Here is a 55,753-nt window from a genome sequence, read left to right as displayed (position 1 = left end):
TTAGCCTACGTAGTGCACTGAGGAAAGGGAGGCAGGTGGATATGGCCAGGACGCACACCACATCGGTTCCGAGCGCACTGTGGCGCCGACCCCTGCGCAAACCATCATCGCCGGCACGGCACTGAAAGTCGTCCGAGAGGCCTGGGCGACCGTCTCACAGCGCGGATAAGCGACGGGTCTCAGGTGATCGAAGCTGCAATCACCACAGGCACTGCGGCAATAACGCGCTGCTCGCACCCGGTGCCCGGATCGCCGGCCACTATGCATTACATAGGGTTGGACCCTACGTAATGCATAGTCGGGCGTCGTATCAAATTCCCAGGACCAATTTCGCCGTGGTGAAGTAGATGATCAGCCCGGTGGCGTCCACCAGGGTGGTGACCATCGGGGCCGAAACCACCGCCGGGTCGATACGCAGCCGCTTGGCCAGCAGCGGCATGGTGCCGCCGATGGTGGCGGCCCAGGCGCAGATCAGGACCAGCGTAACCGCGACGACCACCGCGACCTTCGGGCCTACGAACAGTCCACCGATCACCAGGCCCACAGCAGACAGCATCCCGCCCAGCACCAACCCGACCCGGCATTCACGCCAGATCACCTTGAACAGGTCACCGCCGCGGACCTCCCCCACCGCCACCGCGCGCACACAAGCGGTGGCGGCCTGGGCGCCCGCGTTACCGCCGGCACCGATCAGCAGCGGAATGAACAGCGCCAGCTGGGCCGCCTGCTCCAGGGTGGTCTCGAAGAAACCGGTCACGCTGACGGTGAGGGTCGCGGCGACCAGCAGCAGCATCAACCACAGCGCGCGGTAGCGGGCGAGCTGGAAAACGCCCGCCGCCATGTAGTGGCCCTCCCACGGCGCCGAACCGGCCTGTTTGGCGACGTCCTCGCTGTCGGCCGCTTCGATGACCTCGACGGCGTCGTCGATGGTGAGCAACCCCACCAGCCGGTCCTCGCTGTCGACGACCGGCAGGTTGATGTCGTTGGTTTCGCGCATGAGGCGTGCGGCCTTCTCCGCCGAATCGGTGGCGCGGACGAACGCGGGTTCGGTGACCACCAGGTCCGCAACCATCGTGTCGGGGCCGGTGAGCACCAGTTCCCGCAGTTCGACGATGCCCTGCAGGCGGCGGCCGGAATCGACCACGGGCAGGGTGTACACGGTTTCGGCGTTCTCGCCTTTGATCCGCACGATCCGCAGCGCATCGGCGACCGACAGGGTGCCCGGGATCGCCACCACTTCGGGCGACATGTACCGCCCGACCGACCCCTCCGGGTAGCCCAGCAGGGCGGCGGTCATGCGGCGGTCCCGGGGGCTCAGCCCGGCCAGCACCTTCTTCGCCACCTTGGCGGGGGCTTCGCGGAGCATGCGGGCACGGTCGTCGGGGGCCATGCCCTCGACGAGTTCGCGGAAGGTCTGGTCACGCAGCCCCTGCAGGATCTGCTGCTGATCGACGGGTTCGAGTTCTTCGAACACCGCCAGTGCCAGATCCTTGTCGAGCAGGCGGAATGCCACACCGGCCTCGACCGCGTCCATGCGCGCGAGCTCGTCGGCGATGACATGCGGCGGATGATTGTCCAGCCAGTGCAGCGCGGCGTCGACGCGATGGCTTTCGACCACGTTCTGGAGGGATTCCGACAGCGTCGTCGGCGCTTCGATGAGTTCGATCTGCGACATGAGAAGTCCTCGGCACAGCGTTGATTTGCGAGTGATTCGATAGAAGTCACACCGCGAGGCGCCGAACCGGGCCGCTCCGCCGGCAGAGATCGCTAGCGGAAACGCGGGAGGACGGCGCCGCGCGGCCTTCGACTGGGAGGTTCGCTGCGCATTGCAACACCACCTCCTTCTCGGTCACCGCCGCGCGCCGGAGCGCGCCGCTCATCCGGATCAATAGTCTATGAATGCGAACGCATCCTTGTGCAGGATACATCCCCGGGCCGGGATAATGGCATCGCAACATTCGTCACACGGCGTTTCACACTCCCGGGCGTGTCTGCCGGGTCACCGGCCGGGTCCGGGCGCGAGGGTCGCCGCGATCACTGTTCGGCTTCCGGCCAGGTGCGGGTGTGGTTTACCCAGGCCGGGACCGTGCTGGTCGAGCCACTGCCGCGTCCGCTCCTGCACCCGCGGGCCGCATGGGGAAGCGCCACCGGTACGGAATGCGGTGGCGAATGCGGCCGCGGCGGGAGTGGCGGACCGCGTGGAGTTCACGGTCGGGGATGCGGCGTAGCTGCCGCCGGGCGGGTTCGATATCGCGTTCGCGTTCGAATGCGTGCACGATATGCCCCGGCCGGTCGAGGTATTGGCGGCGGCGCGCCGGGCACTGCGGCCCGGCGGGGCCGTGGTGGTGATGGACGAGGCAGTCGCACCGGAGTTCGCGCCCGGCGGGGACGATCTGGAACGGCTGATGTACGGCTTCAGGTTGTTCGTCTGCCTGCCCGACGGGATGTCGAGCCCGCCCAGCGCGGGGACCGGCACCGTCATGCGGGCCGCGCCCTTACGCGGCTACGCGCTCGAAGCGGGCTTCACAAGGTTCGAGGTGTTGCCGATCGAGGATTTCGGGTTCTGGCGTTTCTACCTGCTCGGCTGAATATCCGCGGTCGGCACCGTGTTCGGTGCGGAGTCCGGCACGGCGGGAGTGTTCGGCACGATCCCGGCGGTGTTCGGTGGGTTCAGCGCGGCACGCAGCGACGCGGGGTCGTCGAGGGAGAGGCTGATCCGGGTCGTCTCGGCAGCGATGCGGCCACTGGGTAGCAACGAGTCGATATGCACGGTGACAGGGCAGCGCAGGGTCAGGTCTGCGGTGGTGCCGTCGGGGCCCGCGAGGAACAGCCTGTTGTCCGCGAACGCGGTCGCGGTCTGGTTGTAGCGGCGGGATTCGGCGACGGTCGCGATCCGGTCGAACGGTATCCGGGCGACCACGCGGCCGGATCGGCGCAGCACCACCTCCCGGCCGGTGACATAGTGCGGATAAGCGATATCGGCGACGACCGCGGCGAACAGAAACACCAGCGACCACACGGAAACCACTGCCAGTGTGATACTCAGCCATGCCCAGGGGATCACCAGGTGCAATACGACCACTTCGATCAGGGTCGCCGCGAGGAAGGCCATCGGCAGGGCGAGGACGCCGCGAGTGGCCGTGAGCGGCCGCTGTTCGCGGCTGTCGCGGTCGGTGGTGCGGCGCAGCCACAGCCACAGGCCCGTGTACAGCCGGGCCTGGTTGCGGAGGAGCCGCGCGAAGCCGGTCACGACGGTCCCCCGCCGGTACCTGTCAGCAGTTCCATCGCGCGACGGACCGCCCGCCGTTGTGCGGGGTCGGGGACGAGGGTCTCCTGCGACAGCGCCGGCGCGCCGTGCGGCAGGTCCGCGGTCGCCGAGACCACTCTGTCGAAATCGAGCTGTCGCAATAGGCCGGCGATATCCTGCGCCAGCTGCTCGATCAGTTCGGCGGACTGCGCCACCGGGCGGCCGCGCAACCGTTCCCAGCCGCGCAGCAGCCGGCGGTAGCCCGTGCGGGCGGCCGGGTCGGCGAGGGCGCCGGTGAACCAGGTGAACATTTCGGGGGGTGTGTCACCGGCGAGGGAGAAGACCTCCAGCATGTCGCGTTCCTGGTCGAGCGCGGCCAGCTCGGTTTCGTCGGCCTGCTCGCGGGCCCGGTCGAACGCGTCGGCGACCTCGTCCGGGAGGGCGGTCAGACGGCGGCCGGCGTCGACCGCGGCCAGCATCCGGGCCACACCTTCCTGTTTCCGGGTGAGCTGGGTGATGCGCTGGGTGATCTCCTCGTGCAGCGCGGCGAGATCGGCGCGCAGGTCCTCGGTATCCGAGGCACCGTGCTCGTTGGCGAATACGGCCGCCACCGCCCCGAGCGGCAGGCCGTTGTCGGCGAGCCAGCGGATCCGCATGAGCCGGGTCAGTTCGGCCATGCCGTAGTCGCGGTAGCCGTTGTCGGGGCGAACAGGCTCCGGGAGCAGGCCCAGCCGGTGATAGTGGCGGACGGCGCGCGGGGTGGTTGCGGCGGCCGCAGCGATTTCACTGATCCTCATACCGTCAAGCGTGGGGTGTGACGCTACGTCGTAGTCAAGGGCCGCAGAAAACTGCACCGGGGCCGGGCCGCCGAGACCTCGACTACTGCCGCGGCCGGCTACGAAATCGCCGGTTTACTGCGGTCGAAAGCCGCTGCCGGACGACTGCATCGATATGAACTGTTCCCGGATCCGGCGACCGATTCCGCGTCCTACCCACCGAAGAAGCGGCGCCATGACGAACGGTGCCCGGCCGGTACCGGGTACCGGGCCGAGGTTGCACACGCGCACAGCCGAACGGCCGAGTCGCCTCGGAGGTCGGGAACCGGGCCCCGCGACAGCCCGATTCCGCAGGCCGGCGCGGAATCATTGCCCGGACGCCGCTCGCCCGACAGAGTAGAGGTCGAGTATGTCCGGTGCGGCCCGCGGGCCCGAACCATGGAGGAGAGTGCTGTGCGCTTCGGAATCTTCGTTCCCCAGGGCTGGCGGCTGGACCTGGTGGGTATCGCACCCGCCGCACAGTGGGAAGTGATGCGAGGTCTGGCGGCGCGCGCCGATGCGAATCCGATATGGGAATCGCTGTGGGTGTACGACCATTTCCACACCGTGCCCGCACCCACCGAGGAAGCCACTCATGAGGCGTGGAGCCTGATGTCGGCATTCGCGGCCACGACCTCGCGGGTGCGGCTGGGGCAGATGTGTACGGCGATGAGCTACCGCAATCCGGCCTACCTGGCGAAGGTCGCGGCGACCGTCGATCTGATCTCCGGCGGCCGGACCGAGATGGGGATCGGCGGCGGCTGGTACGAGCACGAATGGCGTGCCTACGGGTACGGCTTCCCGGCCGCCGGGGAGCGACTGGGGCGGCTGGACGAAGGCGTGCAGATCTTCCGGCAGGCGTGGAGTTCGGGCACCGCGACCCTGGACGGCAAGTACTACCGGGTGGACGGCGCGATCGTGCGGCCGCTGCCGCTTCAGGAGGGTGGGATCCCGCTGTGGATCGCCGGGGGTGGCGAGAAGAAAACACTGCGTATCGCCGCGAAGTACGCGAACTACACGAACTTCGCCGGTAACCCTGAGGAGTTCACCCGCAAATCGGAGATCCTGCGGGACCACTGCGCCGATGCCGGCACGGATTTCGATGCCATCGTGCGCAGCGCCAACTTCAATGTCGTCATCGGCGCCACCGAAGCCGAGGTCGAACAGCGCATATCCGAGAACGCCGCGCGAATCGCCCCGGTCCTGGGTGCGGAGAAGGCCCGCGCCTACCTCGACAACCTGACCGCCGGCGGTGCCGCCGTCGGCACCCCGGAGCAGATCGTGGAGAAACTGTCCGCCGTCCGCGATCGCGGCCTGGGCTACGCCATCTTCAACTTCCCGGAAGCGGCCTACGACACCAGCGGTATCGAACTCCTGGAACGAGAAGTGCTTCCGGCACTGTCCTGAGCGGCGACGCCTACGAGACTGGAGAAGCCGGGTCTTCCGGACGGGCCGGGACATCCGCACGCCGAGGTAACCGGTATCTCCGACGAGTCGAGCATGCCCAGCAACTCCGCCCGCCGCCCTGCTGCTGCAGTAGTACCGCCACGGTATGCGCGATGAGTCCGCCGTAGCACCTAGCCGGATAGGCGGTAGGGTCCGTGGGCCCGCACGGCGTGGATGCGGCGCAGGTGGTCGGCGGCGAGGGGACTCCGGTGTGCGGTGTTCTGGGTGATCGCCGGCGACTGGATCCCGTGGAGAGGAGGCCACTTCCGCGCCGAGACCGGCGAAATTCCACGAGAAGCCCATCCCCGGGTGGATGCCGACGTGGTAGGCCGGTCCCGGTCGTCCGGCCTCAGCGACAGGGGCAGAGGGGTGGATTCATGCGCGCATGTGTGTACGGAGAAACGCTGTCAACGGGGTGCGAACGGCCTGCGGATCGTCGATGAATGGCCAGTGACCAAGGCCTTCGAGAATATGTATTTCGGCATCGGGGAAGTAGTTTCGCTGCAACCGCGCGAACCGAACCGGGACATAGGGGTCACCGTCGCCCCAGATCACACAAACCGGCAGATCGCATCCCGCGATATCGGTGTCCATTTCCGGGAATGCGCTGACCGGGTCGCGGGAATTGCGGTAGAGCTTGAGGACTGCCCTCTTGTGCGCCCGGTCCGCGTATCGATCGACCCGGTCGATATAAGAGTCCGGCAGCGGTACGGGATTGTCGCGGTTCAGGGCGATATGCATGGCACGCTTATTACTCACCAGCTGGAAAAGTTCGCCCAGTACCGGTGTCTGCCAGATCTTTGCGTACCGGTGCCAGCGGTAGCCGTCGAGTACACCGGTGTTGATCAGGACCAACCCGGCCAGCCGGTCACGATGGTCCAGGGCCCACCGCAAACCCCACGGCCCACCGAAATCGTGCAGAACGAGATGTGCGCGCTCAACACCCAGGTGGTCGAGTAGCAGGCCGAGATATCGCGCATGCCCCGCAATGCTGTGCTCGAAAGTACGCGGCCGCTCCGATCGCCCGAAACCGGGCATATCCATGGCGATCGCCCGCGCGAATCCCGCCACCGCGGGGATCAGCTCCGCCCAATCGTCCATCGGCCCCGGGTTGCCGTGCACGAACACCACGGCCTCCGTGCTGTCGGCGGGCCCACTGTCGCACACTGCGCACCGGACACCCTCCAACTGATATTCGGTTACCGGCAATACCGGTGCGGTTTCGGCCACTGTGCCCCTCGATCATCCTCCGCCGCACCGCCCTTCGGCCGGCCGGTTCTCGACCGACACTACATCGGGCAATCGCTCCGTCCCTGACCTTTCACACCGGGACCACCGTCAGCAACGGATCCAGCCCTTTGAAGTCGTCCGCATTACGGGTGAACAACGGCAGATCGTTGGATGAGGCGATGGCAGCGATCATCAGGTCCATTTTGCGAGGCTTGGGATTCCGTCCGGCCGCAATCACCAATTTTGCCATCGAGGTGAATCGGCGCGCCGCCGTCGCACAGAACGGCAATGCGTCGAAAGCGTGCTCGATCTCGAAGAGTCGTTCGGTACGGAGCGCAAGCGTCGCCGCACCGGAGGCCACAGCCACGCCGAGGCCCAGCTCTGCAAGCGTCACCGTGCTGATTTTCGATTGGATCGGGAGGCCCACATCCACGATGGTTGGCAAGTCGATGAGGACACAGGTATCCAGCAGGCCGACGGGGTGGCGGAACTTCGCACCCGGTTCAGTCATCCAGCCTGTCCTCTCCGAATGCGGCGTCGATCTCGGCACGTTCATCGATGGCGTTCGCACCCGCAAACCTGGCCAATCGCTTCTTCAGCTCGACCGTCGTCAGGTTGTTCCGCACGGTGATGGGGCGCAGTTCACCGACAGGTCGTCCGTTGCGGGTGACGACGAAATCCTCCCCCGCTTCCAGCGCGTCCATAACGCCCGCGCTGCCGTTGCGTAGCTCGGCTTGGCTGATTGTCCGCGTCATGCACCCCAGGATAGCGCTTGATGCTATCGAATGCTATCGACATTTGTGCGCGATCAGCGATCGGGTCCTACCGAGCGAACCGGATACCCGTTCCCCACGGACACACCGCCTTACGCAGCCCTGACCAGCCGGTTGGCGAATGTCGAGATCGTATAGGTCCCGACACCCAATACGACTTCGAGCGCATTGCGCTCGGTGTAACCGTGCGCCAAGAAGGCCTCGATCGACCGGGTGTCCACAGCTCCAGCGGTGGCCATCACCGCGAGGGTGAACACCCGGACCGCGTCGAGGTGCTCGTCGTCGAGTGCACGTTTCTCACGCAGGGCGGCGGCCAGTTCCGGCGCCGCGCCGAGTTTGCGCAGCTTCCCGGCATGTATTGCGATGCAGATATGGCAGTCGTTGTGGACCGCCACCGTCATGATGACCACTTCCCGTGGAATCGGTTCCAGCGTGCACCGATCGAATCGCGCGGTCATATCCAGGAATCCGGTCAGCAGTTCCGGCGAGGCGGCCAGCCGGGCGACCGCGTCGGGCACCGCTCCACCCCCGGCGGCCATTGCCGTCATCGTTGCGCGTGATCCCTCCGGGGCGGTCTCGGGTGTATGCGGGTCGAACATCACGACTCCTAATATGGACAACATGGTTGACGAAACGATAGTAAACCAGGTTGTCGATATAGCCAAGGTTGCGCGATGACCAGGGAAGATATGAACAGCCTCCGGGCAGGCTACGAACTCCCCCTACTCCTCCTGGCAGGATTCCGCACACTCGTCGACGAACTGCACGACGAACTCGCGCGCCGCGGCCATCCCCAGGCGCGGCCGGCCCACGGCTTCGCGATGCAGGCGATCGGACCCGACGGAGCAACCGCCAGCGATATCGGCCGCCGGCTCGGCATCTCCAAACAGGCGGCGGGCAAAACCGTCGACCGCCTCATCGCCCTCGGTTACGCCGAACGCGGCGCCGACCACGCCGATGCGCGCCGCCGGCTGGTTCGCCGCACCACACACGGAGACGAGATGCTCGCCCTCTCGGCCGCGATCTTCGACCGGCTACGTAAGCAGTGGGCACAGACACTGGGCGAGCAACAGCTACGTACAATGGAGGACGGCCTACGCACCGTCGCCGCACCGAATGCTTTCCGTCTCGACACGACACGATGGCTGGGCGATTGAACGCACGAACAGCAATGGCGCGCAACAGCTTCGAGATCTGTTGCGCGCCACTACATGTTCCGTGGGCGGATCAGAGCATGCAGCTCACGCAGCCCTCGACCTCGGTACCTTCCAGTGCCATCTGCCGGAGGCGGATGTAGTAGAGGGTTTTGATGCCCTTGCGCCAGGCGTAGATCTGGGCGCGGTTCAGGTCGCGGGTGGTGGCGGTGTCCTTGAAGAACAACGTCAGCGACAGGCCCTGGTCCACATGCTGGGTGGCAGCGGCATAGGTGTCGATGATCTTCTCGTAGCCGATCTCGTACGCGTCCTGGTAGTAGTCCAGGTTGTCGTTGGTCATGTACGGGGCCGGATAGTAGACGCGGCCGATCTTGCCTTCCTTGCGGATCTCGATCTTCGACGCCACCGGATGGATGGAACTGGTGGAATGGTTGATGTAGGAAATCGAGCCGGTCGGCGGGACGGCCTGCAGGTTCTGGTTGTAGATCCCGTGTTCCATCACCGCGGACTTCAGCTGCCGCCAATCGTCCTGGGTAGGGATATGGATCTCGGCGTCGGCGAACAGTTGCGCGACCCGATCGGTTTTCGGCTCCCACACCTGATCGGTGTACTTGTCGAAGTATTCACCACTGGCATACTTCGACTCCGGGAACCCACCGAAGTGCGTACCACGTTCCTGCGCAAGCAGATTCGAAGCACGAATGGCGTGGTAGACCACGGTGTAGAAGTAGATGTTGGTGAAATCCAGGCCCTCCTCGGACCCGTAGTGGATATGTTCCCGCGCCAGGAAACCGTGCAGGTTCATCTGCCCCAGGCCGATGGCGTGCGAGGAGTTGTTGCCCTGTTCGATGGAGGGCACCGAGTAGATATGCGTCTGGTCGGATACCGCGGTGAGTGCCCGGATCGCGGTCTCGATGGTCTGCGCGAAATCGGGCGAATCCATGGTCTTCGCGATGTTCAGCGACCCCAGATTGCAGGAGATGTCCTTGCCCACCTCGGCGTAGGTGAGATCGTCGTTGTACACCGACGGGGTGGAGACCTGGAGGATCTCCGAGCACAGGTTCGAATGGGTGATCTTGCCGGCGATCGGATTGGCCCGGTTCACCGTGTCCTCGAACATGATGTAGGGGTAGCCGGATTCGAACTGCAACTCGGCGATGGTCTGGAAGAACTCGCGCGCCTTGATCTTCGACTTGCGGATCCGCTTGTCGTCGACCATCTCGTAGTACTTCTCGGTGACGTCGATATCGGCGAACGGCTTACCGTAGATCCGCTCCACATCATAGGGCGAGAACAGGTACATGTCCTCGTTCTTCTTCGCCAGCTCGAAGGTGATATCGGGGATCACCACCCCCAGGGAGAGGGTCTTGATGCGGATCTTCTCGTCCGCGTTCTCCCGTTTGGTATCGAGGAACCGGTAGATATCGGGGTGGTGGGCATGCAGGTACACCGCACCCGCACCCTGCCGGGCCCCGAGCTGATTGGCGTAGGAGAACGAATCCTCGAGCAGCTTCATGATCGGGATAACACCCGAGGACTGATTCTCGATCTTCTTGATCGGGGCCCCGTGCTCACGAATATTGCTGAGCAGCAACGCCACTCCCCCGCCGCGCTTGGACAGCTGCAGCGCCGAGTTGATGGAGCGCCCGATGGACTCCATATTGTCCTCGATCCGCAGCAGGAAGCAGGACACCGGTTCGCCGCGCTGCTTCTTACCCGAGTTGAGGAAGGTCGGGGTGGCCGGCTGGAAGCGGCCGTCGATGATCTCCTCGACCAGCTGCCCGGCCAGCACCTCGTCACCGGCGGCCAGCGTGAGCGCGACCATGCACACCCGGTCCTCGAAACGTTCGAGGTAACGCTTCCCGTCGAAGGTTTTGAGGGTGTAGGAGGTGTAGTACTTGAACGCGCCGAGGAACGTCGGGAACCGGAACTTCTTGTCGTAGGCCTGCTGGAACAGCTTCTTCACGAACGCCCGGCTGTACTGTTCGAGCACCTCGGGTTCGTAGTAGTTCTCCTCGACGAGGTAGTCGAGCTTCTCGTCGAGATTGTGGAAGAAAACGGTGTTCTGGTTGACGTGCTGCAGGAAGTACTGGTTGGCGGCCTCACGATCCTTGTCGAACTGGATCTCGCCGTCGGGCCCGTACAGGTTCAGCATCGCGTTGAGGGCGTGGTAGTCCAAGACCTCACCGGGAACGCTTTCGCGCTGCGGGGGCTGCTCCAGCCGGGCCGTCATACCTGCTGGTGCTGTCGTTGTTGCTGCCAAAACAATCCCAATCCCTCTCGGACGCGGGCCACGTCCTCAGCGGTTCCCATGAGTTCGAAGCGGTACAGGTAGGGCACCCCGCACTTACGCGAGATCACCTCACCTGCGAAGCAGAAGGTGTCGCCGAAGTTCGTGTTCCCGGCGGCGATCACCCCGCGCAACAGGGCGCGGTTGTGCCGATCGTTGAGAAACTTGGCGACCTGGCGCGGTACGAATTCCTTATCGGAGCGAGTCGAACCCAAGACGTGCCGACCGCCCCCGTAGGTGGGGACGATCAGCACGTAGGGTTCATCGACGTGCAGCGTTTCGGCGCTGGTGTGCAGGGGGATCCGGAGGGCCGGGATATCCAGCTTCTCGACGAATCGGTGAGTGTTCTCCGAAGCGCTGGAGAAGTACACCAAAGTATGCGATTCGGACATTTCACCTCCCCTGTTCCCCGGCCGGATAGGGTGCGCGGTGCAGCTACGCCGTGCCTGTTACGGCTGAGCGCGGGCCACTGCGTAGTTACACTGCGTTGCCGCCTCCGGGCCTGACACGCTCAGGCGGCAACGGTGGCCAGCGCCTTGATGCGATCGGGCCGGAACCCGGACCAGTGCTCGTCACCGGAGACGACGACGGGGGCCTGCAAGTAGCCGAGAGCCATCACATAGTCGCGGGCATCGGCGTTCTCGGAGATATCGATGACCTCATAATCCACCCCGGCCTTGTCGAGAGCCTTGTAGGTGGCATTGCACTGGACGCAAGCGGGCTTGGTGTACACGGTGATCATTCGAGTCCCTCTCTCCTGTGCCAATGTGCGGTGTCTCGCGGTCTCGTCGTGACGGACCGCCGCCTCCGGGTCGAGCCCTCCGCATGACTGATCCACAGCCGGTTGTGTTCCGTCTGCGGGGCGCGGTGCCGGCACGATCGGATGATCCTGCGCAAACTCCGAGGACCAGCCCTGAAATACCACGTCCGGGCCGGTTCCACCCGCCGCCGGCGGGTTCTGCACACCGCCGCCTTCGGGTACCGATGACACTACACCTAGTGGCCGACATTCCGAAACAACACGAGATGTTGCGAGTCACAACCATGTGATTTCACAGCTGTAAGCCGCAGGACAGCCTTGCGACACGCCGAGTTCACCGTGGCCCAGATCACAAACCCCGGGGGTCAGTTCCTTTTCAGCAAACGCAACAACACCGCCTGTCACACCAGTCGCCGCAACCCCAGCAGACCCTCAGGACCCGGCCGGAACAGTCACGGCAGCCACGCCCCGTACACACAGCAGCAGGCCGCCCCGTCGTATACAGGGCGGCCTGCCGTCACAGCCGGACGCGCCGGCCCCATGACCGGAGGGCACGCGCGATCACGCACACCGGGCCGGGTTCGCTCGTGCGATCAGGCGTCGACGAGTTCCCCGCTCGCCGCATTCACCAGCGCGCGCAGCGCCTCGCTCAGCTCGCGCACGGTCTCGGCATCCTCGCGAGGATGGTGTGCACCGAAACGTTCACCCCAGGTCGCGAAATGCAGATGCGCTTCGTCGACGATCTTGCCGCCGGCGACCCCCACCGACTTGACCGCGTCGCCATGCGCCCACTTGGCGGCATTCGGGCTGATGGAACCGCTCAGGATCGCGACCGGCTTGTCCTTGATCGCACCCGCCCCGTACGGCCGCGACAGCCAATCGATCGCATTCTTCAGTACGGCGGGCAGCGTCCCGTTGTACTCCGGCGTGATCACCAGCAGGCCGTCGCTCGCACCCACCGCGTCCCGCAGCGCCTCGGCGGCGGCCGGAACCGACCCCGGTACATCGATATCCTCGTTGTAGAACGGGATATCGCCGATACCCTCGTACACGGAGACGTCGACGCCCTCCGGCGCGGTGGTGACCGAGGCCTCGGCGACCTGCTTACTGAAGGAGGCGCTGCGAAGGCTGCCGAAGAGGACGACGATACGGGTCTGGCTCATATTCACTCCTGCGGTACTAGTTGTGTGATGATCGCACTGCCCAGATCAACCGGACCACGGTCCGCTACATTCCCCGGAGGCCCCTCCCCCGCCGTGAACTACTACACACCCTGCCCGGGCCCGGCGGACGACCCGCGCCCCGGCGAAACGCCCCGGCCGTACCCGGAGGACGAACTGCATACCGAGCCGATCCGGCCGGCCCACCGGATCGGCCCACAGCTCCCCGGCACCACCGAACCCGCCGAACGCGCCGACGCCGCCCGCAACCGGCGCCGCCTGCTGGACGCCGCCCGCGAACTCGTGCGCGAACACGGTGTGGACGCGCTCACGATGGACGCCCTGGCCAGACGCGCCGGTGTCGGCAAAGGCACCGTGTTCCGCCGCTTCGGCAGCCGCACCGGGCTCATGTACGCACTGCTGGACCATTCCGAAACCCTGGCCCAGGAAGCGTTCATCTTCGGCCCGCCGCCACTGGGCCCCGGTGCCCCGCCGGTGGACCGGCTCATCGCCTTCGGGCGCGCCCGGCTGCTCGATATCGAAGTAGAGGGCGAACTCCACCGGGCGGCCGAACTCGGGTCCCCGGAACGGCACTTCTCGAGCCAGCCCTACCGGGTGCTGAGAACGCATGTGGCGATGTTGCTCCGCGAGGCGGATACGCCCGGCGACGACGGTCTGCTGGCTGATGCGCTACTGGGCGTATTGGCCGCCGGGCTCGTCCTGCACCAGCTGCGCACGCTGGGCTACAGCCGCGAACAGATCTCGAGCAACTGGGAAGCCATGGTTCGCCGAGTCGCCGGACCGGCGGCGCAGTAGAGTGGTCCGGCATGGGAAACGTGCGTGATCAGATCATCGCCGAGCTGGGTGTACAGCCGAGTATCGAACCCAAGGACGAGGTGCGCCGCCGCGTCGATTTCCTGAAGGATTACCTGCGCACCACGCCCGCAAAGGGTTTCGTACTCGGTATCAGCGGTGGTCAGGACAGCGCACTCGCCGGACGGCTCTGCCAGCTGGCCGCCGAGGAACTGCGCGCCGACGGTGCCGAAGCACGTTTCGTCGCCGTGCGCCTGCCCTACGGTGTACAGGCCGACGAGTCCGATGCCCGGGTCGCCATGACCTTCGTCGCGCCCGATGAATCCGTGGTGGTCAACGTCCGGCCCGGCGCGAACGCGGTGGCGGCCGAGGTGGCTTCGGCACTGAAAGTCGGCAAATTACGCGATTTCGTGCGCGGCAATATCAAAGCGCGAGAACGGATGGTGATCCAATACGCTCTCGCCGGCCAGGAGAACCTGCTGGTGATCGGCACCGACCACGCTGCCGAAGCGGTCACCGGGTTCTTCACGAAATACGGCGACGGCGGCGTGGACCTCACCCCGCTCACCGGTCTGACCAAACGCCAGGGCGCCGCACTGCTACAGGAACTCGACGCACCGTCGCGACTGTGGTCGAAGGTACCGACCGCCGACCTCGAGGACGACCGCCCGGCGCTACCCGACGAAGAAGCGCTCGGCCTGCGCTACAGCGAAATCGACGATTACCTCGAGGGCAAGGATGTGCCGGCCGAGGTGGCCGAGCGGATCGAATCGCTCTTCCGCAACACCCGGCACAAGCGGACGGTACCGGTCACTCCGCTCGACGACTGGTGGCGCTGACCCGACGCCTCAGCACACCCGGCCGCGGGCCGACCGGCGACGGCGCGCAGCAGGTCCCGGACCAGCTCTACGTCCGGGCCCGCCGAACCGCGGAAACGCAAGCAGCCCTTGCCCATATCCTGATCGGCCGGTCATTGCGCGCAGGCCTCCCGGATGTCTTCGCGCATAAGGTGGAACGACAGATAGTCGCGCTGCACGGCGAACGCGCCCCGGCTGATACCCGCGTACTGGTCGTTCGGCATTCCGTAGCCATGACCTCGGAATGGCCGGTGAGTTCGGTCCGGCACAGATCACGCAGCACGGTCGCGTGGGCCCGCCTGGCGCCGGGGAGTTCGGCCAGGTAGGTGTCTGCCGCGCTCTTCACCACGGGCATACCCTGGCGCCGCGCAAGGACCGGCTGCCCGGGAAGGCCGAGCCGGCGCCGGGGACGGCGGCGTGCACCTGGTCTCCGGGCACGCGTGTTGGGGGGCCGCGTGTGGATCCGTCGATCAGCCGCGCACGCACTGGGTGCAGTCGGCCGGCCATGATCGTTCCGGTTGCTGGCAGGAGATTCCTGCGCTCCGAGCGGTCCCCGCTGTTTCACGCGACCGGTGCCGATGGACCGGCGCCCTCGGCCCGGCAAGTGTCCTCGACCTCGGCCAGCCGGCGGCGCAGATATCCGCGCGCGGCATCGTTTCCGGCGCCCGCCAGCGCGATCCGGTAATTCTGTGCTGCCTCGACGAAGCGCCCGGCCCGGCGGTACAGGTCGGCACGTGCGGCCGCGATCGGCTGTCCGCCGGCGACGCGGCTGTCGTCGGTGACCTCCTCCAGCGCTCGCAGGCCCGCCTCCGGACGGTCGCGGAAGCCCACAGCGACGGCTCGATTCACCTGTACCGCGGGTGATGGCGTGTAGCCGAGTAATTCGTCGTAGGCCGCGACGATCGCATTCCAGTCGGTGGCCGCCCAGGTCGGCGCGACGGCGTGCGCCGCCGCGATCCGGGCCTGCGCCAGGTACGGCCCGCCGCCCTCGGCCGCGATCAGCAGGCAGTTCAGCCCGGCCCGGATCGCCTGACGATCCCACCGGGCGCGGTCCTGCGCCTCCAGCGGGATCAGTTCGCCGTCACCGCCCCGGCGCTGGGAGCGGCGACTGTCTGTCAGCAGCATGAGGGCGAGCAGCCCGTGCGCCTCCGCCCGCACGGCCTGCTCCTCGACCGGTAACAGCGCGCACAGCAACCGTCCGACCCGCAGCGCCTCGTCACACAGTTCGTCACGCACCGCCACGGGACCGGCTGTCGCGAAGTAGCCCTCGGTGAACAGCAGATACACCACCGCCAGCACCGTCGGCGCACGTTCCGGCAGCAGATGCGCAGGCGGGATCCGCAACGGAATCCCGGCGTGCCGGATCTTGGCCTTCGCGCGGCTGATCCGCTGCGCCACGGTCGACTCCGCTTGCAGGAACGCTCGCGCGATCTCGGCGGTCCGTAGCCCGCATACCAACCGCAGCGTCAATGCCACCCGGGATTCCGGAGCAAGTGCGGGATGACAACAGGTGAAGATCATCCGCAGCTGGTCGTCGGGCAGTTCGCTCATCTCGGTCTCCGTGGGGCTCGGCGCCACCAGGGCGGCCTCGTACTCCTTGCCGTGGCGCGCCGACTCCCGGCGTAGCCGGTCCAGGGCGCGCCGGCGAGCGGTCGTGGTGATCCAGGCACCCGGATTCGCCGGGACGCCGTCGCGGTCCCAGGTACGCAGCGCGATCGCGAATGCCTCCTGTACCGCATCCTCGGCCAGATCGACATCACCGGTGAACCGAGCGATGGTGGCCACCGCGCGGCCGAACTCGGCCCGGTACACACCACCGAGATCGATCGCCGGCCGCGCCGCGCTCATCCCCGGTCCTGCCGACACGACCGCAGTCCTGCCCGGTCACGCTCCACGATCACCTCAGGCCCCGTCCGCTCACCCGCTGTCCACCCGGCAGCAGCGGAGCCACCCCGTGGTGGCGCTCCGCTCCCGCTTCCGGCCCGCTTCGACCCGCGGCACAGCATCGGCCGGCAACAACGCGAGATGTCGATGACCGCGCTCGGCGAGGTGACCCGCTCATGCCCCGAGGTCCACCACCTGCCGGACCTCTGTGCCGCCGCCGGCACCGATCGGAATCTTCGCGGCGATTTCGGTCGCCGCGCGACGATCCGGGGCGGCGAACAGGTACAGACCGGCCACGACCTCCGCTGTTTCGGTGAACGGCCCGTCGGTGAGCAGCGGTGGCCCGTCGGCGCCACGGACAGTGGTTGCGGTGGACGGCGGTCGCAGCGCACCACCGCCGCGCAACACCGCCCCGAACCGCTCACCGAACCGCTCGTGCTCGGCGACTGCGGTGTCCCACTCCGGCGTACCCGGCGTCAGCGTCGCATCCGCCTGCTCCCACAGCAGTGCCATCCACCAGTCCGGTCCCGGTTCGTCATGCGGCAGCCACTGGACCAGCGGACGGAGCTCCACCGATCCCGTCGCCACCGCCGGCAGTTGCCGGACGAGATCCGTCGCGGCGTCCAGGTCGGGGACGTCGATAACATAGAACCCTCCGACCACCTCGGCGTGCTCCGCGAACGGACCGTCGGTGACCAGCGTGTCCGTGCCGGCCCGCCGGATGGTGACGGCGTCCGCCGACGGATACAACGCAGCCCCGCCGGCGATGACGTCGGCGACCCTGGCGTCGAACGCCGCGTACTGTTCGACCTCCGCATCGAACTCCGCCGTGCCCGGTTGCGCCACGGCTTCGTCCTCGTCCCCGGTAAGCAATGCCAGGTAGTACATATCGTCATCCTTCCGCGTCGGTGAGGAGCCCGGTACCCCTCTCACCAAAACGACGAGCGGGGCGGCGGATCTTCGACATGATCGGAAAAATTCGTCCGGCCGGTGCCGATATCCCTGCGGTCCGGTGTCCGTGCCCGGGCTCGTCGATCCGCGGAGTGGGTCATTTCGTCGAGCGAACGGCGCACACACGCATTCGTCGAGAACCACGACAGGAGGTGTCGCGATTTGCCGAGACCATGATTCGACGACCGCAGGCTATGGAGTTCTACCGGCAAATCTTCGGCGGCGTGCGCTACGGCAAGGCCACCCGCGGCAGCGCGCCGCGGCGCCGTGCAAGGAGTTCGGGCCTGAAGAGGAAGCCGGAGTTTTCCGCGCGCTGGCCGACCACGCGCCGACAGATCCTGCAGGATCTGCGCCCCGGCGAGTTGACCGCCGGGGATATCGCCTCCAACCTTCCGATCCGCGGTCCCTCGATCTCCCGGCCTCTGGGCGTACTCGAGGCAGACGGGCTCGTCCGAGAGCGACGAGTCGCCAATCGGATCTTCTACTCGCTTGTCGAGGAACGACTGGCGTTGTGTGTCGGCAGGTTCCTGAGCGCGGTCTGCCCGGAGAGGTCATCGTCGGACAGCGCAGACCGGGAACCACGAACTGCGGCCACACGCTGATGGCGGGGGACTTCCCTGCAGACAGGCCGGGTCACCCGCCATCTCGGCCGGGGAACAACGTCGCGCTTTTCCCAGGCGGCGACGATCACAAGGCCCTGCGTTTCAGCGGCTGTCCGAAGGCGGCACCGTCACCCTGCCGCGGGAAAGGCAGAGCTGGGGTGACGAGGCAGGCTCGGTCGCCGACCGGTTCGGGAGCACCTCATTGTTCGATATCAGCGCCGAGCATCCTCGACCGAAACCGAGCCGGCCTGCCGGGAACGCGCGGAAAACTAGCCGCCGGCAAAGGGGGGAAGTACGTCGACGCGAGGAGTGAGCGAGACCGTGGTGTCGCGGGTCAGTTCGTCGCCCACCAGGTAGGCACAGACGGCCAGCATCTTGTCGAGGTCCGGGCCGTAGGTGGCGGCCAGACGGGTGCGCAGATCGGCGACGGTGGCGCCGGGCGGAAGGTCCAGGGTTTCGGCATCCTTGCCGACCGCGTCGGCGATGGCGGCGAAATAGCGGACCTCAACCACCTATTGCTCCCATCGTGCGTTCCGGAGGGACGAAGTCCGCGGCATCGATACCGTGGCCCGCCCATTTCTGCCACATCGCGCCGCGCCACAGCTGCGCCAGTTCCTCGTCGCTCGCGCCCGCGCGCAGCACGCCGCGCAGATCGAACTCCTGATCACTGAACAGGCAGGATCGGAGCATACCGTCGGCGGTGAGGCGGGTGCGGTCGCAGGTATCGCAGAATTTGCGGGTGACCGAGGCAATGATGCCGACGGTGGCGGGGCCACCGTCGACCAGCCAGGTTTCGGCGGGGGCGGACGGGTCTTCGCGGCCGGCGGCGGTGAGCCGGTAACGGGTGCCGAGCACATCGAGTAGTTCCGCGGCGGTGACCATATTCGCGCGCGCCCATTCGTGGTCGGCGTCCAGCGGCATCTCTTCGATGAACCGCAGTTCACAGCCTTCGTCGAGACACCAGCGCAGCAGGTCGGGGGCGCCGTCGAGGGTTGCCCGCATGAGCACCGCGTTCACCTTCACCGGCGCCAATCCGGCGGCGCCCGCGGCCCGGATCCCGGACAGCGCCGATTCCAGCCGGTCGCGGCGGGTGAGCCGGGCGAAACCGGCGCGGTCGACGGTATCGAGGGAGATATTGACCCGGCCGAGACCGGCCTCGGCCAGCCCGGCCGCGCGATGGCGCAACCCGATCCCGTTCGAGGTCATCGCCAGGGGTATCTCCGGGGCCGCAGCATGGCAGCCGGCCACGATCTCCTCCAGATCGCGCCGCATCAGCGGTTCGCCGCCGGTGAAGCGGACCTCGCGGATCCCCAATTCGCGCACCGCGAGGGCGACCAGCCGGACGATCTCCCCCGCGGAGAGCAGTTCCTCCGGCGGTATGGCGGGCAGACCCTCCTCGGGCATGCAGTATGTACAGCGCAGCGAACATTTCTCGGTAATGGAAACCCGCAGGTCACGCGCGGTGCGGCCGAAGCGGTCCACCAGCAGCGGTGTTTCCGGACGCCCATCCAGCGAGGGGCGCCCGGACCGCACAGTGGGTATCCCCATCTCGACCAGTGTCACCCCACCATTATGAACGCCGGGCCGCTACACGCATCTCTCCTCCGCCGGATCACTTCATAATGCCCGGCCCACCGGCCGCGCGGGCGTGGCGTACGGCAGCCGACCGCGGGCGATACGGCGGCGCCGGCCCGTCCGCCGCCATTAGTCTGAGCACATGATCTCTCGGCCCGCCAGTCCCCCGGTCCGGTCGGCGGACGACTACCGCGACACCATCGAACAACTGTTGCGCCCACTCGCCGCCCGGCCGGTCGATACCGTGCCGGTGGCCGAAGCCCTCGGCCGGCAACTGGCCGCGGATATGCATGCGCCGATCGATCTGCCGGTGTTCCGGAATTCGGCGATGGACGGCTACGCGGTGCGGGCACAGGATGTGGCCGCACCGCCGGTCGATCTGCCGCTCACCGGTGTCGTCGCCGCCGGCGACCCGGGTCTGCAGCCGCTCGCTCTCGGTACGGCGCGCAAAGTGATGACCGGAGCGCCGCTGCCGCCCGGCGCCGACTGCGTGGTTCCGGTAGAGGATACGACCGCCGGCGCCGACACCGTCCGGATCGAACGCGGGCGGTCGGCGGGCGAATTCGTCCGGGAACCCGGTAGCGACGTACGCGCGGGCGCCGAACTGGTCACCGCCGGCACGACCCTCGCGCCGCGGCATATCGCGGCATGCGCCGCGGCCGGACTGGCGCAGCTACCGGTGTTCGCGCCCGTGCGGGCGGTCGTCATCAGCACCGGCGATGAACTGGTGGCGCCGGGCAGCCCGCTGCGTCCCGGGCAGATCTACAACTCGAACGGTATCGCGCTGGCCGCGGCACTCACCGCCAACGGTGTCGAGGTCATCGCGGTCCAGCACAGCGGTGACGACGCCGCGCAGTTCCGGCATCTACTTCGTACCGCGGCCTCGGCGGCCGATCTGGTGATCACCACCGGCGGTGTCTCCAAAGGCGATTTCGAAGTCGTGCGCGAGGTGCTGATCCCGCTGGGCGGCGAATTCGGTTCGGTGGCCATGCAGCCGGGCGGACCCCAGGGACTGACCGTGGTGGACGGCGTCCCCGTGCTCAGCTTTCCGGGAAACCCGGTGAGTGCGGTGGTGTCGTTCGAGGTGCTCGCCCGCCCGATTCTGCGCCGGCTGGCGGGACTGGGGCCGGTACCGGAATACGAACTTCCGCTGCTGGGCGCGGTTCGCCGCTCGCCCGAGGGGCGGCGGCAGTTCCTGCGCGGCAAACTGGTGTGGAAGGGTTCGCAGCCGCGTGCGGTGGAACTGGTTTCCGGGCCCGGATCGCATCTGGTGGCGAGTATGGCGGCGGCCGATGTGCTGATCGATATCCCGGCGGCGGTGACCGAACTCGCGGCCGGAACGAGTGTGCGAGTCTGGACGATATGAGCGAATTGTCGCATGTGGATTCCGCGGGGCGGGCCCGGATGGTGGATGTGAGCGCGAAGGCCGACACCACCCGGATCGCCGTGGCCGCCGGGGAACTGCACACCACCCCGGAGGTGGTCGCGCTGGTACGTGCCGACGATATGCCGAAGGCCGATGTGCTGGCCACCGCCCGGCTGGCCGGTATCGCGGCGGCGAAGAAAACCTCCGAACTGATTCCGCTGTGCCATCAGCTCGCGCTCTCCTCGGTGAAGGTGGAGTTCGGTTTCACCGGCTCCGCGATCACGATCGAAGCATCGGCGAAGACCACCGGCCCGACCGGGGTGGAGATGGAGGCCTTGACAGCGGTCGCGGTCGCCGGCCTCACCTTGCACGACATGGTGAAAGCGGTGGATCCGGCGGCTGTGCTGAACGGTGTCCGGCTGCTCACCAAAGAGGGCGGGAAACGGGGCCACTGGACCCGCCCCGACGCTCCCCTGCCCGCCGGAGCGCAGCCTGGTACATCCGCCGCGTCCGGTGGCGACACCGCCCCGGCTGTCACCTCACCCGCATCCACTCCCGACAGCGGCGCCGGTGCGCACGCGGAGGGCGGCAGGTCCGATGTCTGCGCGCCCGACGACGAGGTCCGCGCAGCCGTACCGGACGTCCGGGAACGCGACTCGGGCAGCGCCACGCAGACCCCCGGCGCCGGCGGCTCCCACTCGAATGCACCGGGCCGTGAAACTCACGCCCTCGACACGCGCGGCGATACTCACGCCACCATCGGAGAGACCTCACAGGCAACGGCCCCCGGCAACGACGCGCACGAAGGCACCGCGGGGAGCAGGTCCCGCGTACAGCCGTCGGGCAGCTCTCATACTCCGAGCACGAGCAGCGACCCGCACACACGCGAACGAGTCGCCGGCACCACCGCTTCCGATGCGAACGGTGGAGCACCTGCCCCCGGGGGTACTCCCGCACGCCCGTCCGGCGGCGAAACGGCCGGTACAGCCGTCGTCGTGGTCGCGTCCACCGGGGCGGCAGCGGGGACGCGGACCGATACGACCGGACCACACCTGGTGTCGTGGTTGCGGGGGCTCGGGTATTCCACGGGTGACCCGCTCGTCTACGCGGACGCCGAGATCGCCGACGGTCTGGCCGAGGCGCTGCGGACCGCGCCGGACCTGGTGGTGACCACCGGGGGAACCGGCGCCGCACCGTCCGACCGGACACCGGAAGCGACTGCGGCAGTACTCGACCGGGAACTGCCCGGGGTGGCCGAGGCCATTCGGCAGCGGGGTACGGCGAAATTCCCGCTCGCGGCGTTGAGCCGGGGTGTCGCAGGGCTGGCCGGGCGGTCGGTGGTCGTGAATCTACCCGGCTCCCCGGGTGGTGTGAAAGACGGTATCGCGGTGCTCGAACCGCTGTTGGGGCATCTGCTGGCGCAGGTGGCGGGCGGCGGGGCACACGAGGGCGGCCAGGGGGCACCGCGGGCCGAGAGGGGAAACGAGAGCGCTCATGCCTGAAGAATCTGCACAGCTTCCGGACGGGACCGGCGCGGTCCGGCTTGCCGAAATCAGCGATAGGCCGCTGGATCCCGCCGTCGTGGACGCCGCGGTCCGGGGGCCGAGTTTCGGCGCGGTCGTCGTGTTCACCGGATTGGTCCGCGATCACGACGGCGGGCAGACGGTATCAGCGCTGGAGTATTCGGCGCATCCGCAGGCAGCCCGGTTCCTGCGCGAATGCTGCGCCGCCATAGCGGAATCCACGGGCCTGCCGGTGGCGGCGGTGCACCGGGTCGGGAATCTGGCGGTGGGTGACCTGGCCATCGTCACGGCGGTGGCGGCACCGCATCGCGCCGAGGCGTTCGCGGCATGTTCGGCACTGGTGGACCGGATCAAGCACGAAGTGCCGATCTGGAAACGGCAGATGTTCGCCGACGGTATGTCGGAATGGGTGAACGCCTGCGGTTGACCGGGGGTTCAGACGGTGCTTTCCGCAGGCACGTAACGCCGGACGCCGAGCATTTCCTGTTCCTCGAGGGGTTCCGGGCCCGTGTGCACGGTTCGGCGTAACCGCTCGTGTATCGCGTCGGTATCCAATCCGGTGCCGATCAGCACCAGTTCGGTATCGCCGGTGCGGGAGCGGCGGGCAGGTTCCATGCTGATCGCCCGGCCCACCAGGTGCACCACGTACCGCCCGGTGCCGGGTACCGCGAACGATACGAACCCCTTGGCACGGAATACGCCCGGTGGCGGGTTCTCCAGGAACTCGACGAGCCGGCGTGGGTGCAGTCCGGTGGCCGTGGTGAACACCGTGCTGGTGTAGTCGTCGTGGAGATGGCGATGCTCGCCGTCGGTGTCCGCGCCGTGGTAGTCGTGTAGCAGTTCGTCCAGGCTCAGTTGTTCACCTATCCGCGGGGTGTCACGGTGACGGGGGTCGAACAGCAGGCCGGGGTCGATGCGGCCCAGGGTGGTGGCGTACACCGGGACCCCTTCGGTGATGGTCGTGATCTCCGACCGCAATCGTGCGGCAATGCCTTCGTCCAGCCGATCGACCTTGTTGAGTACCACCAGATCTGCCAGCCGCAGGTGGCTCGTCAGTTCCGGATGCTGTTCGCGGGTGGTCGCGAATTCGGCAGCATCGACCACTTCGAGTAGACCGCCGTAGCGGATGCGGGGATTCTCGCTGCCCACCACCATCCGCACCAGATTGCGCGGTTCGGCCAAACCGCTGGCCTCCACCACGATCACATCGATCCCGGCCCGGGGATCGGTCAACCGAGCGAAGAGTTCGTCGAGTTCGGCGACGTCCACGGCACAGCATACGCAGCCGCTGCCCACCGAAACCATCGCGTCGACCTGTCCGGCCACCAGCATCGCGTCGATATTGACGGCACCGAAATCGTTGACCACCACACCGATCCGGGTGCCCCTGTTGTTGTGCAGCAGGCCGTTGAGCAGGGTGGTCTTCCCGGCGCCCAGGAATCCGGCCACGATCACCACGGGTATGCGCTCAGCCACCCGACCACCTTACTGAGTCGGCTCCGGCCACCGGCAGCCCCACCAGCGGCGAGGAGAATTGATTATGTTTCAAATTCTCTGTTGTCCGCGTTTCCCGTTCACCGGACCTTCTTCCGTGGAATACGGGGAAAAATTCCGTAATCCCCGAAACGGGTATAGGGATTCTGGTAAACGTGCCGGGGAGATCAGGGGGAATCTCGGAATATATCGGAACAGAATTACCGAGGAGTACCGGATGCGTGCACCTACGTGGCCGGTCGCCGCGGCACTGCTGTCGGCGGCGATCATGCTGGGCAGCGGCAGCGCGGCGGCCCAGCCCGCCGATTTCATCCCGAACGACGGCGTCTACCGGGTCGGCGTGGATATGCGACCCGGCGTCTGGGAATCCGCTGGACCCGTGGACCCGGCCCGAGGCTGCGATTGGCGGCGGCTGTGGCGGATCGAGGGCGACAACACGAATATGCAGTACATCATCGAGAACAACTACACGAAACTGGGCCCGGTCCGGGTCACCGTGAAACCGTCCGATGCGGGTTTCCTCACCCGTAATTGCGGACCGTGGCGGATGGTACCGCCCGCCCCCACGGGTTCGGCCGGCTTCTGACCCCGGAGACGACGCAGCCCGGTCCCCTGCCGCGGGAACCGGGCTCGCCGGGTGATGTGGTCGATCAGGCGTGTGCGCGCAGCTGATACAACCCCTCGGTTTCGGCGACCACCACGCCGTCGACATCGGTGAGCACCGCGCGCAACGTGAAATCGGCCTTCCCGTTCGCCTCCGCCTCCGCACTGACCCGCTCGATCTCGGCGTCCGTCAGCGTCGCTTCCGCCCGCACCGCCGTGGTGGCGGGGCGGCGGAAAGCGATCCGCAGATCCTTCACCAGCGGGTAGAACTTCGCGGTATCGAAACTGGCCACGGCGATCGCACCGCCCAGGATCTCGCCCGCGGTGAACAACACCCCCGCGTACATGACGCCGAAATGATTACCGTTGCCGTCGGCGGGCACGGTGGCCGCGGCATAACCGGGCCGCACCTCCTCGGCGTGCACACCCATCCGGTGGGCAACCGGGATGGTGTGCTCCAACGCCGAGTTCACGATCTCGGCGACGGTCGGATTGCGGGTATCGCTCATAACAGGACGAGACCTTCCGGGGTCACGCGACGGATTGTTTCTCCGTGGCCGAATGATGCGGATCGGCGTCCGGTACCTCGGTTCCGCGTAGCGACGTACCCGCGGTCTCCCGCAGGAACGTCCAGGCGACCAGGCCGACGAGGGCGGCACCCACCATGTAGATGGCAGGGAACAAACTCCAGCCGGTCCCCTCGATCACCGCCTCGTTCACCAATGGTGCGGTTCCACCGAAAAGGGCCGTGGACACGTTGTAGCCGAGGGCGAATCCCGCGTAGCGGACGTGGGTCGGGAAGATGGCGGGGAAGGTCGCACTGATGGTCGACAGCTGCGGTACGTACAGCAGGCCCAGCACCACGAAGCCGACGATCGCCCAGCCGGTGCCCTGGCCCATCAGCCAGTACATCGGCACGGCGAACACTGCGAGGCCCACCAGTGAAAACAACCACATGGGCCGACGGCCGACCCGGTCGGACAACTGGCCGAAGAACGGTACGCACAGCATCATGATCACCTGGCCGATCAGCACCATGGCGGTGGTGGTGGACTCCCCCATACCGATGGTGTTCTGCAGATAGGTCGGCTGATAGGTGAGCAGCGTGTAGTTCGCCACGTTCAGCGCCACCACGAGACCGAACAGGATCATTACCTCACGCCAGTACGTGGTGAGCAGGATCCGCAGGCCGCTTTCCGGATGCTCCTTCTCGTTCACCTCGGTGAACACCGGGGATTCGTCGAGCCGGGTCCGCAGATACCAGCCGATGGCGCCCAGTGGGATCGCGATCAGGAACGGAATCCGCCAGCCCCAGTCGTGCATCGCGTCGGAACCCAGGATCAACTGGCACAAGAGCACGACCGCCGAGCCCCCGACGAACCCGCCGAGCGTGCCGAACTCCAGGAAACTTCCGAAGAAGCCGCGCTTCTTATCGGTGGCGCATTCGGCCAGGTAGGTGGCCGCACCGCCGTATTCTCCACCGGTCGAGAAGCCCTGCACCACCCGGAGCAGGATCAGCAGGATCGGCGCCAGCACCCCGACCTGACTGTGCGTCGGCAGGACACCGATCAGACCGGTGGCTGCGGCCATCAGCAGGATGGTGGTGGCCAGGACCACCTTGCGCCCCACCCGGTCGCCGAGCGGCCCCCACACCATTCCACCCAGCGGACGCAGGACGAACGACACCGCGAACCCGAGCATGGTGCCCAAGGTGCCGAGTTCACCGGGGAAGAACGCGTCGGTGAGGTAGGTGGCAGTGGCGGCGTAGACGCCGTAGTCGAACCATTCGGTGGCGTTGCCCATCGCCGAGGCCGCCACCGACCTCTTGAGATGCGGCGATTCCAGCGGTTTCTCGAGGTGCGCGCCTTCCGGTTGCTTCTCGAGCCGTGGTGCTTCCGGCTGCTGCTCCGTCACGGTCAGTCCTCTCCGGCGTGCGCGGCCAGTCGGCCCGGCCGACCCATAACGTCGCGCCCGCCGGCGACCGGGTTCCGGCGAGTATCGACCACAAACCGTTACCCGGGACGTGCCCTGGGTAAACGCGGACCGGCTGCGGACCTCCCGGACCGATAGCTTTGATCAGCTATTTTCCAAGCTTATGTGAAGGCGGTCACGCATGCCGCCCATGAGCCGCCGACTCACCGGGAAAAGGAGCGGCGCCGACCGAAAGATGTGCGGCCGGCTCCCGGCGTACCGGACAGTCCAGCGGGGGCGCACGACCGGCGCACTCAACAGCACTCCCGGCACACTGAGCACCGAAGCACTCAGCCCGACTCCCGGCACATTCGACAGCCACGTGCGCGGCCGACTCCGGCACACTGAGCAGCACGGCCGGCTCACGGGAGGGCGGCGAGGGCGCGCCCGGCTGCCGGCACGCGAGCAGCGAGGGTCTGCTCGCCGCCCGTGCCGATCAGTGCGCCTGTTCTCCCGCGGCCACCTCCGGGCGCTCGCGGTGCTTCACCTCCACCAACGGCAGGCGCAGGGCCGCCGGGGCAGAGGCGGGAACCACCGGCGCGACCGGTTCCACCGGCGCGATCCGCCGGTACGGCGCCCCCAGCGGCGGCCGCGGATCGGCCTCCCCCTTGTTCGGCCACAGCGCGACAGCCCGCTCGGACTGCGCGGTGATGGTGAGCGAGGGATTCACGCCCAGGTTCGCCGAAATGGTCGAACCGTCGATCACATGCAGGCCCGGATAGCCGTAGAGCCGCTGGTAAGGGTCGACCACACCGGATTCGGGGGTGTCGCCGATCACGCAGCCGCCGATGAAATGGCCGGTCATGGGGATATTGAAAACGCTGCTGATCGGCCCGCCGGGTGTTCCGTCGATTTTGCCGGCAACCCGCCGCCCCACCTCGTGCCCCGCCGGAATCCAGGTCGGGTTGGGGGCACCCTCGCCCTGTCGCGTGGTCATCTTGCGCCTGAACAGGCCGCGTTTGGTGTAGGTGGTGATCGAATTGTCCACCGACTGCATCACCAGCAAGCCGATCGACTGCTCCGACCAGTGCCGCGGATTCTGCAGATGCGGCATATCGCGCCGGTGCCGCCACATCTCCCGCAGCCAGAGCCGCCGCTTGGATACACCCGGCTCTTCGCTCACCATGATGCTGCCCAGTAGCGCGATCACATTGCTGCCCTTGCCGTAGCGCACGGGTTCGACATGCGTATCGGCGTCGGGGTGGATCGACGAGGTGATCGCCACCCCCTTGGTGAAATCGTTGTCCGTGACCCGGCTGCGGATAGCGAGCAGTTCCTCGGAGTTGGTGCGCGAGAGGAAACCGAGCCGGCCGGAGATATCGGGCAGCGACCCGCCATCACGCAACTTGTGCAGTAAACGCTGAGTTCCCAGCGACGCCGCCGAGAAGATGACCTGTTCGGCGGTGTAGGTGGTGCGCTTCTTGCGCATCCAGCGACCCGTGGCCACCGTCTGAACCGCGTACCCGCCGCCCGGTAGCGGTTTCACATCGGTGACGGTGCGTAACGCATGCACCGCCGCGCCCGCCTGCTCGGCCAGGTACAGATAGTTCTTCACAAGAGTGTTCTTGGCATTGTGGCGGCAGCCGGTCATACATTCGCCGCAGTGGGTGCAGGAGCGCCGCGCCGGGCCGGCCCCGCCGAAGAACGGATCCTGGACCTCCTCGCCGGGCCGGTCGCCGGGTCCACCGAAGAATACGCCGACAGGAGTCCGCTGATACGTATCGGCGACCCCCATCTCCTCGGCGACCTCACGCAGCACACGGTCGGTGGGCGTGGTCGCGGGATTGGTGGTCACGCCCAGCATGCGCTTGGCCTGGTCGTAGTAAGGACCGAGTTCGTCTTTCCAGTCGGTGATATGGGCCCACGGCCCGTCGCGGAAGAACTTCTCCGGCGGCTCGTACAGCGTGTTGGCGTAGACGAGGGACCCGCCGCCGACCCCTGATCCGGCCATGATCAGGGTGTCCTTCAGAAGCGCCAGCCGCTGGATACCGAAACACCCCAGGTAGGGCGCCCACAGGTACTGCCTGGCACGCCAGGACGTTTTCGCGAATTCGTCGTCGGCGAAGCGGCGCCCGGCCTCGAGGACACCGACCCGGTAGCCCTTCTCGGTCAACCGCAGGGCACTCACACTGCCGCCGAATCCGGAGCCGATGACGAGGACGTCGTAGTCGAAGGTCTGGCCGGGCCCGGCGTCGGTGCCGGAACTCGTTGCGGAACTGGACATTCTTCCGACACTATGGCCTGGATCACCCTGGAGGAAACATACCCGCGGTCAGGAAATCGGCTTTTTCGGCCAACCCGGGTTATCTAAGCGGCCGGGCACCGATCAACTGGCCGCTGGAATGATCGCCGCCGGCCCGATAGGGCACCCGGCCCCACCCGGCCGTCCCCAGCCGGTCGGACATGCGCTTCGAAGTCCGCCCGGTACCCCCGCGTGCAGATAGCGGTGAAATCCGCGACCGGCGGTCTGTCCGGATGGTCTCCCGGCCGGCGGCCCGGCTCTCGAGAACTCACCATGGGCGCGGCGACGGGGTGTACAGTCCGGCTTTCAGCCGCCCGCGTCTATTTCCGACTGATGACCGGAATCATCTCGTTGCGGCAGCGCGGTCGCCGGCGCGGGTTCCCCGGCGGATTCGGCCCCGGACCGCCCGTGTTCGACCACGAAACTCGCTCGGGTGACGACGGGTGCGCCGGGCTCACGGACGAACGGCACCACCCGGAAGTCGCTGCGCCACAACTGGTGATCCACCTCCACCCGGACATAGCCGCGCTGACCGTTGAAGAACTTCATATCGGGATTGGCGGCCAGCAGGGTCCGGCCACGCGGGGTCAGATCGGCGCCGTCACGACCGGTGGTGATCGAGGTGCCGGTGAATTCCGTGGCCACCACCGGCGACCCCGGATCCCGGTAGTCGCCGCGGATATCGACCACATAGTTCTCGTGCCGGTCACCCGTGAGCACCACCAGATCACCCCGGCCGCGGGCGGCTGCCGCCGCGAGCACCGCGTCACGATCGGCGACATAGCCGTCCCAGGCGTCGGTCCCCACCGCTACGGCGGGGCCGGGGTCGTAGTCGGATTGCGCCATAGCGACCTGATTTCCCAGTATCTGCCAGCGCGCCGGCGAACGGGTGAGACCGTCGATCAGCCATTCGCGCTGTTCGGCACCCAGGATCGTACGGCCGGGGTCGAAGCGATCCGCGCAGTCGACGACGAGATTCGCACCGTCGCCGCACACCAGCGGTGAACGGTATTGGCGGGTATCGAGCATGGTGAGATCGGCCAGGTCACCGAAGGTGTACCGGCGGTGCATCCGGGCGTACGGGCCGGACGGCAGTTGTTCGATACGCAGCGGAAGATGTTCGTACATCGCCTGGAATGCGGCCGCACGCCGCCGCCGGAACAGGGCGGGCAGCAGATGGATATCGATACCGGCGCCGGGTTCGAAACCCGCCCAGTTGTTGTCGATCTCGTGATCGTCGAAGGTGCAGAGCCACGGGAACGCGGCATGCGCAGCGCGCAGTTCCGGTTCGGCCTTGTATTGCGCGTAACGGAGCCGGTATCCGGTGAGGTCGGTGGCCTCGTCACGTAACGTCTCCGGGATCACGGCCCCCACCCGGCCGCGCGCCCATTCCATTTCGTAGATGTAGTCGCCGAGATGCACCACCAGATCCAGGTCCTCGGCGCCGAGGTGCTCGTAGGCGGTGTAGTAGCCGGAACTCCAGTGCTGACAGGATGCGAACGCGAACCGCAGCCGATCGGTGCGCGCGCCGGCCGCGGGCGCGGTGCGGGTGCGGCCGATCGGTGAAATCGCCGAACCCACACGGAATCGGTAGAAGTACCAGCGATCCGGCGCCAGACCCCGCACCTCGGGATGCACACTGTGGCCGAGTTCCCGGGTGGCCACCGCGCTCCCCCGGGCAGCGATCCGGCGGAACTGCTCGTCCTCGGCGACCTCGTATTCGACGGTGACCGGTGCAAGCCCGGTTCCGCCCAGCCCGTCGGGCGCGAAAGGGTCGGGCGCCAGGCGGGTCCACAGCACCACGCCGTCGGGTAGTGGTTCACCGGAAGCAATTCCCAGCGTGAACGGGTCGCCGAGCAGCCGCGGCGCCCGTAACGGCGCGCTGCTCACCAGACCCGCACCGGCCAGCACCGCGACCGCACCGGCCGACCCCGCATGCAGCAACCTGCGACGGGATAGGGGCATGGATCAAATTATTGCCTGTCCCCGGCCGATCCGCCTCACGGCCCGATACTCCGCGGGTCGGCCCGGCTCGCTCCGGCAGCGGACAACGGCCCGTCCGGTCGCGATCCGGCACCGGCGATCTCCCAATCGCCGGGAGCCCCCCGCCGAGGACGCCACCGAATCACCTCGAGAGTCCGCTCGGCCGCCGGACCGGGCTTGTGTCCGGCGGCACACGGCAAGGTCCGGCCCCAGGCATCCGGCCCCCCGCCGGTCGCCGAGAGCGACCGGTCGGGGCGGGGACTAGAGGTCGGCGAAGCAGACCACGAAGCGGCGTTGGTCGTAGACGAAACCGCTGTCGGCCGACGGGCAGGCATTCACGCTGTTGGTATCGGGCAGGATGCTGATCACCTGCACCCCGCCGGGGCCGCAGTCGGCGCGCTGGGGTTGCTCACCCGATACGTCCACACAGCTGCCGACGACCCAATCGATATCGAGGCACAGGGTGGTGTCGGCGATGGTGTGGGTGGCGTCGCCGTCGGTGGGGCAGGCTGTTCCGGCCGGGCCCACGGCGGAGACCTTGTACCGGGATTCCGTGCTGCCACAGGGCGCTTCGGTGACTTCTTTCTCGCCGAATCCGCTGAGGCATTCCCCGGCGGCGACCTCGACCTTCGGCGGCGCCTGTTTCGCCTCTTTGTTGACCTGTCCCGCGGTGCCGAGGGCGGGCGGGGTGGTGGTCGGCGGCGCGGAGGCCGAGGGCGGCACGACCGGCACCACGGGTGGTGCGGGTGTCGTGGTCGTCCCGGCGATCGCGCTGGTGGCCGGCGGAGTGGGCGCGGCGAGTTCCTCGGTCGCCTCCTCCGTACCGCCGCCGGCCGTGGCCAGCAGGGCGGCGATCCCGATTCCCAGCACGATCGAGGTCACTACGGCCGCGATGGCGATGGCCGCCGCGGTGGCTCCTACCCGTGCGCGTTTGTCCTGCTTCGAGAGCGGCGGCTGACCGTCGTTCTCGTTCGATGCCGGATCGGTCACGGTTCGCCGCGCAGGACGGCCGCCACGGCGTCACCGAACGACTGTCCACCCATGACGTAACCGCCGGCCACACCGCCGACGAGCAGTCCGATCGGTCCGGTGATGATGCTGAGGAAGCCGAGTCCGACGAGCGCACCGAGCAGACCGCCCAGCACTGCGCCGACCGCGACCCCGGCGACGTTCTTCTCCAGTTCGGAGGTGAGCCGGGCCATCGAGCTCACCGGCCGCATCTCGCCGATGTTCTCAGCCGTGACGGTCGGAGTGAGTTCGAGAGAGGTGCCGTCGCCACTGATTTCGTGTGCGACGGCCATCTCGCTGCCGGAGATCTCGTAGGTCAGCGGTACTTCGGCCACGACGGCGCCGCTGACGGCTTTCAGTACGGCCGTGGCACCGTCGGGGGTGAGTTCGAACCGGCCGTTCTCGACCTCGGTGGTGATGGTCTGCGTCTTCTGGTCGACGCTGGTCTCGTACGCGATTCCCTGATCGACGCCCTCGCTCTCGAGCTTCGGGGCCGGAGCCGCCGGTTCGGCGTGCACGGTCGCGGCCGAGATACCGACGGCGGCGACGGACAGAAGTGCGGTTGCGGCGAAAGTGCCGAACTTCATTACGTTCAATTCCTTCTCACGTAGACCGTCCCGGAACCGGGCGGCTGCGATTTCGGTTCGCGCACAGGACCATACCGATATTCGGACATCAGGTGCATACCCAGAATTCAAAGGAATTTCCATCCTTTAAATTGCTGCGCAATAACGGGCTTTCGACGGCGGAATTCCGCGGAACATGCCGGACGCAACGGTTATACCGCTCGGCAATATTTCCAACGACCGACCGAACGGCTCACCAGCATTCACCCGGCAATCACGCATCGTCGATAACGTTTACGCACCGTTATTCACTCGCAGGCCCCCGGCTGTTACACGTCCGCCGGTATCACGCGAACCACTCGGTGGGCATTACCCCATTCGTGACCCCCGCACACACTTCGTGATCATCCGGGGCTGTGCCCCGTGATCCGCAGGTGCTCCACTACTTAGAGGATGTCCGATACCTGCCGATACCACCGGAGCCGGCCATGAACTCATCGGGAAGTCTTCGCATCGGGGTCACCGCCTGCGCGCTCGCCGCCGCAGCTGTCCTCGGCCAGCCTGCCACCGCCTCGGCCTATGTCACCGATATCGCCGTCTCCGGTGGGTTCGGCCTGGGTTTCATCCAGTACGGGGTCGGCTGCACCTACACGGTGACCGCTACCGGCCGACCCGGTGAGCAGGTGTTTTTCGCGGATTCGGTGAACGGCCGGCCCGGCGGCGGCACCTTCGGTCCGGTCGAGGAGGAGGAACCGGGAGTGTTCACCGCGGACTGGAACCCGACGGTGATCGGTCGGCACACCGTTTCCGCGGGCGGCGCCGCCACAGATGTCGATGTTCAGGTCGGATACGACTTCGGCATCATCTGCTTCACGTTGCCCGAGTGGGTTCACCTGCCGTTCTGATCTCGGTGCTCATCCGGCCCGCGCCCCTTGTTTCCGAGCGCTTGACCGGCCCGGCCTTTTTGACCGACTCTGACGAAATCGCCGGGCGGGTACGCGCCGGGTCGTACGGAAGGATTTCGCATGGGTGTCTATGCCGTCACCGGAGCTGCATCGGGTATGGGCCGGGCCGTCGCCGAGAAGCTGGAAACCGAGGGCCACCGGGTGATCGGCGTGGACATCCAGGAAACCGATATCGTCGCCGACCTCTCCACCGCGGCGGGACGACGCCAGGCGATCGACGCCGTACTCGAGGCGGCGGACGGGCGGCTCGACGGCGCGGTCCTGGCGGCCGGACTGGGGCCGGTGCGCGATCGGTCGCGGCTCCCGGTGATCGCCGCGGTCAACTACCTCGGCGTGGTCGATCTGCTCGAGGGCTGGCGGCCGGCGCTGGCCGCGACCGGCGCAGCGCGTGTGGTGGCCTTCGGTAGCAATTCGTCCACCACGGTCCCGGTGGTGCAGAACCGGACGGTCAGGGCCTTCCTCGCCGGCGATACCGAGCGCGCGGTCCGCAGCGTGCGGATGTTCGGCGCGCAGGCCGCACCTTTCGTCTACGCCGCGTCCAAGATCGCGGTGAGTCGCTGGGTCCGCCGGCATGCGGTCCGGCCGGAATGGGCGGGCACCGGTATCCGGCTCAATGTGATCGCACCGGGTGCCATCCTGACTCCGCTGCTGGAGCGGCAGCTCGCCACCCCGGGCGAGGCCAAGGCGGTCGAGGCGTTCCCGGTTCCCACGGGTAGCTTCGGCAAACCCGAGCACATCGCCGACTGGGTGTCGATGATGCTGTCCCCGTCTGCCGAATTCCTTTGCGGCAGCATCGTGTTCGTGGACGGTGGCACGGACGCCTACGTTCGCCCGAACGACTGGCCACGGGCTGTCCCGTTGCGCGGGGTAGTGGGCTATCTCCGGAAATTTCTGGGGTTCGCCGCGACCCGGCGCGTGTGACGCGCCCCGTGGACCGCGGTCACGACGGTTCGGGCAGTTGCAGTGCGTTGAACCAGATCCAGTTCAGGGTTTCGAGCAAGGTGTCGAAACCGATCTGCTCACCCTCGACGAATACCAGCGAGGCCATCCGGCTCACCATGCTCGACAATGCCAGCGCCGTCACCCGTGCGTCCAGCCGCGACGTCACCAGGTCGCGCTGCTGCAGATCGCGGATCAGTGCCGCATTGCGATCGATGAACGCCGACGCCCGTTCGGCGCGCAGCGCCGCGAACTGCTGATCGACCCGCGAGACCTGTTCCAATGCTGCCATCAGCCGGGCATTACGCCGGTAGGCGCGCAGGTACTCCCGGTTGGCTGCGGCGATCCAGTCCCGCGGATCGGCACTTCCACCCCGGGCCCGGACATGCGGATGCAACATTTCGTCGCGGACCTGCGCGACGACTTCGGAGAAAATCTCTTCCTTGCTGTCGAAATGGGTGTAGAAGGAACCCGAGGCCACACCCGCGGTGCGGGCGATATCGCTGATCCGGGCATCGACGAACCCGTCGCTTTCGAACACCTGCCGCGCCGCGGCCACCAGTGCGGCCCGGGTCCGGATGCCGCGCGCGCTCTTCGGCGCCGGGCGACCACCGGCGGGTTTCGCCCCGGCGCCGGGGCCGGTGGCGGTATCGGCCACCGCGCCGGCCTCCCGGGCCGTCACCGGCCACTCGCCGGGAACAGGCGGCCCGTCGCCAACGTGGTTATCCGGTCCTCGTTACCGGCGTCGCGCAGCGTCGCCCGCGCCACATCGGCCCGCAGCGTCGCGTCGGCGACGACCGGACCCACTCGCGCGGCTTGCAGGTAGCGCAGACCCAGCGTGCTCAGGGTCGCACCGGGAGCAAGCGAGAGCATCGCCTCCTCGGCGGCGAGCGCGATCAGGCCACCGTTCACCGTGCGGGACGCGTTCAGGCCGTCGTCGGTACGCGGCAGCACCGCGGTGCCCGGTGCCCGCCGCTCACAACCCGCCCGCTCGGCCAGCGGTACCGCGAGCAGCTGTCCGGTGACCGGCATATCGATACTCATCCGGTCCGGTAGCCGCAGTTCCTCGTTCGGCGACACCATGAACGACCCGCCGCCGAACGCGAAGGGTTCGCCGTCGACGGTCCACTCCACCTCCGCGACGAAGACCGAACGCCCCGCCTTGATCTTGCGGCCCACCGCCCGCACCTCACCGGAGCCGGGCGCCGGCCGGTAGAGGTGCACATCGAGTTCGAGGGTCACCGGAACCCGCGGTCCCAGGGTGAGCGCCGCAAGCAGGCCGGTCACCGTATCGGTCCAGGTGGCGAGCACGGAGGTCCGTAACCGGCCGGTACCCGGCGCGTGCATCTGCGGGGTGATCGTCGCCGTCCCGTGCAGCTCTTCGCCCACCATCGTGGTCGCGAAACCCAGTTCCAGCAGGATATGCCGCCGCCGCTGCGGTTCGGTACCGGTCTCCACGGTCATACGTAGCCTCCTCGCGCTCGTCCACGACAGCACCGGCCGATCACCGGATGTGTCCCGGACCTATCCAACGTATCCGGAGCGTGCCGCGCGCACAGCAGCTACGTCGGCCGGCTACCGACGCAGGGGCGACAGTCCACGATCCGCTGATTCTCGGCGAACCTCCGCGGGCGCATGGACCGGCGGGAAACGTCGGGCCGACGACACCCGGGTCCAACCCGCAACGGCGGCACTCACGCGGCTCGAAGCCGCTGAGGTCGGTCCTCACCCCTGCTTGGGGGGAAGGCCGTCGGGGCACCCGGAAGCCGCAGCCCTGGTCCCTCGATGGGTTGCGGACCGCCGCGCACCGGCACGCCACCGGGCAGCCCATGGCCGGTTCGGCTCCGCCCGGACCCACCTGTCCAGTTGTGGCGCCGAGTTCAGCGAGGGCTCCGGGTTGCCCCGATTGCCGAGCCCGGTACGGCAGCGGCTCCACCGAGCCCTACGAGGCCTGGAGAGTTGCCCACCCTACGAAATCCCGGTGTGCGCCGGGTACTCAGCCGGCGGTTTCGGCGGCGGCGCGGGCCTTGCCGAGTTCGGCGCGGGCAATGGTGAGCTTGTGCACCTCGTCGGGCCCGTCGGCGATACGCAGCGTCCGCAGGTGGGCGTACATACTGGCCAGCGGGAAATCCTCGGTCACCCCGGCCGCCCCGTACACCTGGATTGCGCGGTCCACGATGCGTAGCGCCATCACCGGCGCAGCGATCTTGATGGCCGCGATCTCCGTGCGCGCCTCCTTGTTGCCGACCGTATCCATCATCCAGGCCGTCTTCAGCGTGAGCAGCCGTGCCTGTTCGATATCGATACGAGCTTCGGCGATCCAGTCGCGGATATTGGCACGTTCACTGACCTTGCGCCCGAACGTGACCCGCGATTCGGCCCGCGCGCACATGAGTTCCAGGGCGCGCTCGGCCATCCCGATGGCACGCATCGCATGGTGGATCCGGCCCGGGCCGAGCCGCGCCTGACTGATCGCGAACCCCTCACCCTCGCCTTTGAGCACATCGGTCACCGGAACCCGGACGTCGGTGAATTCGATTTCGGCGTGGCCCTCACGGTCGACATACCCGAATACCGGCAGATTGCGCACCACCCGGACTCCCGGCGCATCGATCGGCACCACCATCATCGACTGCTGCCGGTGCTTGGGTGCCTCCGGATCGGTTTTACCCATGACGATCAGCACCTTGCAGTGGCGATGCATGGCGTTGGAGGCGAACCATTTGCGGCCGTTGAGGACGTAGTGGTCGCCGTCGCGTTCCATCCGCATTTCGACATTCGTGGCATCGGAGCTGGCTACACCGGGCTCGGTCATCGCGAAGGCCGAGCGGATGGTGCCGTCGAGCAGCGGTTCGAGCCAGCGTTGTTTGTGTTCCTCGGTACCGAAGAGGGTGAACACCTCCATGTTCCCGGTATCGGGCGCCGAACAGTTGCACGCCTCCGGTGCCAGCGCCGGGCTACGGCCCATGATCTCGGCCAGCGGCGCGTACTCCAGGTTGGTCAGCCCCGGTCCCCATTCCTCGTGCGGGTGGAAAAGATTCCACAGGCCGCGCTTCTTCGCCTCCGCCTTCAGGTCCTCGAGGATCTGCGGGTGATGATGCGGATCGCCGGCCGCGGCCATCTGCTCCGCGTAGACCGGTTCGGCCGGGTACACGCATTCGTCCATGAAACCGAGCAGTTTCTGCCGGTATTCGCGGGCGCGGTCGGTCGAGGTGAACAGTTCCACGGGAGAACTCCGATCTTCGGGGCGCGGCTCGATACGCCGCAGACGGGCCTTCGATGCTTCCCGCACGGTAAACCAACTTGAATCCAGATTCAAGTAAATGCTGCGGCCGCCCGTACGACCCGGCAGTGCCGCCCGGCTCGCGGGGGACGGTGTGACCGGCGCCCTCGGAGACCTCCACGGGCTCCGCGTCACGCCGACCCCGCGAGCTTCGAGGAGGTCTGTGCCGGATTCGATCAGGTATAGGTGGCCGGACGTGCCGAGGCATACTGGACGCCCGATAGGGGCGCACCGGGTGGGAACGTGACCGGAAGCTCCACCAGCGAGCGATGGAACGGGCCCGGACGCCAGGCGGGTTCGTCGTCGGGGAAATCGGCGCGCATCTCCGGTAACGCGTCCAGCAGCTGATCGATCGCCCCTTCGGCGATGATGTAGGCCAGCGACTGCGCGGGGCAGGCATGCGGGCCCAGGCCCCACGCGAGATGGGCACGGTTACCCGTGAGCTCCGAGGTCCGGATCTTGGGATCGTTGTTACAGGCGGCCATGCTGATCACCACCGGCTGATGCGCGGGCAACCAGACATCGTCGAGCAGGATCGGCATCCGCGGATAAGTCACCAGCAGATTGGCCAGCGGCGGATCGTTGAACAGCACCTCGTCCAGGGCATCCCGCGAAGTGAGGTTGCCACCGAGTACGCTGCCACCGAACCGGTCGTCGGTGAGGATCAGCAACAGGGTGTTGACGATCAGATTGAGTTCGAATTCGATCCCGGTGCCGTACACCTGGGAAACATGATGGGACACCTCCTCATCGGATAGCTCGGCAGGATGCCGCAGCAGGACCGAGGTGATATCGGCTGCGGGATTCTCCCGCTTCATCACCACCAGATTCGCCAGGGCCTCGCCCAGCATCCGGCTACCGGCCTCGGCGTCGACCCCCTCGAGCATGGCGGCGATACCGGCGGCGACCTGCTGACCGACCTCCGGCGGACTGCCCAGCAGATAGTTGATCACCTGGAACGACAAGGGGAAAACATACTGCTGGATGAGTTCGGCTCGCCCGTCCGCGCAGAACGAGCTGATCAGCGGACCCGCAATGTTCTCCACCACGGCGTGAATGGCATACATATCCACTTCGTCGATACTGGCCGTGATCGCCTGCCGATAGCGCAGGAATTCCTGGCCGGCGCAGCGGCTGGCCATCGGCCGCCACTCCATGATCGGCAGCACCGGGCACCCCGCCGGCACATCCTTCTGCCAGGTCCGCGGATCGGCGGGGAACCGTTCCGGATCGTTGAGTACCCGCAGCGCGGTCGAGTAGCCGATCACCAATGTGGCAGGCACCCCCGGGGCCAGTTCCACGGGCGCGAGCGAACCGTAACGCCGGCGCATGTCGTGGTAGGCGCGATGCGGGTCGGCCGCGAATTCCGGGAGATACAGCGCGTACCGGGGATCGTCGTGCGAACCGGGGCTGTGCGGAGCCGGGGCGAGTCTTCGATATTCCGAACTGCTCAAGAAGAACTCCAGACGTCTGGTAGCGGGACCGATGGTTTTCCACCGGCCGGGCACCGGTTCGAGCCTCCTCCTGCACACTGGCTCGAGCCGGAACGACGCGATGTTACGACACTGCCGGACTCTCTGTTTGTTTTCGAAAACGGTTGGGCACACGCGCTTTTCGGAAAAATCATTGGACTGGTCCGCACATCCGGGGCCCGTTTCACAGGGCGAAAAGACGGCTGACCGGGACCGAGTCGGCCAAACCGGCCCCGGCCTGGCGTTCAGATTCCCAACGCGTCCAGCGACCGATTCTCGTGCACTGCCGTGGTGATACGGCGCAAAAGTGTCAAACAGGTTTCCTGCGATTGCATTTCGGGTTGATAGGCGGCCCGGCCGATCGTGAATGCCCAGGCGGCGTACGCGAACATCGATTGCTGCCGGTAGATCAGCCAGGCATCATCGAAGGAGGGCGCACGGCCACCGGCGCCGGCGAGTTCGTCCAGATAGGCCCGCAGCAGATCCTCGGCCCAGGCCCGCCGGTCGGCAGGCTCACATCCCGAGTTCACCGTGTACGCGAAATCGTGGCCCCAGCCCCCGCGCATCACGACCTGCCAGTCGACGTATCCCATCCGGCCGTCGGCGGTGCGGTAGGTCTGGCCGATATGCGGGTCGCCGTGCAGCAGCGTGTGCGGAAGCTCCCGCGTCGCCAGGTCGACCGCCCGTTCCACCCCGGCCCACAGCCGGTCCGCCTGACCGTGCAACTCCTCGGGCACGACCTCGGCCGCCCGCTCCAGCCCCACCGTGCAGCGAGTCTTCATATCGATCGCGGCCAGGTACGCGGCCAGCGCCTCGTTCGTCGTCTTCAGCGGTTCGATCGCCGGGCTCTCCCAGAACGTGCCGTGCAACCGCGCCAGGTTGCGCACCAGATCTTCCATCTCCGCGCGGCCGATAGGTTCGGTGGGCTCGCTGAACACCGCCCCCCGCGTGACGGCGATATCCTCCATCAGCGCGATCGAACGCCAGGACGCCGGATCGAAGGCGCCCCAAAAGCCGAGCGGCGCCTGGATATCGAGTTCCGGACGGAAGTCCCGGAAGAACCGGGTCTCCCCGTCGATCATCTTGCCGCCGCCCAGCAGGATGCGCTGACTGAGCGAGGTGGTGGTTTTCGCGAACAATGCCTGCGGTAATTCGGCGGCCTGCCCGGTCTCGTTGTACTCCACGCGGATCGCGACCCGGGTGGAGGTGCCGCTGCTACCACCGTCGATCTCGAACGATACGACTTCCGCACCGGGGGTGTCCCGGCACAGAACCGCAGTGAGCCATTCCGTGGTCAGTGCCGCCCCGGAGGCGGGCACATCGTCGATGGTGCGGGCCCGGTGCCCGGTGATCTTCTCTCCGAGAATATGCCCGCCCACCGCGGCGAGCCGCCCGAGCAACCAGAGTTTGTGGTTCATTTCCGCCTCACTTTCCGGATGCGCGTGAACAGCCCGCGCACCGCACCAGACCAGCCGGCCCGGATTTCCTTCGCATCGACAATCCCCGATTTTGCGTCATATTCCCAGTGCGGGAATGACTTTCATACGATGACACAGACCGGCACCCGGTGCCGTAGGGCGCCCTGGCCGCGTGTGCCGATACCAGAACGAAACGCACGGTAACCAGGTCTCGGGCAGTGCGGGAAATACAATGGGGGCACCGACGACTGTCGACGAAAGACGGCTCCATGGTGACGCTATCTGTTCGACATGTACCGGACGCGGTCTACCGCGCCCTCCGGTTACGCGCGGTCGAGCACGGCCGCAGCCCGGAGGACGAGGTCCTGGCAATCCTCGAGGAAGCGGTACTGCCGCCCAGAGCCCGATTGGGCGCCATCCTCGCCGGGGACTGCCCCGATATCGCCCCCGGAGACGACGAGGACGACTATCCGGACGATTCTCGCTGAACGGTGCGCGCGCCCGGCCCGATCAGCCCCCGAGCCCGCGCAGCACGATATCGAGACCGCGCCGGAACTCCTCGGCGGGCGGTAGCGTGCGGGCCTCGGTCGCGGTACCCGAGAGGTGCGGGTACCGGTCGGGAGACAGCTCGGACATGGTGACGGTCCCCGGCCCCGACAGTGCCGCATAGTGCTCGTTCTGCAGGAATCCGAGCAGATGACCGATCAGCGTCCGCTGCGCGACGACCCGGTCGGTTCCGGTGAGTCCGCCCTCGGCGAGTGCGGCGAGCATCGTCTCGATCAGCAGCAGCGATCCGGGCGCCGCCTGCCGGTGCCGCAGCACCAGCGGGACCACGGCCGGATGCGCGGCTACCGCGACCCGCAGGCGTTCCATCAGGATCCGGATCCGGTCCGCCCAGTTCACCGCCGGCAACGCGAGGTCGACCGTGTGGAAGACGTGGTCGACGACCAGGACCTCCAACGCCTGCCGGTCGGCAACGTAGCGGTACAGCCCCATGGTGGCCATTCCCAGCTCCCGGGCGACCGCGCGCATGGTCAGGCCGGGCAGACCGTCCCGGTCGATCACCGAAAGCGCGGCGGCGACCAGTTGCTCGTCGGTGAGGGAACGCGGCCGGGGCACGGGTTGACAGCGTACTGGATACGCGCATACTCGATTATAAGCGTACGTCGTACACCTAAGGAGATCCGATGCCGCCACTCGACGGCGTAGCCGCCCGCACCCTGACGGGCATCACCGGCGCAGAGATACCCCTGCCCGACCCCGGCCGGCTCACCCACCTCCAATTTCGCCGTTTCGCCGGCTGCCCGGTATGCAATCTGCACCTGCGGTCGGTGGTCGCCCGGCTGCACGAAATCCGGGCTGCCGGTATCCGGGAGGTAGTGGTCTTCCACTCGAGCGCCGCCGAGCTCCGCAAGTACACCGGCGATCTGCCGCTGGACGTCATCGCCGACCCGGACCGCAGGCTGTATCGCGAATTCGGCGTCGAGACCGGCGCGCGGGCACTGCTGGACCCACGCGGCTGGGGGACCATCACCCGCGCGATCGCTACCGAACTGCCGGGGCGGCGCGGTGAACGCCCCGCGCCGCCTGCCCGTCCCGAAGGCGGCCGCCTGGGTCTCCCCGCCGATTTCCTGATCCACCCCGGCGGCACCGTCCTCGCCGCGAAGTTCGGCGCCTACGCCGACGACCAATGGTCCGTCGGCGAACTGCTCGCCGTGGCCGCACGCCACAGCGCATCGACCACCCCGATTCCCGTCCCTACATCGGAGGAATGATTCACCATGATGACCCTCGAAATATCGGTCACCGGCCGCGAACTCGACGCCCGCGCCGAACAGGATCTGGCCGACCGGGTGATGACAGCACTCACCGGCTACGACGAAGCCCCGGAGGCAACGATGGCCAAAGCCCGTGAATTCACCCATGTGCTGATCCAGCAGCCGCGAACCTGGGTCACCGGCGGTCCGGCCACCGACACTGCACCCCGCTACCTGGTACGGCTGACGGTGCCGGGCTCCTGGAGCGGCGACCCGGACTTCGGAAAGAACATCATCCCGATGATCACCGCGGCGATCGCCGCCACCGAAACCGACACCCAGCGCCTGAACCGCGAACCGCACTGTATCGTGCAGATAGTGGGCCTGCGCGAACACTGTGCCGGTACACTCGGCCGGTCCACGACCAGCACCGAATTGACCCGGTTGATGACCCAGGACTTCCGCGATTCCGGGCAGCTGCCCGTGGCCCCGGAGGGGTTCACCATCGACCCGACCTGCGGGATGCAGGTCGAATGGGCGACCGCGCAGATCACCTACACCCTCGACGGAGTCGACTACGCGTTCTGCGCACCCTCCTGCCGCAAGGTCTTCGCCGAGGATCACGCCCGGGACTGAACGACGGCGCAGCAACCCCGGCCGCCGAAAATCCGTGGCCGTCCCCGTGCCCGAAATGTCACGATCACGGCCATCATGGATACCCCCGCTATTGTTATCGGCGCAGGCCAAGCCGGGATAGCCGCAGCATCGGCCCTCTCGGAGTACGGATTCCGCCCGGTGGTGCTCGAAGCCGGCTCGGATACCGCCGGATCCTGGCCGAACTATTACGACAGGCTGCGATTGTTCACGCCCGCACAGCTGAACGCACTGCCCGGCAGACCTTTCCCCGGCGATCCGCACCGCTACCCGACGCGTGACGAGGTGGCCGCCTACCTGCGGAAGTGCGCGGCCGCGATCCCGGGCGAGGTACTCACCGGGCACCGGGTCGCCACCGTGGACAGGTCAGGCGCAACATTCCGGGTGCACACCACCACCGGCGCCGAGTTCACCGCGCCGGTGGTGGTCTCAGCCACCGGCAGTTTCGCCAATCCGTACCGCCCGGAACTCCCGGGGCTGTCCGCTTATACCGGGGAGGTGCTGCACGCCGCCGACTACCGTCGCCCGCACCCCTTCGCGGGGCGGCGGGTCGTCGTTGTCGGTTCCGGCAACTCGGCCGTCCAGATAGCCGTGGAACTCGCTGCCGAATCGCCGGTGATCCTGGCGCATCGATCCCCGTTGCGTTACGCGACCAACGAACCGATACCGGCCGATTCCCGATTCTGGCGGGCCATATCCCTGGCATCCAGGCTGCCGATCGGCCGGTTCTTCCACAGCGGCACGATCCCCATCGTGGACACCGAGGGGTACCGCAGCATCCTCGAACAAGGCAATCCCGAGGCCCGGCCGATGTTCACCCGGGCGGAGGGGCCGGTCCTGCACTGGCCCGACGGCCGCAGCGAGGAAGTGGATCACGTCGTCCTGGCCACCGGATACCGTCCGGCGCTGACCCATCTGAGCACACTGTGCCCACCTGACGCCGCGGGCTTCCCGCCACACCGGAACGGCATCTCGACCGCTCACCCGGGTTTGGCCTTCCTCGGCTTGGAGTATCAGCGCAATATTCTCTCCGGAACTCTGCACGGTGCCGGACGCGACAGCCGCTATCTGGCCCGGTATCTCGCCCGGTACAGCTGAGCCGGTGTGCCGGCGGCGCGGCCGCTCATACGCCGGAACCGAACGCCGCGGTCCGGCGTCCGGCGCACCGGGCGAAACGGAAACCCGCACAGCAGCGACATCCGGGTGGATATTCTTGTCCACGCGGAATACCGATAATCCTCTACCGGATCAGGGAGCCCAGATGCCTCGCGCACGTCAGCTCGTCACCGCAGCACTCGCCCCGGCAACCGCCGTTGCCGCGGCCGCCGCCCTGCTCACGGCCGGTGCCGGCACCGCCGCCGCCCAGCCACCCTCGTCGACCGTCATGACCTGCGGCAGCGCGAATCCGCTGGCGTGGGCGCCACCGTTCACCTGGCATATCCGGGCGAGTTCGGGGGCCAGTCGGCCACCGGGCGGGGAACTGGAACCGGCGCTACTGCTCAGCGGCAACAACGATCTGCCGAACCCGCCCGCGAGCCTGTTCCCGATTCCCACGACGACGCCGTACGGCACCCAGGTGCAGGTCGACTGGCACAACGAGACCACCGGAGCATCGGGGACCAGCGTCAGCGACGAGGAGATGCTGAAGGGTAAACCGGGTATTCCGGTGAATCGCACCTGGACCGGCGTCGGCACCGTCGCCTTCACGGTGACCGCCCGGACCGGCGGCGGCTGGTGGTGGCTCAACACCCAGAACGCGGTCTGCCGCGGCACCATCTCGGTCCTCCCCGACTGATCCCCTACGGGTACCCGGTCGCGGACACTGTCCCGACCGGGTACCCGCGCGGTCTATCGTCGCTGCCGAGCCAGCGCCCGGGCGATGACCCGCACGCCCTCGGGGAATGCCCCCGGATTCGGGCCGGAGTAGTTGAGCCGCAGATAGGCACCCGTCGGTTCGGCGGGAAACCACTCGTCCCCGGGCGCGATGATCACCCCGTCGTCCTCACACTCGCGGACGAGCCGAGCCACATCGGTGGAATCGGATAATCGCACCCACAGGTGCAGCCCACCGCGTGGCACCACCTCCAGGCGGGCTTCCGGAAGGTGTGCACGCAGCGCGGCGATCAGCAGATCACGGCGGGTGGCCAGCCGGCGGCCCAGGCTGCGCGTATGGGTGCGCCAGCCCGGCTGGGTCACCACCTCGAGGGCGACGGCCTGTAGCAGGCCACTCACATACATCGACTCCGCCTGGGCGTCCGCCAGGATCCGTTCCCGGGCCGGCCCCCGGGCGACGACAGCGGCAATCCGGACCGACGGCGAAACACTTTTGGTCAGCGACCGCAGATACACCACATGGCCGGCATCGTCGTGGGTGGCCAGCGGGATCGGGACGGTATCGATACCGAAATCGTGCGCCCAGTCGTCCTCGATCAGGAACGCCCCGTGGGCGCGCACCACATCGAGCACCCCCGCCGCCCGCTCCGGCTGCCATTGCGCGCCGGTCGGATTGGCGAAATGTGGCTGGGCGTAGAACGCGCGAGCGCCGGTCCGCTCGAATGCCCGCGCCAGATCCTCGGGGCGCGGACCGTCTGAGTTGCTCGGGACCGGGACCATCTGCACACCGGCCCGGTTCGCCGCCAGAATCGCACCCCAATAGGTGGGCGATTCCACCAGCAGCGGCCGGCCCGGTCCGACCAGCGCCTGGAAGGCCGTACCGAGACCGCTCTGGCTGCCCGGGAAGATCACGACGTCGCTCGGGGCGGGCGCCATCACACCGGCGGGGGTCACCGCTGCCAGTTCGGTCGCAAACCATGCCTGCAGATCCGGCAGACCGCTACTGGGTGGCCGGTTGACTGTGGCGTCGCCGCGGGCGGCCCGCGCGAAGGCGCCCCGGACCAGCCGTTCGGGCAGCAGTTCCCGGTCCGGATAGCCGGAGTGCAAGGCGATCCGGTCGTTGGCGACCGTCTGCAACGCGGTGAACCACCGAGCGGAGCGATGACGCGGTGTCCCCAGTGCGGCGGTCTGCCACCCGTAGTCGTGCGGACGGGTGTCGCGCACCGTGCGGACGAAAGTCCCTACTCCGGGCCGGCTTTCGATGAACCCCTGCATGGTGAGGATGCGCAGCGCCTTCTGCACCGTGACCGGACTTGCGGCATACCGGGTCACCAAGGTGCGGGTCGACGGCAGCTGCGCACCGGGCGCGGCCTCGGCTATCCAGTCGCGAAGCTCCGCCGCGATACGAGAGGTGCTATCCTCAGACATGAGAGAACATAGTAGCGCTACTCCCCCTTCCCCGGAACCGCTATCGTCCCGATATTCGGGTCCGGCTTGGGGCCTACTGGGCATCCTTGCGTTCTCGTTCACCGTGCCGCTCACCAAAATCACCCTGGCCGACGATGGCTTCACCGCGCTTTTCGTAGCCGCGGGACGCGCGGTCGTGGCGGGATTGCTCGCGGGCGGCGCGCTGGCTCTCACCGGACAACAGCGGCCCCGGGGTCGGCAATGGATCCGGCTGGGTATCGTCGCCGCCGGTGTCGTCGCCGGATTCCCGTTGCTGACATCCTTCGCACTCACCGAGGCGTCGGCCGGTCACAGCGCCGTGGTGATCGCACTGCTACCCGCAGCGACCGCGGTACTGGCCGTTCTCCGCGGCCACGAGCGGCCGCCGCGGGCCTTCTGGCTCACCGCGGCCGCCGGCGCCGTGGCGGCGACGGTGTTCGCTGCGTTCCGTGGCGGCAGTTTCGGCGGTCCCCACTGGTCGGACCTGCTACTGCTGGGCGCGGTCGTCGCCGCGGCTTGCGGTTACGCCGAAGGCGGTCTGCTGGCCCGCGAATTGGGTGCCTGGCAGACCATTTCGTGGGCGCTGGTCCTGTCCGCTCCGGTGATGGTGGTATTGACCGGCATATCCGTGGCCCAGCAGCCACCGACGGGTTCGCCGGCGCAGTGGGCCGCCTTCGCCTACCTCGGCGTGGTGAGCATGTACCTGGGTTTCCTGCCCTGGTACCGCGGTCTGGCGATCGGGCCGATGACGCAGGTCAGTCAGGTCCAACTGGCCCAGCCCGCATTCACGCTGTGCTGGGCGGCGTTGGTACTGAACGAGGAACTGAGCTGGGCCACCGCTGTCGGCGCTGCCGCGGTGATCGGCTGTGCGGCAAGTGCGGTACGGACGCGCCTGCGCCGGCCGCCGGTCTCGGCGGTGCCACGCAGCGAGCACCGGCCGAACGACCCACGCACGGAATCCACCGAGCCATCGCAGACGGCCCATACGCCGATTCGGTGAGCGGCGCGAGCTCGGGACATACCACCGGCCGGTGCCGGCACAGGACGGTCGGCGCAGAGATCCGCGGGTTCCGGCACGGTAGCGCCGGCCGGGAAGCGCCACAGGGTTCGCTCAGCGGTAGACGAGTTCCCGATAGGTATCGAGGATCTTCTGAACCGAGGAGGTGACCGACAGGTCGCCGCTGTTCAGGGACGCCCAGACGTAGCTCGCATGCGCAGTCAGCACGACGGGGCCGGTCGATTCGACCTCGACCGCGAAGTGCAGGCGCCGCACCGGTTTACCGGCGGGCGACAGATAGTCGAAGTCGCCGACGTGGTGGCGGACACCGGTGACCGTGAGCCCGGTCTCCTCCTGTACACCGCGAATCAGGGCGCCGGTCACCGATTCACCGGGCTCCACAGTGGCCCCGGGCAGTTTACGAGTGGGACGAATCGGGCCGGTACTGGGTAGCTCCAGCAACAGCACCTCACCACCGCGATCGATGATTGCGCCGACCCGCAGCCCGACCCCGTCTCGTTCACCGCGTGGCAGGGTTTCGTCGAACATCGATACCGACATGGGTGGTCTCACCAACCTTCGATCCGGCGGGGCTCGCCTGATACACGCCTCGGCGAGCAATTCGATATTACCGTGTTGTGACCTCTGGATAACACAGGTTGACGAGAGCTTGACAGGCCGAAGGCTCGCCCGGATGGCATACGCAGGACGTTCAACGAGGAATTCACCTGCGCCCGGCCCCCGTCGTTCACGGGACCGAAGCTGCTTGCCGGACAGGCCTTTCCAGGCGAGACGACCTGCGCTCACCGGTTGTCCCCGAACCCACCTGCCATGCGCTCCCGGACCCGGCGGATTCTGCGATTCACTCGGCACAAAATGTGACACACACCGCTTCCGGTCCGGCGCTCCGCGCCTTTGTGATGCAAACCACCGAAGAGGATCCGATCCGGCCGCACCGACATCCGGGCCCGACCAGACATCCGATAGGAAATCGCATTCTCGAATTTCAGAGTATCCATTCCGCAAATCGGCCGTCGACCCTAAGCTGAGCAGGTGCCCAAAGATCGTCGGTATCGGGTCGTCCAGTGGACGACCGGCAATGTCGGGAAGAGTTCGGTTCGTGCTGTCGTATCGAATCCGACCCTCGAACTCGTCGGCTGTTACGCATGGTCACCGGAGAAGGTAGGCCGCGATATCGGCGAACTGTGCGGGATCGATCCCGTCGGAATCACCGCCACCGACGATATCGGCGCCCTACTCGCACTCGAACCGGATTGCGTGGTCTACAACCCGATGTGGATCGACGTCGACGAACTGGTCCGGATTCTGGAAATCGGCGTGGATGTGGTGTCGACATCGTCGTTCATCACCGGCCATCGCCAGGGCCCCGGACGCGATCGCATCATCGACGCGTGCAATCGGGGCGGTTCGACCATGTTCGGGTCCGGAATCAGCCCGGGGTTCGTGAACCTGCTGGCCATCGTCTCGGCAGGTATCTGCGACCGCGTCGACAAAGTGACCGTCACGGAGGCCGCCGACACCACGTTCTACGATTCCCCGGCCACCGAGCGCCCAGTAGGTTTCGGCCGGCCGATCGACCATCCCGGCCTCCAGGCGATGACCGCCGAGGGAACGGCGGTGTTCGGGGAAGCGGTGCGCCTGATCGCCGACGCCCTGGGCGTCGAACTGGACGAAGTACGCTGCGACGCCGAGTACGCCCGGACCACAGCCGATCTCGATCTCGGCTCGTGGACCATCCCCGCCGGCTGTGTGGCCGGCGTATTCGCGAGCTGGAAAGGTATCGTCGCCGGCCGGACACTGGTGGAGCTCACCGTGCGCTGGCGCAAAGGACAGACCCTGGAACCGGATTGGAAGATCGACCAGGACGGCTGGGTACTGCAGGTCGACGGGCGGCCGACCGTGAAGAACGTCGTGAGCTTCCTGCCACCACCGGATTTCCAGGCCGAGACCATCGCGGATTTCATGACTCTCGGACACATCATGACCGCGATGCCGGCGATCAACGCCATCCCGGCCGTCGTGGCAGCACCGCCCGGCATCGTCACCTACAACGACCTGCCGCTGATCCGGCCACGCGGGGTCGTCCCCGGGGCGGAATAGCCCGCCGCAGCCGGACAAAGCCGGATTCTGCCGCAACCCCCCGCCGGATCCCGCCCCTCCGTGCGGCGCTCGGTCGAGCGCTTCGAGCCGCGTTGTCCCTGACGGGACGGGGACCGTACCGGCTATTATGCGCACAGTGCCTTACGGCCGTAACAGCAATTCGGCCGAGCGGGCACCGGTCCGCCGCGGCACGGGTGGTCCGTAGCGCAGCGCAGGGGTTTCCCGGACACGGCCGAGCGTGACACGGCCGGGACGGGTTTCGAGCGCAGAGGGGATGAGATGGACAGGCCGGCCTGGGCACCCGAGGGTGTGGACATGATGCAGCCGAGCCCGGCGCGGATGTACGACGCGCTGCTGGGTGGTTCGCACAATTTCGAAGTCGATCGGCTCGCCGCCCAGCGCGGTAGCCGGCTGGTGCCGGACCTGCCGCGGCTGGCGCTGAGCAACCGTGCGTTCCTGCGGCGAGCGGTGCGCTACCTGATCGAAGCGGGCATCACCCAGTTCCTCGATATCGGATCGGGTATCCCGACCGCCGGTAACGTCCACGAGATCGTCCGGGAATGCGATCCCGGGGCACGGGTGCTCTACGTGGATATCGATCCGGTGGCCGTGGCCCATTCGCGGGCGATCCTGGTGGGCCAACAGAATTACGGCGCCATCGAGGGCGATCTGCGGGAACCTGCCGATCTGCTGGCGCGGATCCGCGATACCGGATTGATCGATCCGGAACAGCCGGTCGGGATCCTGCTCATCGCGGTACTGCATCTCCTCGCCGACGACGATCTGCCCGCGGCGAAGGTGGACGCTCTCCGGCGGGCGGTACCCAGCGGGAGTCATATCGCCATCTCACATCTGACCTCGGCGCTGCGTCCCGACGATGCTGCCGCCCTGCACAAATCCTCGCAGCACGGCAATCAGGTGGGGATCCAGTTCCGCTCGCGTGCCGCGATCACCGAGATGTTCGACGGCTGGGAGCTCGTGGAACCCGGTGTGGTCGAACTGCCGATGTGGCGGCCGGAATCGGAGCGCGATCGGCACGAGGCCCCGGGGCGGTCGCTGGGCTTGGCCGGTGTGGGGTGCAAATCCTGACCCGGCCGAGTCGGCGCAGGAGATCAGGGTGACCGCGCGGGAACTCGCGGTCTGCTGGGCCGATGCGCTCGACGGCGCGGTGGCGCCCACACTGACGCGGGACCGGATCGAGGAACTCCTGACCGAACAGGTCGGACAACTGCTCGCCGCCCTACGCGGCACCACGGGGACGGAGGCCGGGAAGTACGCGGCCGAGTCACTGGTCGCGGCGAACTACCGCGACCCCGCCGTGGCCGGCCGGACGATCCCGCTGATCTGCTCGGAGATGGCCCGGCACGTCCAGGCCACGGACCCGTCCGCCGGCGACTCGGTACACGACCGCGCGGTGCTCGTGGCCGCCGAGTTCGCGACCGGGTTCACCGCGGCACTTCGCTCGGTAGCGTTGTCGGAGCAGGAGGCCACGCTGGCCGCAGCGCTGGCGGCCGCCCAGGAGGCCGAGCGTCGGCGCGAACTCTCCGAAGCACGTTTCGCGGCGGTGTTCGCGGGCGCTTCGGTCGGAATCGGGACGGTCGACATCCACGGTCGGGTCCTCGAAGCAAATGCGGCATTCGCGGACATGCTCGGCGTCGACGTCCGGGACATGCCGGGCCGGCCGGTGGCCGATGTAGTCGGGCACGCCGATATCGGTGACGCCTACCAGCGGATGACTCAGCTGCTGACGGGCAGTATCGACCGGTTCCGGATGGAACTGGACCACCCGCGCCCGGACGGGACCTCCACGGGGATCGATCTGTCGATGTCGGCGGTCCGCGACCACAGCGGTCAGGTCCGCTTCCTGATCGGTGTGGCGGTCGATGTCACCGAACGCCGGGAACTCGCCGCCCGCCTCTGGTACGACGCCAATCACGACGAACTCACCCGCCTGCCCAACCGCGGCCATTTCTTCGACCGGTTGGCCGTGGCGACGCCACCGATCGGGATGGCCTATCTGGACCTCGACGGGTTCAAAGAGGTCAACGATCGGTGGGGCATACGGTCGGTGACGAGGTGCTGCGGATAGTCGGGGCCCGTCTGCGGCAAACCGTTACGGCGGCCGGTGGACTCGCGGCCCGTCTGGGCGGTGACGAGTTCATCGCCGTGCTGGAGCGGTGCACCGGAACGGCGGAATTGGCCATGCTCAGTGCGGATGTGCAGACCGCGCTCACCGTGCCGATGGAGATCGGCGACCGGACGATCACAATCGGCGCGAGTATCGGCACGGTGTATCTCGAGGATGCGCCGACAGCAATGGACGAGGCGATGCAGGCCGCCGATTCCGCCATGTACCGCAACAAGGTCCCGCGTCCCCGCTCCTGACGGGGCACATTCACGGCGGACTGCGCCGCCGCGGCCCGGAGCGGCCGGCCGCCGTGCTCGGTGTGCCGCCCGGGCCGGCGATCGACAGCGCGAGCGCGAACCCGAGCCGCCCCGGAGTGGCGCGCCGAACCGTTGCGGCGCTACGCACGGCGTCTGGTGGCAGGGCTCGCGGCGGGTAGGGCTCCTGCTCCTTCAGCCGGCGAAGGTGGGGCGCCGGCTCTGTTCGTCCAGCAGTTCGCCGGCGACCTTGTCCAGTGCTCGGTCGAGCAGGGCCTTGTCGGCGGGATCGTCGAAGGACCAGTCCTCCAGATGCCGGTCCAGCCGGCCACGCCAGACCCGGCGGAAACGCTCGGCCTGCTGCGTTCCACTGTCGGTCTGTCGTAGCCAATCCCCCTCGGCCGTCACGTATCCGGCTCGTGCCGCGTCGCGGTAGACCGGTTCGAGTACACCGACCGGGACCATATGGTCGTCCGCGATGCCGGTGAGTGTCGCCCCGCCGCGCACCCGGGCACGCAGGTGCACCGCGCCGATCGCCCAGGTAATGGACTCGGGGAGTTGCCCATCGGTGAGATCGTGGAGCGAGGGCCCCGGCAGCACCTGCTCTCGCTCCCCCGGCCGTCGGCGCCACCGTGGACCGGGCAGCCGATGCTCATCCCGGCGCAACACCTGTGCGACAGCATGTTCCAGCTGAGCAGCGGCAGGGCGAACCGACCGGTATCGCGGGGAGGCAACGGCGACGACGGCAGCCCACTGTTCGATCGGGTGGTCGACCAGCTCGGCCCCGTCGGCCCCGATACGTTGCATGCCTTCGTCCCGGTACCCGTTCTGGGCGGCCCGATGCTCCCCGGGCACGTCGAATTTGCCGACGCCGAAGTACATATGCAGCTGTCGGGCGACCTTATGCCCCGTGGAATCATGACCGATCCGAACCGGTGATCGGAGCCGAGCGCGGTACCGCCGAGTTCCAGCGCTGGGCCGCCGACCGGCACACGCGACAGCGCGTTCTCTTGCCGCGGTAGGGTCGCGGGGGTGACGATGTTCGAGATATCGCTTCCCGGTGGCAGTGCTGAAGGATATGTGTCCGGCGAGTCCGGGCCCGGAGTCCTGCTCTTCCAGGATGCGATCGGGTTGCGTCCGGAGATCGAGCGGATCGCGGACCGGATCGCGTCGTGGGGTTATGTCGTGCTGGCGCCGCATGTTTTCTGGCGGGACGGGCGCGCCGCGGATCTCGCGCCCACCATGGACCTGCGCGATCCGGCAAGTCGTGACGCGTTCTTCGCCTCCGGGGTGGGTGAGCGGATGGCCCGGCTCACGCCGGAGGTACTGCGGGCAGACGGTGAGGTGTGGCTGGAGACGCTGCACGGGCTACCCGGTGTCACCGGGACCGCGGTCGGCGCGACCGGATACTGCTTCGGCGGCCGGATCGCATTGCGGCTGGCCGCGCACCGCCCGGGTGAGGTGGCGGCGATCGGGATGTTCCATACCGGCGGAATCGTCACCGAGGACGCCGACAGCCCGCATTCCGAGATTTCCCGGGTCCGGGCGGCAGTCTTGGCCGGCCATGCCGACAACGACGGTTCCAATACTCCCGAACAGATCGCTGCGTTCGATGGCGCGCTGGAGGCCGCCGGTGTCGACCACCGCACCGCCGTCTACCCAGGCGCCCTGCACGGCTACACCATGTCCGATACCGCCGCCTACCAGGAGGAAGCGGCCGAGCGGCATTTCCGGGAACTGCGGGAGCTGTTCGACCGCACCCTGAAGCAGTGACGTCCTCCCGGCCGTAGAGCAGCCGGGCTTACCACCTCTCCACACGCGGTTCGACGTTCCGCGACCCCGCGGGGAGAAGCGCAACTACGGTATCGGTCGATGCCCCCGGCCGGAGTCGGGCACGACAGCCCGGCGATCGCTCCCCGTTTCGAGCACAGTGCTGCGTGGTCGGCCCGGGAAGCCGGGGGCCGCCGACGGCAACGGGCGGCAACGGTGCCGTGTGGTGCCGTGTTCTCACCCGCGCCGGGTGACGACGTGCGGATCGGACCGCATCTACCGTTCGCCCATGGCCCGACCTCATGCAGGTGCCGAGCCTGCGATGGACCCGCAGGTGCACCGCGCGCAGCGAGTCGAATGCGGAGCTCGGCAGCGCGAGCGGGTACCTTTGGCCGCACTCGCCGAGGTGGGAACCGGGGACGACCGGGACCCGCTCGCCCTCCTCGAATCCCAGGCCGGCACCCGCATACCCGAACTGGTACCCGTGCGCTACGGCCGGATGGCGACCTCACCGTTTGCGTTCTTCCGCGGCGCCGCGCTGGTGATGGCCGACGATCTGGCCCGCCTCCCGAGCACGGGTTTGTGCACGCAACTGTGCGGAGACGCGCATCTGAGCAACTTCGGACTGTTCGCGACGCCGGAGCGCCGGCTCGCCTTCGATGTCAACGATTTCGACGAAACCTATCCGGGCCCTTTCGAATGGGATGTCCGGCGGCTGGTCGCGAGCCTGGCCATCGCCGGACGCGGCAACGGTTTCAAAACCGAACAGCGTCATCGCATCACCAAGGCCTGCGCCGCCGAGTACCGCGAAACCATGAAATACCAGGCGGGGCGTGGCGAGCTCGACGTGTGGTACTCCCATCTCGAGGCGGAGGCGGAAATGGCGGGGCTGCGCGAGATACTCGATGCCTCGACGCGGAAGCGGGTCGAGAAGACGATCGACAAGGCGTGGGGTCGCGACAGTGCGCATGCCCTGTCGAAGCTCACGACCACCGGACCCGGCGGGCAGCCGCGGATCGTCAGTACACCGCCGCTGATCGTGCCGGTGGAGGAACTGTTCACCGGCGCCGACGCCGAGCAGGTGCATCGCACCATGATGAGACGGCTGATCGACTACCGCTCCACCCTGCAACCCGACCGTCATTATCTGCTGGATCGGTTCGACAATGTGCACGCGGCCCGCAAGGTCGTGGGTGTGGGAACCCGCTGCTGGATCGTCCTGTTGCGCGGCCCCGGCGGTGACCCGCTGTTCCTCCAGGCCAAGGAGGCGCAGCCCTCGGTGCTGGCCGGGTACCTCGACGGCTCCGGGTACGAGAACCGGGTAACCTGGGCTCCGGCGACGAATTCGACTCGGCCATGGCCGAGTTCGCGGAAGACTACGCCGGTCCCAGCGCCCGCGATCACGCGATATTGCTCGCGGCGGCAGCCGAGGGCCGTATCACGGCCGCGCCGGTCATCCGGTGATTCGGGCGGAGGCCGGAAAACTTTGCCCTCGTCGAGACACCGGTGCACCGCGGTCTCGTCGGATCCGCCGGCCGGGGCTGCGGCGACGATCGGGTGACCACCGCCCCGGCCGGTCCGCTCCGCCGGCTGTCCACGGCACGCCCCGGCGCAGAACCGCTGCGGTGCGGCCCGTCGACCGCGGCCTGTGGCTAGTTCACGACGGCGAACGCGAAACCGTCCCAGCCCTTCGCCCCGACCGTCTGCACGACAGTGGCGTCCAGCCGCGGTTCCGCGGCCAGCAGTTCGACCAGGTCGCGACTCGCGCGGGCGGCGGGGTCGTCGGAGGCCTCGTCGGCGAGACGCCCGCCACGGACCACATTGTCGACGACGATGACCGCTCCGGGCCGGCTCAATCGCAGAGCCCACCGCACGTAGCCGGAGTTGTTCACCTTGTCGGCGTCGATGAATACCAGGTCGAACGGTTCGGGTTGTTCCTCGGCCAGGACCGGTAGCGATTCCATCGCCGCGCCGATCCGGATATCGACCACATCGCCGACTCCCGCCCGGTCCAGGTTTTCCCGCGCGACCTGTGCATGGCGTGGCTCGAACTCGAGCGTGACCACCTGACCGCCCGCGCCGACCGCGCGGGCCAGCCACAGGGTGCTGAATCCGCCCAGCGTGCCGATTTCCAGCACTCGTCCGGCACCGGTCGATCGAGCCAGTAGGTGGAGGAATTTCCCCTGGGCCTCGGAAACGTCGATCGACGGCAGTCCGGCCTCCGCGTTCGCCCGCAGCGTCGCGTTTGCCGCGTCGTCGCGCACGAGATGGTCCACCACGTACCGGTCCACATCCGCCCACTCGGGTGTACTCATACCCGCAGTCTGCCATCGGTCACGCCGCAGCGCCGAGCACTGCGAGGAAGAGTTACTCGACCGGCCGAACCTTTGTTGCGCGCGTATT

Annotated in this window: 52 protein-coding genes and 5 pseudogenes; 25 read left to right on the top strand and 32 right to left on the bottom strand. The window is 67.5% G+C overall.

Annotation, left to right across the window (positions count from 1 at the left end; genetic code table 11):
• Positions 1-310: 310 nt before the first annotated feature.
• Entirely contained in the window at positions 311-1,675 is a 1,365-nt protein-coding gene (gene mgtE / locus NFL01S_RS28065; protein ID WP_062979294.1) for a magnesium transporter, read from the bottom strand.
• Positions 1,676-2,171: 496 nt separating this feature from the next.
• Between mgtE and NFL01S_RS37200 the strand changes: the two are divergent.
• A pseudogene (locus NFL01S_RS37200) lies at positions 2,172-2,588 on the top strand (class I SAM-dependent methyltransferase); the annotation flags it as partial.
• Here the strand turns inward: NFL01S_RS37200 and NFL01S_RS28050 are convergent.
• Both NFL01S_RS28050 and NFL01S_RS28045 read right to left on the bottom strand, forming a co-directional pair.
• The gene (locus NFL01S_RS28050) at positions 2,573-3,250 is read right to left on the bottom strand and encodes a hypothetical protein (protein WP_062979291.1); all 678 of its coding nucleotides are present in this window, start codon (positions 3,248-3,250) and stop codon (positions 2,573-2,575) included. The pseudogene NFL01S_RS37200 and the gene NFL01S_RS28050 sit on opposite strands and share 16 nt — an antisense overlap.
• Entirely contained in the window at positions 3,247-4,044 is a 798-nt protein-coding gene (locus NFL01S_RS28045) for a MerR family transcriptional regulator (RefSeq protein ID WP_062979290.1), read from the bottom strand. The genes NFL01S_RS28050 and NFL01S_RS28045 overlap by 4 nt, the downstream gene beginning before the upstream one ends.
• 432 nt (positions 4,045-4,476) lie before the next feature.
• Between NFL01S_RS28045 and NFL01S_RS28040 the strand changes: the two genes are divergently transcribed.
• Positions 4,477-5,469 (top strand): LLM class F420-dependent oxidoreductase, encoded by a 993-nt coding sequence (locus tag NFL01S_RS28040; RefSeq protein WP_062979332.1) that lies wholly within the window; start codon positions 4,477-4,479, stop codon positions 5,467-5,469.
• 414 nt (positions 5,470-5,883) lie between these two features.
• Here NFL01S_RS28040 and NFL01S_RS28035 read toward each other — a convergent pair whose 3' ends face one another.
• The 4 genes from NFL01S_RS28035 to NFL01S_RS28020 all read right to left on the bottom strand — a co-directional run bounded on the left by NFL01S_RS28035 (position 5,884) and on the right by NFL01S_RS28020 (position 8,110).
• Positions 5,884-6,738, bottom strand: a complete 855-nt coding sequence (locus NFL01S_RS28035; protein WP_062979289.1) for an alpha/beta fold hydrolase — start codon at positions 6,736-6,738, stop codon at positions 5,884-5,886.
• A 91-nt stretch (positions 6,739-6,829) separates the two neighbouring features.
• Entirely contained in the window at positions 6,830-7,249 is a 420-nt protein-coding gene (locus tag NFL01S_RS28030) for a type II toxin-antitoxin system VapC family toxin (RefSeq protein WP_062979288.1), read from the bottom strand.
• A complete protein-coding gene (locus tag NFL01S_RS28025; RefSeq protein WP_062979287.1) occupies positions 7,242-7,493 on the bottom strand; it encodes a type II toxin-antitoxin system Phd/YefM family antitoxin in 252 nt (83 codons plus the stop codon). Before NFL01S_RS28025 ends, NFL01S_RS28030 begins: the two co-directional genes overlap by 8 nt.
• Positions 7,494-7,603: 110 nt before the next feature.
• On the bottom strand, positions 7,604-8,110 hold the full coding sequence (locus NFL01S_RS28020; RefSeq protein WP_062979286.1) for a carboxymuconolactone decarboxylase family protein: 507 nt from the start codon (positions 8,108-8,110) through the stop codon (positions 7,604-7,606).
• A gap of 75 nt (positions 8,111-8,185) precedes the next feature.
• Here NFL01S_RS28020 and NFL01S_RS28015 point away from each other — a divergent pair, with 75 nt between their 5' ends.
• The gene (locus NFL01S_RS28015) at positions 8,186-8,668 is read left to right on the top strand and encodes a MarR family winged helix-turn-helix transcriptional regulator (RefSeq protein WP_062979285.1); all 483 of its coding nucleotides are present in this window, start codon (positions 8,186-8,188) and stop codon (positions 8,666-8,668) included.
• A gap of 70 nt (positions 8,669-8,738) precedes the next feature.
• Here the strand turns inward: NFL01S_RS28015 and nrdE are convergent, their stop codons facing one another.
• The 4 genes from nrdE to NFL01S_RS27995 form a co-directional block, all read right to left on the bottom strand.
• Positions 8,739-10,898, bottom strand: a complete 2,160-nt coding sequence (gene nrdE, locus NFL01S_RS28010; RefSeq protein WP_062979284.1) for a class 1b ribonucleoside-diphosphate reductase subunit alpha — start codon at positions 10,896-10,898, stop codon at positions 8,739-8,741.
• Entirely contained in the window at positions 10,895-11,347 is a 453-nt protein-coding gene (nrdI, locus tag NFL01S_RS28005; protein WP_062979283.1) for a class Ib ribonucleoside-diphosphate reductase assembly flavoprotein NrdI, read from the bottom strand. Before nrdI ends, nrdE begins: the two co-directional genes overlap by 4 nt.
• 119 nt (positions 11,348-11,466) lie before the next feature.
• Complete coding sequence (locus NFL01S_RS28000; RefSeq protein WP_033242116.1) at positions 11,467-11,697, bottom strand: redoxin NrdH; 231 nt, start codon at positions 11,695-11,697, stop codon at positions 11,467-11,469.
• 611 nt (positions 11,698-12,308) lie between these two features.
• Positions 12,309-12,878, bottom strand: a complete 570-nt coding sequence (locus tag NFL01S_RS27995; RefSeq protein WP_062979331.1) for an NAD(P)H-dependent oxidoreductase — start codon at positions 12,876-12,878, stop codon at positions 12,309-12,311.
• 189 nt (positions 12,879-13,067) lie between these two features.
• On the opposite strand from NFL01S_RS27995, the gene NFL01S_RS27990 reads away from it, so the two are divergent.
• Entirely contained in the window at positions 13,068-13,691 is a 624-nt protein-coding gene (locus tag NFL01S_RS27990) for a TetR/AcrR family transcriptional regulator (protein ID WP_371851871.1), read from the top strand.
• An 11-nt stretch (positions 13,692-13,702) separates the two neighbouring features.
• Positions 13,703-14,527 (top strand): NAD(+) synthase, encoded by an 825-nt coding sequence (gene nadE / locus NFL01S_RS27985; RefSeq protein WP_062979282.1) that lies wholly within the window; start codon positions 13,703-13,705, stop codon positions 14,525-14,527.
• A 579-nt stretch (positions 14,528-15,106) separates the two neighbouring features.
• Here nadE and NFL01S_RS27975 read toward each other — a convergent pair.
• Both NFL01S_RS27975 and NFL01S_RS27970 read right to left on the bottom strand, forming a co-directional pair.
• On the bottom strand, positions 15,107-16,393 hold the full coding sequence (locus NFL01S_RS27975; protein ID WP_062979280.1) for an RNA polymerase sigma factor: 1,287 nt from the start codon (positions 16,391-16,393) through the stop codon (positions 15,107-15,109).
• A gap of 210 nt (positions 16,394-16,603) precedes the next feature.
• The gene (locus tag NFL01S_RS27970) at positions 16,604-17,317 is read right to left on the bottom strand and encodes a YciI family protein (RefSeq protein ID WP_062979279.1); all 714 of its coding nucleotides are present in this window, start codon (positions 17,315-17,317) and stop codon (positions 16,604-16,606) included.
• A 155-nt stretch (positions 17,318-17,472) separates the two neighbouring features.
• On the opposite strand from NFL01S_RS27970, the gene NFL01S_RS27965 reads away from it, so the two are divergent.
• A complete protein-coding gene (locus tag NFL01S_RS27965) occupies positions 17,473-17,982 on the top strand; it encodes a helix-turn-helix domain-containing protein (protein WP_210744880.1) in 510 nt (169 codons plus the stop codon).
• A 269-nt stretch (positions 17,983-18,251) separates the two neighbouring features.
• Here the strand turns inward: NFL01S_RS27965 and NFL01S_RS27960 are convergent, their stop codons facing one another.
• Positions 18,252-18,494 carry a MoaD/ThiS family protein gene (locus NFL01S_RS27960; RefSeq protein WP_062979278.1) on the bottom strand — a complete coding sequence of 81 codons (243 nt, stop codon included), beginning with the start codon at positions 18,492-18,494 and terminating at the stop codon, positions 18,252-18,254.
• Entirely contained in the window at positions 18,487-19,545 is a 1,059-nt protein-coding gene (gene moaA, locus NFL01S_RS27955) for a GTP 3',8-cyclase MoaA (RefSeq protein WP_062979277.1), read from the bottom strand. The genes NFL01S_RS27960 and moaA overlap by 8 nt, the downstream gene beginning before the upstream one ends.
• A 154-nt stretch (positions 19,546-19,699) precedes the next feature.
• On the opposite strand from moaA, the gene NFL01S_RS27950 reads away from it, so the two are divergent.
• The 4 genes and pseudogenes from NFL01S_RS27950 (at position 19,700) to NFL01S_RS27935 (ending at position 22,873) form a co-directional block, all read left to right on the top strand.
• Complete coding sequence (locus NFL01S_RS27950; RefSeq protein ID WP_062979276.1) at positions 19,700-20,923, top strand: molybdopterin molybdotransferase MoeA; 1,224 nt, start codon at positions 19,700-19,702, stop codon at positions 20,921-20,923.
• A pseudogene (gene moaC, locus NFL01S_RS37195) lies at positions 20,920-21,384 on the top strand (cyclic pyranopterin monophosphate synthase MoaC); the annotation flags it as partial. The gene NFL01S_RS27950 and the pseudogene moaC, both read left to right, overlap by 4 nt.
• Positions 21,385-21,897: 513 nt before the next feature.
• Positions 21,898-22,425, top strand: a pseudogene (locus tag NFL01S_RS37190) (molybdopterin-binding protein); the annotation flags it as partial.
• Positions 22,418-22,873: a molybdenum cofactor biosynthesis protein MoaE gene (locus NFL01S_RS27935; RefSeq protein ID WP_062979275.1), complete on the top strand. Its 456-nt coding sequence runs from the start codon at positions 22,418-22,420 to the stop codon at positions 22,871-22,873. The pseudogene NFL01S_RS37190 and the gene NFL01S_RS27935, both read left to right, overlap by 8 nt.
• Before the next feature lie 8 nt (positions 22,874-22,881).
• Here the strand turns inward: NFL01S_RS27935 and NFL01S_RS27930 are convergent, their stop codons facing one another.
• Positions 22,882-23,922 (bottom strand): CobW family GTP-binding protein, encoded by a 1,041-nt coding sequence (locus NFL01S_RS27930; RefSeq protein ID WP_062979274.1) that lies wholly within the window; start codon positions 23,920-23,922, stop codon positions 22,882-22,884.
• Between the two features lie 235 nt (positions 23,923-24,157).
• Here NFL01S_RS27930 and NFL01S_RS27925 point away from each other — a divergent pair, with 235 nt between their 5' ends.
• Positions 24,158-24,526 carry an Rv1352/Rv1906c domain-containing protein gene (locus tag NFL01S_RS27925; protein WP_062979273.1) on the top strand — a complete coding sequence of 123 codons (369 nt, stop codon included), beginning with the start codon at positions 24,158-24,160 and terminating at the stop codon, positions 24,524-24,526.
• A gap of 64 nt (positions 24,527-24,590) precedes the next feature.
• Here the strand turns inward: NFL01S_RS27925 and NFL01S_RS27920 are convergent, their stop codons facing one another.
• The 6 genes from NFL01S_RS27920 to NFL01S_RS27895 all read right to left on the bottom strand — a co-directional run bounded on the left by NFL01S_RS27920 (position 24,591) and on the right by NFL01S_RS27895 (position 32,334).
• Positions 24,591-25,052, bottom strand: coding sequence for a YiiD C-terminal domain-containing protein (locus NFL01S_RS27920; RefSeq protein ID WP_062979272.1), 462 nt, complete (start codon positions 25,050-25,052; stop codon positions 24,591-24,593).
• A gap of 22 nt (positions 25,053-25,074) precedes the next feature.
• Positions 25,075-26,346 carry an MFS transporter gene (locus tag NFL01S_RS27915; RefSeq protein ID WP_062979329.1) on the bottom strand — a complete coding sequence of 424 codons (1,272 nt, stop codon included), beginning with the start codon at positions 26,344-26,346 and terminating at the stop codon, positions 25,075-25,077.
• A gap of 604 nt (positions 26,347-26,950) precedes the next feature.
• A complete protein-coding gene (locus tag NFL01S_RS27910) occupies positions 26,951-28,738 on the bottom strand; it encodes a GMC family oxidoreductase N-terminal domain-containing protein (protein WP_062979271.1) in 1,788 nt (595 codons plus the stop codon).
• 324 nt (positions 28,739-29,062) lie between these two features.
• A complete protein-coding gene (locus tag NFL01S_RS27905) occupies positions 29,063-30,721 on the bottom strand; it encodes an alkaline phosphatase D family protein (RefSeq protein ID WP_062979270.1) in 1,659 nt (552 codons plus the stop codon).
• A gap of 279 nt (positions 30,722-31,000) precedes the next feature.
• Positions 31,001-31,729 (bottom strand): hypothetical protein, encoded by a 729-nt coding sequence (locus NFL01S_RS27900; protein ID WP_062979269.1) that lies wholly within the window; start codon positions 31,727-31,729, stop codon positions 31,001-31,003.
• Positions 31,726-32,334, bottom strand: coding sequence for a DUF8020 domain-containing protein (locus tag NFL01S_RS27895; protein WP_062979268.1), 609 nt, complete (start codon positions 32,332-32,334; stop codon positions 31,726-31,728). The genes NFL01S_RS27900 and NFL01S_RS27895 overlap by 4 nt, the downstream gene beginning before the upstream one ends.
• Positions 32,335-32,801: 467 nt before the next feature.
• On the opposite strand from NFL01S_RS27895, the gene NFL01S_RS27890 reads away from it, so the two are divergent.
• Positions 32,802-33,218, top strand: a complete 417-nt coding sequence (locus NFL01S_RS27890) for a hypothetical protein (protein ID WP_062979267.1) — start codon at positions 32,802-32,804, stop codon at positions 33,216-33,218.
• Positions 33,219-33,338: 120 nt separating this feature from the next.
• Complete coding sequence (locus NFL01S_RS27885; protein ID WP_062979266.1) at positions 33,339-34,199, top strand: SDR family oxidoreductase; 861 nt, start codon at positions 33,339-33,341, stop codon at positions 34,197-34,199.
• Between the two features lie 19 nt (positions 34,200-34,218).
• Here the strand turns inward: NFL01S_RS27885 and NFL01S_RS27880 are convergent, their stop codons facing one another.
• The 5 genes from NFL01S_RS27880 to NFL01S_RS27860 form a co-directional block, all read right to left on the bottom strand.
• The gene (locus NFL01S_RS27880) at positions 34,219-34,899 is read right to left on the bottom strand and encodes a TetR/AcrR family transcriptional regulator (RefSeq protein WP_245670919.1); all 681 of its coding nucleotides are present in this window, start codon (positions 34,897-34,899) and stop codon (positions 34,219-34,221) included.
• Complete coding sequence (locus NFL01S_RS27875; RefSeq protein WP_062979265.1) at positions 34,896-35,681, bottom strand: PaaI family thioesterase; 786 nt, start codon at positions 35,679-35,681, stop codon at positions 34,896-34,898. Before NFL01S_RS27875 ends, NFL01S_RS27880 begins: the two co-directional genes overlap by 4 nt.
• Before the next feature lie 532 nt (positions 35,682-36,213).
• The gene (locus tag NFL01S_RS27870; RefSeq protein ID WP_210744895.1) at positions 36,214-37,437 is read right to left on the bottom strand and encodes an acyl-CoA dehydrogenase family protein; all 1,224 of its coding nucleotides are present in this window, start codon (positions 37,435-37,437) and stop codon (positions 36,214-36,216) included.
• Positions 37,438-37,676: 239 nt separating this feature from the next.
• Positions 37,677-38,954, bottom strand: coding sequence for a cytochrome P450 family protein (locus NFL01S_RS27865; RefSeq protein ID WP_062979327.1), 1,278 nt, complete (start codon positions 38,952-38,954; stop codon positions 37,677-37,679).
• Between the two features lie 263 nt (positions 38,955-39,217).
• Entirely contained in the window at positions 39,218-40,390 is a 1,173-nt protein-coding gene (locus NFL01S_RS27860) for an aminoglycoside phosphotransferase family protein (RefSeq protein WP_062979263.1), read from the bottom strand.
• A 269-nt stretch (positions 40,391-40,659) separates the two neighbouring features.
• On the opposite strand from NFL01S_RS27860, the gene NFL01S_RS27855 reads away from it, so the two are divergent.
• A complete protein-coding gene (locus NFL01S_RS27855) occupies positions 40,660-40,878 on the top strand; it encodes a FitA-like ribbon-helix-helix domain-containing protein (RefSeq protein WP_062979262.1) in 219 nt (72 codons plus the stop codon).
• Between the two features lie 22 nt (positions 40,879-40,900).
• On the opposite strand, the gene NFL01S_RS27850 is transcribed toward NFL01S_RS27855, so the two are convergent.
• The gene (locus tag NFL01S_RS27850) at positions 40,901-41,509 is read right to left on the bottom strand and encodes a TetR/AcrR family transcriptional regulator (RefSeq protein ID WP_062979261.1); all 609 of its coding nucleotides are present in this window, start codon (positions 41,507-41,509) and stop codon (positions 40,901-40,903) included.
• A 68-nt stretch (positions 41,510-41,577) separates the two neighbouring features.
• On the opposite strand from NFL01S_RS27850, the gene NFL01S_RS27845 reads away from it, so the two are divergent.
• The 4 genes from NFL01S_RS27845 (at position 41,578) to NFL01S_RS27830 (ending at position 44,596) form a co-directional block, all read left to right on the top strand.
• Complete coding sequence (locus NFL01S_RS27845; RefSeq protein WP_062979260.1) at positions 41,578-42,165, top strand: peroxiredoxin-like family protein; 588 nt, start codon at positions 41,578-41,580, stop codon at positions 42,163-42,165.
• Positions 42,166-42,171: 6 nt separating this feature from the next.
• Positions 42,172-42,783: a YHS domain-containing protein gene (locus NFL01S_RS27840; RefSeq protein WP_062979259.1), complete on the top strand. Its 612-nt coding sequence runs from the start codon at positions 42,172-42,174 to the stop codon at positions 42,781-42,783.
• Between the two features lie 75 nt (positions 42,784-42,858).
• Positions 42,859-43,899, top strand: coding sequence for a flavin-containing monooxygenase (locus NFL01S_RS27835; protein WP_062979258.1), 1,041 nt, complete (start codon positions 42,859-42,861; stop codon positions 43,897-43,899).
• 163 nt (positions 43,900-44,062) lie between these two features.
• Positions 44,063-44,596, top strand: a complete 534-nt coding sequence (locus NFL01S_RS27830) for a hypothetical protein (RefSeq protein WP_062979257.1) — start codon at positions 44,063-44,065, stop codon at positions 44,594-44,596.
• A gap of 53 nt (positions 44,597-44,649) precedes the next feature.
• Here NFL01S_RS27830 and NFL01S_RS27825 read toward each other — a convergent pair whose 3' ends face one another.
• Positions 44,650-46,062 carry an aminotransferase-like domain-containing protein gene (locus NFL01S_RS27825; protein ID WP_062979256.1) on the bottom strand — a complete coding sequence of 471 codons (1,413 nt, stop codon included), beginning with the start codon at positions 46,060-46,062 and terminating at the stop codon, positions 44,650-44,652.
• Between NFL01S_RS27825 and NFL01S_RS27820 the strand changes: the two genes are divergently transcribed.
• Entirely contained in the window at positions 46,061-47,080 is a 1,020-nt protein-coding gene (locus NFL01S_RS27820) for a DMT family transporter (RefSeq protein ID WP_084493309.1), read from the top strand. The two genes, NFL01S_RS27825 and NFL01S_RS27820, sit on opposite strands and share 2 nt — an antisense overlap.
• A 111-nt stretch (positions 47,081-47,191) precedes the next feature.
• Here NFL01S_RS27820 and NFL01S_RS27815 read toward each other — a convergent pair whose 3' ends face one another.
• Complete coding sequence (locus NFL01S_RS27815; RefSeq protein ID WP_062979255.1) at positions 47,192-47,638, bottom strand: NUDIX hydrolase; 447 nt, start codon at positions 47,636-47,638, stop codon at positions 47,192-47,194.
• 492 nt (positions 47,639-48,130) lie between these two features.
• Between NFL01S_RS27815 and NFL01S_RS27805 the strand changes: the two genes are divergently transcribed.
• The 3 genes and pseudogenes from NFL01S_RS27805 to NFL01S_RS37705 all read left to right on the top strand — a co-directional run bounded on the left by NFL01S_RS27805 (position 48,131) and on the right by NFL01S_RS37705 (position 51,583).
• Positions 48,131-49,198, top strand: a complete 1,068-nt coding sequence (locus NFL01S_RS27805) for an NAD(P)H-dependent amine dehydrogenase family protein (protein ID WP_062979253.1) — start codon at positions 48,131-48,133, stop codon at positions 49,196-49,198.
• 279 nt (positions 49,199-49,477) lie between these two features.
• On the top strand, positions 49,478-50,287 hold the full coding sequence (locus tag NFL01S_RS27800; protein WP_062979252.1) for an SAM-dependent methyltransferase: 810 nt from the start codon (positions 49,478-49,480) through the stop codon (positions 50,285-50,287).
• 265 nt (positions 50,288-50,552) lie between these two features.
• Positions 50,553-51,583: pseudogene (locus NFL01S_RS37705) on the top strand (diguanylate cyclase domain-containing protein).
• A 192-nt stretch (positions 51,584-51,775) separates the two neighbouring features.
• Here NFL01S_RS37705 and NFL01S_RS37700 read toward each other — a convergent pair.
• Positions 51,776-52,045 carry a hypothetical protein gene (locus tag NFL01S_RS37700; protein ID WP_157117024.1) on the bottom strand — a complete coding sequence of 90 codons (270 nt, stop codon included), beginning with the start codon at positions 52,043-52,045 and terminating at the stop codon, positions 51,776-51,778.
• Between NFL01S_RS37700 and NFL01S_RS37695 the strand changes: the two genes are divergently transcribed.
• From NFL01S_RS37695 to NFL01S_RS27775, 3 genes and pseudogenes are all read left to right on the top strand, one after another.
• The gene (locus NFL01S_RS37695) at positions 52,046-52,519 is read left to right on the top strand and encodes a T6SS immunity protein Tdi1 domain-containing protein (protein WP_157117022.1); all 474 of its coding nucleotides are present in this window, start codon (positions 52,046-52,048) and stop codon (positions 52,517-52,519) included. It abuts the gene before it with no gap.
• A gap of 99 nt (positions 52,520-52,618) precedes the next feature.
• Positions 52,619-53,353 carry a dienelactone hydrolase family protein gene (locus tag NFL01S_RS27780; RefSeq protein WP_062979249.1) on the top strand — a complete coding sequence of 245 codons (735 nt, stop codon included), beginning with the start codon at positions 52,619-52,621 and terminating at the stop codon, positions 53,351-53,353.
• A 319-nt stretch (positions 53,354-53,672) separates the two neighbouring features.
• A pseudogene (locus tag NFL01S_RS27775) lies at positions 53,673-54,814 on the top strand (DUF2252 domain-containing protein).
• A gap of 188 nt (positions 54,815-55,002) precedes the next feature.
• Here NFL01S_RS27775 and NFL01S_RS27770 read toward each other — a convergent pair.
• Positions 55,003-55,665: an O-methyltransferase gene (locus NFL01S_RS27770; protein WP_062979248.1), complete on the bottom strand. Its 663-nt coding sequence runs from the start codon at positions 55,663-55,665 to the stop codon at positions 55,003-55,005.
• Between the last annotated feature and the right edge of the window lie 88 nt (positions 55,666-55,753).

Source organism: Nocardia flavorosea NBRC 108225 (assembly GCF_001613385.1).
GTDB classification, from domain to species: domain Bacteria; phylum Actinomycetota; class Actinomycetes; order Mycobacteriales; family Mycobacteriaceae; genus Nocardia; species Nocardia flavorosea.
This window is presented reverse-complemented; position numbering and strand designations above follow the sequence as displayed.

What these genes read in the sequence shown, in the direction of transcription:
- mgtE (WP_062979294.1), bottom strand. Translation starts at nt 1,675, where the DNA reads ATGTCGCAGATCGAACTCATCGAAGCGCCGACGACGCTGTCGGAATCC.
- NFL01S_RS28045 (WP_062979290.1), bottom strand. Translation starts at nt 4,044, where the DNA reads ATGAGGATCAGTGAAATCGCTGCGGCCGCCGCAACCACCCCGCGCGCC.
- NFL01S_RS28030 (WP_062979288.1), bottom strand. Translation starts at nt 7,249, where the DNA reads ATGACTGAACCGGGTGCGAAGTTCCGCCACCCCGTCGGCCTGCTGGAT.
- NFL01S_RS28025 (WP_062979287.1), bottom strand. Translation starts at nt 7,493, where the DNA reads ATGACGCGGACAATCAGCCAAGCCGAGCTACGCAACGGCAGCGCGGGC.
- NFL01S_RS28020 (WP_062979286.1), bottom strand. Translation starts at nt 8,110, where the DNA reads ATGTTCGACCCGCATACACCCGAGACCGCCCCGGAGGGATCACGCGCA.
- NFL01S_RS28015 (WP_062979285.1), top strand. Translation starts at nt 8,186, where the DNA reads ATGACCAGGGAAGATATGAACAGCCTCCGGGCAGGCTACGAACTCCCC.
- nrdE (WP_062979284.1), bottom strand. Translation starts at nt 10,898, where the DNA reads ATGACGGCCCGGCTGGAGCAGCCCCCGCAGCGCGAAAGCGTTCCCGGT.
- nrdI (WP_062979283.1), bottom strand. Translation starts at nt 11,347, where the DNA reads ATGTCCGAATCGCATACTTTGGTGTACTTCTCCAGCGCTTCGGAGAAC.
- NFL01S_RS28000 (WP_033242116.1), bottom strand. Translation starts at nt 11,697, where the DNA reads ATGATCACCGTGTACACCAAGCCCGCTTGCGTCCAGTGCAATGCCACC.
- NFL01S_RS27995 (WP_062979331.1), bottom strand. Translation starts at nt 12,878, where the DNA reads ATGAGCCAGACCCGTATCGTCGTCCTCTTCGGCAGCCTTCGCAGCGCC.
- nadE (WP_062979282.1), top strand. Translation starts at nt 13,703, where the DNA reads ATGGGAAACGTGCGTGATCAGATCATCGCCGAGCTGGGTGTACAGCCG.
- NFL01S_RS27975 (WP_062979280.1), bottom strand. Translation starts at nt 16,393, where the DNA reads ATGAGCGCGGCGCGGCCGGCGATCGATCTCGGTGGTGTGTACCGGGCC.
- NFL01S_RS27970 (WP_062979279.1), bottom strand. Translation starts at nt 17,317, where the DNA reads ATGTACTACCTGGCATTGCTTACCGGGGACGAGGACGAAGCCGTGGCG.
- NFL01S_RS27950 (WP_062979276.1), top strand. Translation starts at nt 19,700, where the DNA reads ATGATCTCTCGGCCCGCCAGTCCCCCGGTCCGGTCGGCGGACGACTAC.
- NFL01S_RS27935 (WP_062979275.1), top strand. Translation starts at nt 22,418, where the DNA reads ATGCCTGAAGAATCTGCACAGCTTCCGGACGGGACCGGCGCGGTCCGG.
- NFL01S_RS27925 (WP_062979273.1), top strand. Translation starts at nt 24,158, where the DNA reads ATGCGTGCACCTACGTGGCCGGTCGCCGCGGCACTGCTGTCGGCGGCG.
- NFL01S_RS27920 (WP_062979272.1), bottom strand. Translation starts at nt 25,052, where the DNA reads ATGAGCGATACCCGCAATCCGACCGTCGCCGAGATCGTGAACTCGGCG.
- NFL01S_RS27915 (WP_062979329.1), bottom strand. Translation starts at nt 26,346, where the DNA reads ATGGGCAACGCCACCGAATGGTTCGACTACGGCGTCTACGCCGCCACT.
- NFL01S_RS27910 (WP_062979271.1), bottom strand. Translation starts at nt 28,738, where the DNA reads ATGTCCAGTTCCGCAACGAGTTCCGGCACCGACGCCGGGCCCGGCCAG.
- NFL01S_RS27905 (WP_062979270.1), bottom strand. Translation starts at nt 30,721, where the DNA reads ATGCCCCTATCCCGTCGCAGGTTGCTGCATGCGGGGTCGGCCGGTGCG.
- NFL01S_RS27895 (WP_062979268.1), bottom strand. Translation starts at nt 32,334, where the DNA reads ATGAAGTTCGGCACTTTCGCCGCAACCGCACTTCTGTCCGTCGCCGCC.
- NFL01S_RS27890 (WP_062979267.1), top strand. Translation starts at nt 32,802, where the DNA reads ATGAACTCATCGGGAAGTCTTCGCATCGGGGTCACCGCCTGCGCGCTC.
- NFL01S_RS27885 (WP_062979266.1), top strand. Translation starts at nt 33,339, where the DNA reads ATGGGTGTCTATGCCGTCACCGGAGCTGCATCGGGTATGGGCCGGGCC.
- NFL01S_RS27875 (WP_062979265.1), bottom strand. Translation starts at nt 35,681, where the DNA reads ATGACCGTGGAGACCGGTACCGAACCGCAGCGGCGGCGGCATATCCTG.
- NFL01S_RS27860 (WP_062979263.1), bottom strand. Translation starts at nt 40,390, where the DNA reads ATGAACCACAAACTCTGGTTGCTCGGGCGGCTCGCCGCGGTGGGCGGG.
- NFL01S_RS27855 (WP_062979262.1), top strand. Translation starts at nt 40,660, where the DNA reads ATGGTGACGCTATCTGTTCGACATGTACCGGACGCGGTCTACCGCGCC.
- NFL01S_RS27845 (WP_062979260.1), top strand. Translation starts at nt 41,578, where the DNA reads ATGCCGCCACTCGACGGCGTAGCCGCCCGCACCCTGACGGGCATCACC.
- NFL01S_RS27840 (WP_062979259.1), top strand. Translation starts at nt 42,172, where the DNA reads ATGATGACCCTCGAAATATCGGTCACCGGCCGCGAACTCGACGCCCGC.
- NFL01S_RS27835 (WP_062979258.1), top strand. Translation starts at nt 42,859, where the DNA reads ATGGATACCCCCGCTATTGTTATCGGCGCAGGCCAAGCCGGGATAGCC.
- NFL01S_RS27830 (WP_062979257.1), top strand. Translation starts at nt 44,063, where the DNA reads ATGCCTCGCGCACGTCAGCTCGTCACCGCAGCACTCGCCCCGGCAACC.
- NFL01S_RS27820 (WP_084493309.1), top strand. Translation starts at nt 46,061, where the DNA reads ATGAGAGAACATAGTAGCGCTACTCCCCCTTCCCCGGAACCGCTATCG.
- NFL01S_RS27825 (WP_062979256.1), bottom strand. Translation starts at nt 46,062, where the DNA reads ATGTCTGAGGATAGCACCTCTCGTATCGCGGCGGAGCTTCGCGACTGG.
- NFL01S_RS27815 (WP_062979255.1), bottom strand. Translation starts at nt 47,638, where the DNA reads ATGTCGGTATCGATGTTCGACGAAACCCTGCCACGCGGTGAACGAGAC.
- NFL01S_RS27800 (WP_062979252.1), top strand. Translation starts at nt 49,478, where the DNA reads ATGGACAGGCCGGCCTGGGCACCCGAGGGTGTGGACATGATGCAGCCG.
- NFL01S_RS37700 (WP_157117024.1), bottom strand. Translation starts at nt 52,045, where the DNA reads ATGGTCCCGGTCGGTGTACTCGAACCGGTCTACCGCGACGCGGCACGA.
- NFL01S_RS37695 (WP_157117022.1), top strand. Translation starts at nt 52,046, where the DNA reads ATGGTCGTCCGCGATGCCGGTGAGTGTCGCCCCGCCGCGCACCCGGGC.
- NFL01S_RS27780 (WP_062979249.1), top strand. Translation starts at nt 52,619, where the DNA reads ATGTTCGAGATATCGCTTCCCGGTGGCAGTGCTGAAGGATATGTGTCC.
- NFL01S_RS27770 (WP_062979248.1), bottom strand. Translation starts at nt 55,665, where the DNA reads ATGAGTACACCCGAGTGGGCGGATGTGGACCGGTACGTGGTGGACCAT.